This is a genomic window from Nocardiopsis valliformis DSM 45023, from assembly GCF_000340985.1.
Lineage (GTDB): Bacteria > Actinomycetota > Actinomycetes > Streptosporangiales > Streptosporangiaceae > Nocardiopsis > Nocardiopsis exhalans.
Genome location: NZ_ANAZ01000023.1, coordinates 1 through 57,671, shown reverse-complemented (window position 1 = coordinate 57,671; position 57,671 = coordinate 1). Strand labels below are relative to the sequence as shown.

49 protein-coding genes, 1 pseudogene and 1 riboswitch (1 of these 51 running past the window's edge) are annotated in these 57,671 nt (G+C 68.8%); of the genes and pseudogenes, 25 read left to right on the top strand and 25 right to left on the bottom strand.

The window, feature by feature from the left end; translation table 11 throughout:
• The 4 genes from D457_RS37555 to D457_RS0120750 form a co-directional block, all read left to right on the top strand.
• A protein-coding gene (locus tag D457_RS37555) for a DNRLRE domain-containing protein (RefSeq protein WP_275041015.1) crosses the window boundary here: on the top strand, positions 1-3,994 show its 3' portion. It extends 5,066 nt beyond the left edge of the window; 3,994 of the gene's 9,060 nt are visible here — the last part of the coding sequence; its start codon lies off the left edge, out of view; the stop codon is at positions 3,992-3,994.
• Entirely contained in the window at positions 3,994-4,554 is a 561-nt protein-coding gene (locus D457_RS35890) for a hypothetical protein (protein WP_152514306.1), read from the top strand. The genes D457_RS37555 and D457_RS35890 overlap by 1 nt, the downstream gene beginning before the upstream one ends.
• 225 nt (positions 4,555-4,779) lie before the next feature.
• A complete protein-coding gene (locus D457_RS35885; protein ID WP_152514305.1) occupies positions 4,780-5,322 on the top strand; it encodes a hypothetical protein in 543 nt (180 codons plus the stop codon).
• A 205-nt stretch (positions 5,323-5,527) separates the two neighbouring features.
• Positions 5,528-5,884 (top strand): septum formation family protein, encoded by a 357-nt coding sequence (locus D457_RS0120750; protein WP_017582594.1) that lies wholly within the window; start codon positions 5,528-5,530, stop codon positions 5,882-5,884.
• A 59-nt stretch (positions 5,885-5,943) separates the two neighbouring features.
• Here the strand turns inward: D457_RS0120750 and D457_RS0120745 are convergent, their stop codons facing one another.
• Complete coding sequence (locus tag D457_RS0120745; protein WP_017582593.1) at positions 5,944-6,192, bottom strand: DUF397 domain-containing protein; 249 nt, start codon at positions 6,190-6,192, stop codon at positions 5,944-5,946.
• Positions 6,189-7,040, bottom strand: a complete 852-nt coding sequence (locus D457_RS0120740; protein ID WP_017582592.1) for a helix-turn-helix domain-containing protein — start codon at positions 7,038-7,040, stop codon at positions 6,189-6,191. The genes D457_RS0120745 and D457_RS0120740 overlap by 4 nt, the downstream gene beginning before the upstream one ends.
• A 196-nt stretch (positions 7,041-7,236) precedes the next feature.
• On the opposite strand from D457_RS0120740, the gene D457_RS0120735 reads away from it, so the two are divergent.
• Entirely contained in the window at positions 7,237-7,491 is a 255-nt protein-coding gene (locus tag D457_RS0120735; protein ID WP_017582591.1) for a hypothetical protein, read from the top strand.
• Positions 7,492-7,549: 58 nt separating this feature from the next.
• Here the strand turns inward: D457_RS0120735 and pgl are convergent, their stop codons facing one another.
• The 5 genes from pgl to tkt all read right to left on the bottom strand — a co-directional run bounded on the left by pgl (position 7,550) and on the right by tkt (position 14,210).
• Positions 7,550-8,296, bottom strand: coding sequence for a 6-phosphogluconolactonase (pgl, locus tag D457_RS0120730; protein ID WP_017582590.1), 747 nt, complete (start codon positions 8,294-8,296; stop codon positions 7,550-7,552).
• A complete protein-coding gene (locus D457_RS0120725) occupies positions 8,293-9,219 on the bottom strand; it encodes a glucose-6-phosphate dehydrogenase assembly protein OpcA (protein WP_017582589.1) in 927 nt (308 codons plus the stop codon). Before D457_RS0120725 ends, pgl begins: the two co-directional genes overlap by 4 nt.
• 25 nt (positions 9,220-9,244) lie before the next feature.
• Complete coding sequence (gene zwf, locus D457_RS0120720) at positions 9,245-10,795, bottom strand: glucose-6-phosphate dehydrogenase (RefSeq protein WP_026116852.1); 1,551 nt, start codon at positions 10,793-10,795, stop codon at positions 9,245-9,247.
• 122 nt (positions 10,796-10,917) lie between these two features.
• A complete protein-coding gene (gene tal, locus D457_RS0120715; RefSeq protein ID WP_017582587.1) occupies positions 10,918-12,024 on the bottom strand; it encodes a transaldolase in 1,107 nt (368 codons plus the stop codon).
• Between the two features lie 92 nt (positions 12,025-12,116).
• Positions 12,117-14,210 (bottom strand): transketolase, encoded by a 2,094-nt coding sequence (gene tkt / locus D457_RS0120710; protein WP_017582586.1) that lies wholly within the window; start codon positions 14,208-14,210, stop codon positions 12,117-12,119.
• Positions 14,211-14,993: 783 nt separating this feature from the next.
• On the opposite strand from tkt, the gene D457_RS0120705 reads away from it, so the two are divergent.
• Positions 14,994-15,971 carry a heme o synthase gene (locus tag D457_RS0120705; protein WP_017582585.1) on the top strand — a complete coding sequence of 326 codons (978 nt, stop codon included), beginning with the start codon at positions 14,994-14,996 and terminating at the stop codon, positions 15,969-15,971.
• 81 nt (positions 15,972-16,052) lie between these two features.
• On the opposite strand, the gene D457_RS0120700 is transcribed toward D457_RS0120705, so the two are convergent.
• Positions 16,053-16,478, bottom strand: a complete 426-nt coding sequence (locus tag D457_RS0120700; protein ID WP_017582584.1) for a hypothetical protein — start codon at positions 16,476-16,478, stop codon at positions 16,053-16,055.
• 195 nt (positions 16,479-16,673) lie between these two features.
• Between D457_RS0120700 and D457_RS0120695 the strand changes: the two genes are divergently transcribed.
• A complete protein-coding gene (locus D457_RS0120695) occupies positions 16,674-17,993 on the top strand; it encodes a PrsW family intramembrane metalloprotease (RefSeq protein WP_017582583.1) in 1,320 nt (439 codons plus the stop codon).
• Here D457_RS0120695 and D457_RS33040 read toward each other — a convergent pair.
• Positions 17,896-19,074: a COX15/CtaA family protein gene (locus D457_RS33040; protein WP_017582582.1), complete on the bottom strand. Its 1,179-nt coding sequence runs from the start codon at positions 19,072-19,074 to the stop codon at positions 17,896-17,898. The genes D457_RS0120695 and D457_RS33040 overlap by 98 nt on opposite strands.
• Positions 19,075-19,227: 153 nt before the next feature.
• Positions 19,228-19,410: pseudogene (locus tag D457_RS33035) on the bottom strand (hypothetical protein).
• A 480-nt stretch (positions 19,411-19,890) separates the two neighbouring features.
• On the opposite strand from D457_RS33035, the gene D457_RS0120680 reads away from it, so the two are divergent.
• From D457_RS0120680 to D457_RS0120665, 4 genes are all read left to right on the top strand, one after another.
• Positions 19,891-20,298, top strand: a complete 408-nt coding sequence (locus D457_RS0120680) for a MerR family transcriptional regulator (RefSeq protein ID WP_017582580.1) — start codon at positions 19,891-19,893, stop codon at positions 20,296-20,298.
• Positions 20,299-20,317: 19 nt separating this feature from the next.
• Entirely contained in the window at positions 20,318-21,949 is a 1,632-nt protein-coding gene (locus D457_RS0120675; protein WP_017582579.1) for a peptide chain release factor 3, read from the top strand.
• A 100-nt stretch (positions 21,950-22,049) separates the two neighbouring features.
• Positions 22,050-23,330, top strand: a complete 1,281-nt coding sequence (locus tag D457_RS0120670; protein ID WP_017582578.1) for an MFS transporter — start codon at positions 22,050-22,052, stop codon at positions 23,328-23,330.
• A gap of 458 nt (positions 23,331-23,788) precedes the next feature.
• Positions 23,789-25,288 (top strand): SulP family inorganic anion transporter, encoded by a 1,500-nt coding sequence (locus tag D457_RS0120665; protein WP_017582577.1) that lies wholly within the window; start codon positions 23,789-23,791, stop codon positions 25,286-25,288.
• A 132-nt stretch (positions 25,289-25,420) separates the two neighbouring features.
• Here the strand turns inward: D457_RS0120665 and D457_RS0120660 are convergent, their stop codons facing one another.
• On the bottom strand, positions 25,421-26,368 hold the full coding sequence (locus D457_RS0120660) for an EamA family transporter (RefSeq protein WP_026116851.1): 948 nt from the start codon (positions 26,366-26,368) through the stop codon (positions 25,421-25,423).
• Between the two features lie 6 nt (positions 26,369-26,374).
• The gene (locus D457_RS0120655; protein WP_017582575.1) at positions 26,375-26,761 is read right to left on the bottom strand and encodes a hypothetical protein; all 387 of its coding nucleotides are present in this window, start codon (positions 26,759-26,761) and stop codon (positions 26,375-26,377) included.
• A gap of 184 nt (positions 26,762-26,945) precedes the next feature.
• On the opposite strand from D457_RS0120655, the gene D457_RS0120650 reads away from it, so the two are divergent.
• The gene (locus D457_RS0120650; RefSeq protein ID WP_017582574.1) at positions 26,946-27,683 is read left to right on the top strand and encodes an RICIN domain-containing protein; all 738 of its coding nucleotides are present in this window, start codon (positions 26,946-26,948) and stop codon (positions 27,681-27,683) included.
• Positions 27,684-27,855: 172 nt separating this feature from the next.
• Positions 27,856-29,139 carry an MFS transporter gene (locus tag D457_RS0120645; protein ID WP_017582573.1) on the top strand — a complete coding sequence of 428 codons (1,284 nt, stop codon included), beginning with the start codon at positions 27,856-27,858 and terminating at the stop codon, positions 29,137-29,139.
• On the opposite strand, the gene D457_RS0120640 is transcribed toward D457_RS0120645, so the two are convergent.
• From D457_RS0120640 to D457_RS0120625, 4 genes are all read right to left on the bottom strand, one after another.
• A complete protein-coding gene (locus D457_RS0120640) occupies positions 29,081-29,884 on the bottom strand; it encodes an inositol monophosphatase family protein (protein ID WP_017582572.1) in 804 nt (267 codons plus the stop codon). The genes D457_RS0120645 and D457_RS0120640 overlap by 59 nt on opposite strands.
• Before the next feature lie 38 nt (positions 29,885-29,922).
• Positions 29,923-30,723 carry an inositol monophosphatase family protein gene (locus tag D457_RS0120635; RefSeq protein WP_017582571.1) on the bottom strand — a complete coding sequence of 267 codons (801 nt, stop codon included), beginning with the start codon at positions 30,721-30,723 and terminating at the stop codon, positions 29,923-29,925.
• Between the two features lie 62 nt (positions 30,724-30,785).
• Positions 30,786-31,622, bottom strand: a complete 837-nt coding sequence (locus D457_RS0120630) for an ABC transporter permease (protein WP_017582570.1) — start codon at positions 31,620-31,622, stop codon at positions 30,786-30,788.
• The gene (locus D457_RS0120625; RefSeq protein WP_017582569.1) at positions 31,622-32,560 is read right to left on the bottom strand and encodes an ABC transporter ATP-binding protein; all 939 of its coding nucleotides are present in this window, start codon (positions 32,558-32,560) and stop codon (positions 31,622-31,624) included. Before D457_RS0120625 ends, D457_RS0120630 begins: the two co-directional genes overlap by 1 nt.
• 461 nt (positions 32,561-33,021) lie before the next feature.
• Between D457_RS0120625 and D457_RS0120620 the strand changes: the two genes are divergently transcribed.
• From D457_RS0120620 to D457_RS0120585, 8 genes are read left to right on the top strand one after another with little or no spacing between them, the layout of a single operon-like run.
• A complete protein-coding gene (locus D457_RS0120620; RefSeq protein WP_017582568.1) occupies positions 33,022-33,813 on the top strand; it encodes a helix-turn-helix transcriptional regulator in 792 nt (263 codons plus the stop codon).
• A gap of 19 nt (positions 33,814-33,832) precedes the next feature.
• Positions 33,833-35,245, top strand: coding sequence for a Fe-S cluster assembly protein SufB (gene sufB / locus D457_RS0120615; RefSeq protein ID WP_017582567.1), 1,413 nt, complete (start codon positions 33,833-33,835; stop codon positions 35,243-35,245).
• A gap of 1 nt (position 35,246) precedes the next feature.
• Positions 35,247-36,407 carry a Fe-S cluster assembly protein SufD gene (sufD, locus tag D457_RS0120610; protein WP_017582566.1) on the top strand — a complete coding sequence of 387 codons (1,161 nt, stop codon included), beginning with the start codon at positions 35,247-35,249 and terminating at the stop codon, positions 36,405-36,407.
• Positions 36,400-36,735 carry a non-heme iron oxygenase ferredoxin subunit gene (locus D457_RS0120605; RefSeq protein WP_017582565.1) on the top strand — a complete coding sequence of 112 codons (336 nt, stop codon included), beginning with the start codon at positions 36,400-36,402 and terminating at the stop codon, positions 36,733-36,735. The genes sufD and D457_RS0120605 overlap by 8 nt, the downstream gene beginning before the upstream one ends.
• 8 nt (positions 36,736-36,743) lie before the next feature.
• Positions 36,744-37,505: a Fe-S cluster assembly ATPase SufC gene (sufC, locus tag D457_RS0120600; protein WP_017582564.1), complete on the top strand. Its 762-nt coding sequence runs from the start codon at positions 36,744-36,746 to the stop codon at positions 37,503-37,505.
• Between the two features lie 2 nt (positions 37,506-37,507).
• Complete coding sequence (locus tag D457_RS0120595) at positions 37,508-38,806, top strand: cysteine desulfurase (RefSeq protein ID WP_017582563.1); 1,299 nt, start codon at positions 37,508-37,510, stop codon at positions 38,804-38,806.
• Positions 38,807-38,826: 20 nt separating this feature from the next.
• Positions 38,827-39,300, top strand: a complete 474-nt coding sequence (gene sufU, locus D457_RS0120590) for a Fe-S cluster assembly sulfur transfer protein SufU (protein ID WP_017582562.1) — start codon at positions 38,827-38,829, stop codon at positions 39,298-39,300.
• The gene (locus D457_RS0120585) at positions 39,301-39,708 is read left to right on the top strand and encodes a metal-sulfur cluster assembly factor (protein ID WP_017582561.1); all 408 of its coding nucleotides are present in this window, start codon (positions 39,301-39,303) and stop codon (positions 39,706-39,708) included.
• 89 nt (positions 39,709-39,797) lie between these two features.
• Here D457_RS0120585 and D457_RS0120580 read toward each other — a convergent pair whose 3' ends face one another.
• From D457_RS0120580 to D457_RS0120570, 3 genes are all read right to left on the bottom strand, one after another.
• Positions 39,798-40,505 carry an MgtC/SapB family protein gene (locus D457_RS0120580; RefSeq protein ID WP_017582560.1) on the bottom strand — a complete coding sequence of 236 codons (708 nt, stop codon included), beginning with the start codon at positions 40,503-40,505 and terminating at the stop codon, positions 39,798-39,800.
• Positions 40,506-41,903 (bottom strand): magnesium transporter, encoded by a 1,398-nt coding sequence (mgtE, locus tag D457_RS0120575; RefSeq protein WP_152514304.1) that lies wholly within the window; start codon positions 41,901-41,903, stop codon positions 40,506-40,508.
• Positions 41,904-42,197: 294 nt separating this feature from the next.
• A riboswitch (M-box (ykoK) riboswitch) is annotated at positions 42,198-42,373 on the bottom strand.
• A gap of 116 nt (positions 42,374-42,489) precedes the next feature.
• On the bottom strand, positions 42,490-43,248 hold the full coding sequence (locus D457_RS0120570; protein WP_017582558.1) for a DUF2470 domain-containing protein: 759 nt from the start codon (positions 43,246-43,248) through the stop codon (positions 42,490-42,492).
• A gap of 124 nt (positions 43,249-43,372) precedes the next feature.
• Between D457_RS0120570 and D457_RS34195 the strand changes: the two genes are divergently transcribed.
• Entirely contained in the window at positions 43,373-44,227 is an 855-nt protein-coding gene (locus D457_RS34195; RefSeq protein ID WP_017582557.1) for a MerR family transcriptional regulator, read from the top strand.
• Positions 44,228-44,310: 83 nt separating this feature from the next.
• On the opposite strand, the gene D457_RS0120560 is transcribed toward D457_RS34195, so the two are convergent.
• Positions 44,311-46,644 (bottom strand): hypothetical protein, encoded by a 2,334-nt coding sequence (locus tag D457_RS0120560; protein ID WP_017582556.1) that lies wholly within the window; start codon positions 46,642-46,644, stop codon positions 44,311-44,313.
• A 688-nt stretch (positions 46,645-47,332) separates the two neighbouring features.
• Between D457_RS0120560 and D457_RS0120555 the strand changes: the two genes are divergently transcribed.
• Positions 47,333-48,274: an SGNH/GDSL hydrolase family protein gene (locus tag D457_RS0120555; RefSeq protein ID WP_193374524.1), complete on the top strand. Its 942-nt coding sequence runs from the start codon at positions 47,333-47,335 to the stop codon at positions 48,272-48,274.
• 1,361 nt (positions 48,275-49,635) lie between these two features.
• Here the strand turns inward: D457_RS0120555 and D457_RS0120550 are convergent.
• The 5 genes from D457_RS0120550 to D457_RS0120530 all read right to left on the bottom strand — a co-directional run bounded on the left by D457_RS0120550 (position 49,636) and on the right by D457_RS0120530 (position 54,576).
• A complete protein-coding gene (locus D457_RS0120550) occupies positions 49,636-50,808 on the bottom strand; it encodes an EAL domain-containing protein (protein ID WP_193374526.1) in 1,173 nt (390 codons plus the stop codon).
• A 205-nt stretch (positions 50,809-51,013) separates the two neighbouring features.
• The gene (gene fabF, locus D457_RS0120545; protein WP_017582553.1) at positions 51,014-52,252 is read right to left on the bottom strand and encodes a beta-ketoacyl-ACP synthase II; all 1,239 of its coding nucleotides are present in this window, start codon (positions 52,250-52,252) and stop codon (positions 51,014-51,016) included.
• Between the two features lie 134 nt (positions 52,253-52,386).
• On the bottom strand, positions 52,387-52,626 hold the full coding sequence (locus D457_RS0120540) for an acyl carrier protein (protein WP_017582552.1): 240 nt from the start codon (positions 52,624-52,626) through the stop codon (positions 52,387-52,389).
• Between the two features lie 82 nt (positions 52,627-52,708).
• Positions 52,709-53,665 carry a beta-ketoacyl-ACP synthase III gene (locus tag D457_RS0120535; RefSeq protein ID WP_017582551.1) on the bottom strand — a complete coding sequence of 319 codons (957 nt, stop codon included), beginning with the start codon at positions 53,663-53,665 and terminating at the stop codon, positions 52,709-52,711.
• A 2-nt stretch (positions 53,666-53,667) separates the two neighbouring features.
• Positions 53,668-54,576 carry an ACP S-malonyltransferase gene (locus D457_RS0120530; RefSeq protein WP_017582550.1) on the bottom strand — a complete coding sequence of 303 codons (909 nt, stop codon included), beginning with the start codon at positions 54,574-54,576 and terminating at the stop codon, positions 53,668-53,670.
• 331 nt (positions 54,577-54,907) lie between these two features.
• Between D457_RS0120530 and D457_RS0120525 the strand changes: the two genes are divergently transcribed.
• Entirely contained in the window at positions 54,908-56,209 is a 1,302-nt protein-coding gene (locus D457_RS0120525) for a PucR family transcriptional regulator (protein ID WP_017582549.1), read from the top strand.
• 302 nt (positions 56,210-56,511) lie between these two features.
• Positions 56,512-57,471, top strand: a complete 960-nt coding sequence (locus D457_RS0120520; RefSeq protein WP_017582548.1) for a hypothetical protein — start codon at positions 56,512-56,514, stop codon at positions 57,469-57,471.
• The last annotated feature ends 200 nt before the right edge of the window (positions 57,472-57,671 follow it).

The window sequence follows — 57,671 nt, the reverse complement described above, 5'->3', positions numbered from 1 at the left end:
GGTGACCGGGGACGGCACCACTCGCACGGACATGGTCTGGGACGAAGCATCCCGACTGGCCAGCGAGACCCTGGACCCCGAAGGCCTGGCCCGAACCACCTCCTACACCTACGACGCGCTCGACAACGTCCTCGAAGCCGCTCTGACCGACCCGTCCGGCCGCGTCGAGCGGGTGCGCTACGCCTACGATCCGGCCGGGCGCCTCATCGAGGAAGCCGTCCAGGCCGACGGCGAAGAGCTTCTGACCAGCTACGAGGTCAACGAACTCGGACTGGTCACCGCGATTACTGACCCGCGCGGCAACGAAGACGGAGCCAGCGCTGCCGACTTCACCACACGGATGGCCTACGACGAACTCGGTCGCCTGACCGAGGAACGCCTCCCCGAGGTTGAGATCGAACGCCACGGCGAACCGACCACCACGGGCCGCCCCACCAGCAGGTTCGGCTACGACCTGGTCGGCAACCTCACCCACCAGCTTGACGCCGAGGGAAACACCTCGGTCTTCGGCTACGACCTGCTCGGACAGCAGACCGACGCCCAGGCGCCGACCTTCGACGGTGCGGACGGCGAACCGGTGACCCCGCGTGCGCGGACCAGCTACGACGCCCTGGGCAGGATGGTCGAGCAAACCGACGCCCTGGGCAACACCCGCACCTATACCTGGGATCAACTGGGGAACCTCGCCCGCATCACCGACCCTGAACTGACGGGACACACCGAAGCCGGTGAGTGGATCTACTTCTACAACCCCGTCGGGGAAATGCTCGCCGCCGTCGACCCTCTGGAGGCCAGAACCGAGGCCACCTATGACGACCTCGGCCGACAGGTCACCGACACCCAGATCGAACGGCTCCCCGCCGCAGCGGCCTACACCACTCGCTTCACCTATGACGTGATGGGAAACCCGGTCTCCATCACCGACCCCCTGGGCAACGCGAGCACCAGTGCTTACAACGCGGTGGGAGAACTGATCGAAGAGGTCAACGCCGCTGGGGAGGCCACGAAGTTCGAGTACGACCTGTCCGGACGCCTGCACAAGGTCACCGATCCGGCGGGAACACAGGCGGTGTCGGAGTTCGACCTGTCCGGACGCCCGGTCCGGACCCGGATCCTGGACGCGGAGGACAACGAGCTCCGGAGTGAGTCAACCGAGTACGACGCCGCAGGGCTGCCCATCAAGCAGACCGACCCCAACGGCAACGTGGTGCGCACCGAGTACAACGCCCAGGGCCTGCCGACCAGCCTGATCGAACCGGTCAGTGACACCCAGACCATCACGACCAGCTTCGGTTACAACGCGCTGGGCCAGCAGACCCGAATCACCGACGGCCGGGGTAACAGTACCCACACCACCTACACCCCCACCGGGGCGGTCTCCAGCCTCATCGAACCTGCGACCGATGCGGCTCCAGAGCTGGCTGACCGCACCTGGAGCACCTTCTACGACGCCGGAGGCAACCCCGTCCGTCAGGAGGTTCCCGGTGGTGTGGTGCGTGCACGCACCTACAACGAACTGGGCGGACTGACCCGGGAAACCGCGACGGGCGCCGCGGTCACCACCGAGGACCGGGGTTTCGGCTACGACCTCCTGGGCCGTCCGACCCAGATCGGTACCCCGGAGGGGCGCATCGAGATCGTCTACGACGACCGCGGCAACCAGGTCCAGTTCCTGGGCCCGGACAGTGTTTCCTTCGAGGGCATGGCTCCGGGAACCACGATCAGCTATGACGCGGCAGGCCGTGCCAACACCAGGTTGGACGTCGTCACCGGTACCACGACCTTCGGCTACGATGCCGCTGGCCGTGTCATCGAGCAGCACGACCCGGTGACCGGAACGGATCTGAGCGTCGATTACGACCAGACCGGTCAGGTCGCTTCGGTGACCACCGATGACGGAGCGGTCCGGAGTTTCAGCTACGACCCGTTGTCCCAGCTGACCGAGGACACCCTGGTCTCCGCTACGGGTGACACGACGGTGTCCACCACCTATGAATACGACGCCGCCGGAAACATCACCGAACGCTCCACGCAGGGCACCATGCCTTCCGGGAGACACCAGTACGCCTATGACCAGGCATCACGCCTGATCTCCTGGACATCCCCGGACGAACAGGAGACCGAGTACTCCTGGGACGCCTCCGGCAACCGTGTCCAGGCCGGTGCGCAGACCTTCGAGTTCGACGAACGCAACCAGCTCCTCTCCTCCAGCGGGGGAGACACCTGGTCCTACAACCCGGACGGGACCCTCAAGTCCCAGTTCGTCGACGGAGAGCTGCGCACCCCGCAGTTCGACGGCTTCGAGCGCATGGTCAGCGTGGGCAACGGCTCCGGGGAGTACTCCTACGACGCGTTGGGCCGGGTGGCCGAACGCGAAGCTGGAAGCCAGGAGCACACCTTCGTCTACCAGGGACTGGGCAACAACCCGACCGCTGTTCTGGACGGCACGGACACCCCGGTCTCCCAGTACGGGCGCGACGTTTCGGGCGGTTTGCTGAGCGTCGCTGACCAGGGGCGGGCCCCGGCTCTGGCCTACGGCAACTCCCACGGGGACTTGATCGCCACCCACACCAGCACGGGTGCGGTGGTCACCTCCACCGACTTCGGGCCCTTCGGTGAACAGCTCGGCGGTGCTCTCGCGTCGTCGGTGGGCTACCAGGGCGAGTGGACCGACCCGGACACCGGCGATGTGAACATGCACGCTCGCTGGTACCAGCCCGGAACCGGCCGGTTCGCTTCTCGAGACACGGTGACGCTGGAGCCGTTCCCGTCGGTGCAGGCCAACCGGTTCACCTACGGCAACGCGAACCCGGTTCGGTACACCGACCCGAGCGGCCACGCCATCATCTTGGTGCCACTCGTTCCGTGGGCCGTTAGTGCCGGAATCGCTGCGGGGGCTACTGCGGCGGCGAAGGGCACCGCCATCATCGGCGCCGGAGCAGCTTTGGCCTGGGGTGTCAACTCCGCGATCAACAGTTGGACCGCGAGTCAATCGAGAACAAGCACAGCAACAAGGACGAAAACGAGGGTCAAAACACGCACCAACAACAACAGTACGACCACCAGCAATATCAGAAACACCGGGGTGGCGAGCGCTTCCGCCCGCGGAAGCAGTATCCGGTGGACCGGGAGCCCGGGTGTCCGCTGGACCGGATCTGGAACGGTCAGCTTCAAGGGCAGTGGTCAGGCTGTTTCCGGGACGCGCCAACCTGATACCCGCCCGATCCCGGTCGTCATCATCGACCGGCGTCGAGAGATTCTTCAGCAGATTCTGAATACTCCTCAGCCAAGGCCTTCGATGGGGAGCCTGGTGTCCCAGGAGGACATCGATTCTGAAAGATTGTCGCGCGAGAGAAAGATCTACAAATTCAATCTTTCATTCAATCTTGAGATATCGCAAGAATTTGAGAAAACTGTTGAATCCTACAAGGGTGAGCCTCTGGGTTCACAGGTGGGGAGTGAAGATTGCCAGAATAGAAGAGAGGTGTTCTCTGGGAGCAACCGTTGGAATGAGCAAAAAAAGGCGATTGGTCTAATTGCCCTGCTTTGCGATAGTCATGACTTCGGGGAGGGTACTGAGGCGAATGACTCGATCTATCCGCCGGGCTGGCCCGGAACCCCTACGAGTTCTGAAACTTCAAACCAGAACGCGAACGGGACTTGGAAGTATCATAGGGGGCACCTGGGGGCGAACAGTCTAGGTTTCAGTGGCGATGACCCTTGGAACCTGGTCACTATGTATGCCCGGGCAAACAATCCTGAAATGGAGAAGATCGAGATGAGGGTTAAGAGGGCCGTTGAAGGAGGGCAGGCGGTTTATATGTCTGTAGTTCCCATCTATTCAAATAACCAAGAAATGCCTACGCATATTTTTTATCGAGCTGTGGGTAGCGGTGACTTGGATGTCTACTCCTGCATTGAAAACACTGCCGATGCAAGAACTCTAGATGGGAGCGCGTGTGTTGATGCGCGGAGCAATCGAGGGGGATGGTGATGAGTAATCCGGATCAGCTCATTCGTTTGCTTCGAGGGGGCGTTCGGGGTGAAGCTAAGCGTTATTTTTCTGGGCTTCCTGGTTTGGATGCACTTAGCCTGCCCCCTGACTATGTCAGAACAATAAGTGAACTGGGATCTGGTTTTTCTTTTGATGATAAGCTGAGTATCCTCCATCCGAAGGTGATACGGCGAGATTCCGGCCAGCACCAGCGCGATCTGGAAGCTATTCATGGGTCGGAAGGGGTGTGCTTTTACGATGGTCGCCTGGTTTCCTCTGTAGATTCACCACTGGGTCGGGAGTATGTCAGGTTTTCTAGCCTTGTTTGCTGGGGAATGGATAACTCTGGCAAGAAGCTTTTCTGGGATACCTCGGAAGAGACTGGCCAGTGGCATGTGATCGCGACAGACTGCTCCGTCTCCTGGGCTCGTCACAAGATGTCATTTGGTGATTATCTTTACAAGTTAATCACTAGAGATCTAATCTGTCCTGTATTCACCAAGCCCGCTTGGCCTCGTGGTGGTGTCGGTGAAGTCCATATTCATGAAATTGATTTCTGAATTTCAAGAAGGCTCGGTTAAATATTCCAATTCGCATTCAGGGGTCTTGGGTCAATTCTGATTAGCGTAAGTTGGCCTTTGTTGTGGGGTGGGTCCGAAGGCCCTTCTGATATCCACATGCGGGCTGCCGGTAATGGGGGTCATGTGATGGCTTCCTGTTTCGCGAACGAGGAGGCTTCTTTTATCCTGCCGGGCTGCCTGTGAAAAGTAGTTCAGGGGGTTGAAGTGGATTATTCCGAGTGGCTTGTGGCGACTTTTTCGAGCTCCTTGCCGGATGTCGGTTCGATTGATGTGCCCGCTCTTGAGAATGGGTTGGGGGCGAGTTTTCCTCAAGATTACTTGCGGGTCATGAGATCCCTTCCCCAGTTTTCTCTGGATGAGTACATTGGAATAATGGGTCCAGAAAGTTTGGTGCGCAGTCATCCTCCTGCTCAAGAAGCACTTCGGAGGGCATTTGAAGGGGAGGAGGGGTTCTATGTCGATGATGGTTACGGTCATGCTTCGGTAGTGAATCAGGGTGAATTCATCCGGTTTTCGGAGCTTCTGAAGTTTGGCTCTACCAGCACTTCTTCCAGTTTGTACTGGCAGATGGTTGAGGGCTGCTCGGATGACTGGCCGGTTCTCGTGGGGAGCAAGGGGGTTTGGTATAAATATAATGTTAATTTCTCCGAATTTCTCTACAGGGTCCTCCATGGTTCCATTTCATGTCCGCTGCTGGTTGATGAAGACTGGCCTGATGATGAAATTGAAGCGGATGTGTGGAGGTAGGTTCGCTGGCGCGCTGTCCAGGGGTTGAAATTTTGGGGATGCTATCTGGTTGCTTATTTTTATAATTGATGGATTTCTCTGAAGGTATTGGAGTTTTTCAGTGTGCTCGCGGTCCCAAGTCGTTCGTTTCGGGTCGATTACGGTTCTGGCTGGTTTTTCGGCCGTCAGTTTTAGTGCCTGTGGCCTGTTCGGAGAAAGCAATGCCTTGGGCGTCGGGGTCGGGGACTGCTTCGACCAGGATGACCCGGCGAGTGTGAGTGCTTCTGTGGTTGAGGTCGTTGACTGCTCCGAGCCGCATGAGTTCGAGGTTTTTCATGTCGAGGAGCTCCCCCAGGGTGATTTCCCTGGCGAGGCTGAGGTGAGTGCGGCTGCCGTGGAGGCGTGTGAGGGGGAGAACTTCGAGAGCTTCGTGGGTGTCGAGTACCCGAGCTCCGAGATCTACTCTTGGTCGCTGGTTCCGCAGGCTTCAGATTGGGAAGAGTCTGGCTACAGGGAGATCGTCTGCTACCTCAGCATCCCGGTGGAGGCTCTCTCCGGGACACTGGAAGGTGCTGGCCGTTGACCACTGGGTGCGGACATGACAAAGCGGCCGCGTATACGGCCGCTTCGTTGTGCTCGGGTTCAGCTGTGGAAGTCGAATTCTCCGGCGCGGACGCCCTTGGTGAAGGCTTCCCACTCCTGACGGGTATAGACGATGTGGGTGCCCTCGGGGTGCTGGCTGTGGCGAACGGCGACCCGGCCGGAACCATCACCCAACGGTCCGGCTTCTACACAGGTGGCACCGCCGTTGGAGCTGTAGGTGCTGATGTGCCAGTTGATGGTGGCGCGTTCCTGCTCGGAGAGCTGCTGGAACGTCGGCTCGGGGGTCACGATGGCTCCTCGATGAGCGCCGAGATGCGCTCGGCGGTTGCGTCTGTGCTCAGGGACTTCTCCCACAAACGATCATATCGCTGAGCCACGGGATCAGCCTCCGCCTGCTCCAGGTATATGGCGCCGTTGGGGGTCTCGGCGTACACCACGTCGGGGTAGGGGTCATCCATCACGAAGTACTGGAACGCGCCTTCGGGACTTTCATGGGCCCCGACCGTGAACGGCAGCACGCGTAGCTGGATGTTGGGGCGCTTCGACAGTTCCAGCAGGTGGGCGAGTTGCTCACGCATGCCCTCGGCGGAGCCCACCTGTCGATAGAGCACAGACTCGTCCAGGAGCACCAACATGGTGGGCGGGTTCTCCTGGTTGAGGAGCTCCTGGCGTTGGAGACGCACCTCCAGCCCCTGCACGATGTGCTCTTCTGATTTGTCGAATTCCGCCGTGCGGATGGCGGTCTCCGCGTAGCGTTTGGTCTGGAGGAGCCCAGGTAGAAGCGTGGTGTCGAACAGACGCTGCTCCACGGCCTGAGCCTCCAACCAGATGAAGTCCACAAACTCGGTGAACTCGTCCGGGTAGCCGTCCCACCAGCCGGTCTGCCAGACGCTTTCGCTCAGCCGCATCAGGTTCTCGCGGTGGCGAGAGTCGTTCACCCCGAAGAGGTCGAGCATGGCCATCATGTCCGGTCGACGCACCGGGTAGATGCCGTTCTCGAAGCGGCTGACGGTTCCCATGTTGCGCTGGAGGAACTCGCCCACCTCCTCGATGCTCATCCCGGAGGCTTCACGAAGTTCGCGGAGACGACGGCCCAGCCAACGGCTCCGCAGTGTGGCGGTCTTCGCCTTCGCCATCCCGCAACTCCTTTCGATTCACAAATCACTCAAGGCTTCTTGGTGTACAAGCTTGTGATTCTGATTGACATGTGTAAGCCTAGCAGAGGGTGAGATGGTCGTCACAGGGATGATGGCCTTCAAGCCGATACAAAGGCGGCCCGGACGGAACACCTACCAAGCAGACCGTCCGGGCCTGGTGAGCCACTGATAGGGGATGCCCGTGCAGGACGACCACCACCGTGACTCGAACTCTGTCTATCAGAAGCCCGATGAGCCCGCCCACCCCCGCGCGTTCTATGTGGATGTCTGGGACGAGGACACCGACACCACCGAGCACTACTACTACGGGGTGACCCACCCCGACGGTGACGGCGGCATGGCCCGCCGGATCGCGGGCGGCGGTACCCACCTCATCAGGGACCCCGAGACCCTCGCTAACCGGGTCGGCGGGGAAGTGGTCTGGATCTGATCCCCTGTATGACGACGCCCCGGCCAAGGATCTCCTTGGCCGGGGCGTTCGTGTATCGCTAGAGCTTGGAGGCAGCCGCCTCGTCCACCCAGAACACCGTCTTCTCGGCACCGCGCGCACCGGCCACCGGGGCCTCGTCCACGCTGCCTCCGGCTATGCCCAGGCGCACCGCATCGGCCTTGCCCTCGCCCGAGGCCAGCAGCCACACCTGGCGGGCGCTGCGGATCGAGGGCAGGGCCAGGCTGATCCTGGTCGGCGGCGGCTTGGGGGAGTCGTACACCGCGATCGCGGCGGCCTCGTCCTCGTGCACGCCCGGCAGCCCCGGGAACAGCGAGGCCACGTGCGCGTCCGGGCCCAGACCCAGCAGGCACACGTCGAACTCGGGTACCGGGCCGCGCCCCCTCGCCGCCACGGACAGCGCCGCCGAGTAGTTGGTGGCCCCCCGTACCGCGTCGTGGTTGTCGGTCCCGTCCGAGGACGGCATCGGGTGCACGTTGTGCGCCGGGATGTCGATGTCGTCGATCAGCGCCTCACAGGCCTGGGTCTCGTTGCGCTCGGGGTCACCCTCGGGCAGGAAGCGCTCGTCGCCCCACCACAGGTGCACGTGCGACCACTTCATCCCGCTGCCCTTGGCCTCGTCCCGCAGGGCGGCGAGGGTCTTGATGCCCACACCGCCGCCGGTCAGCACCAGGTGGAACTCGCGCTCGGCCGCCTCGGCGCTCACGATCAGCTTCGCCAGCCGGGCCGCCGCGCTCTGCGCGAGCTGCTCGGCGTCGATGGTGCGGACGATCTCCGGTTCGCTCATCCCTCTACTCCGCTTCCAGCGAGCTTCGACCCCAGGTGGCGGGCCGCGCTCGCGTACGTCTCGTCGGCGTCCAGGCGGCGCAGCTCCTCGGCGAGCGCCAGGGCGGCGCCGCGTCGGGCCAGCGCCACCGTCTGGTCGGGCTGCCCGGTCCTGGACAGTGTCGCTACTCGGCCGTCCACCCGGGAGATCGTGACGTCCCCCTGGTCGGTGGTCAGCCGGACCTCGGTCAGGCCGGGCCCGTCGGAGATACCGCGTTCCACGGTCACCTCCAGTCGTTCGGACAGCCAGGCGGCCAGGAGCTCGGCGCTCGGGTAGTGCGACTCGGCCGTCACCCTGGCCGAGGTCACCCAGCCGCACGGCTGGTCCATGGCGCTGGCCAGCAGCGAACGCCACGGGGTCAGCCGTGTCCAGGTCAGGTCCGTGTCACCCGGACGGTAGTGGGCTACCCGCTCCATCAGGTCCGCTACCGGATCCGGGGCGCGCAAAGCGTCGGTGATCCTTCGCTGGGCCAGCTTGCCGACCGGGTCGGCGGCCGGGTCGGCGGGACCCTGGCCTGGCCACCAGACCACCACGGGCGCGTCCGGGACCAGCAGCGGGGTGAGCACCGAGTCGGGGTGCTCGCCCAGCGGTCCGTACAGGCGCAACAGCACCGCCTCGCCGGGACCGGAGGTGCCCGGGCGGCGGATCTCCGCGTCGATGGCCGGTTCGGCCCCCGGGTCGCGGCGGATCAGCGCCACCACCCGCGAGGGGTGCTCGCGTCCGGCCTCGGTGGCGGCGCGCACGGCGTCGTAGTGGTCGGCCTCGTCGGTGACGATGACCAGGGTGAGCACCATGTTCATGGCGCCCCCGCCGACACTGAGCCGCTCGGCCATGAGCGCCTCGGTGATCTGCGAGGTCGTGGTGCGCGGAAGATAGAGCGTCATCTGTTCCTCCCGGGGCGGACGGTGGTCACGGGCGGCGCCACTGGCGGCCGTCCCTGGTGAGCAGTTCGTGGGCGGACTCGGGTCCCCAGGTGCCCGAACCGTACTGTTCTGGCTGGCCCGCCTTGGCCCAGTACTCCTCGACCGGGTCCAGGATCTGCCAGGACAGCTCCACCTCCTCCTGGCGCGGGAACAGCGGCGGGTCGCCGATGAGCACGTCCAGGATGAGCCGCTCGTAGGCCTCGGGGCTGGCCTCCGTGAAGGACTGCCCGTACGTGAAGTCCATGCTCACGTCGCGCACCTCCATGGAGGCGCCCGGCACCTTGGACCCGAACCGCAGGGTCACGCCCTCGTCGGGCTGGATGCGCAGTACCAGGGCGTTCTGGCCGAGCTCGCTGACGTCGCTGCGCGCGAACATCTGCTGTGGGGCGGCCTGGAACACCAGCGCCACCTCGGTCACCCGGCGGCCCAGCCGCTTGCCTGTACGCAGGTAGAACGGCACCCCCGACCAGCGGCGGGTGCCCACGTCCAGCTTCAGCGCCGCGTAGGTCTCGGTCACCGAGTCGGACGGGATGCCGTCCTCCTCCAGGTAGCCGGGTACCGCCGCGCCGCCCTGCCACCCGGCCGCGTACTGACCGCGCGCGGTGCCCTTGGCAAGGTCGTCGGGGAGCGTGACGGCGGACAGGACCTTCTCCTTCTCGGCGCGGATCGCGTCCGCGCTGTAGGAGACCGGCTCCTCCATCGCGATGAGCGCGAGCAGCTGCAGGAGGTGGTTCTGGATGACGTCGCGGGCCGCGCCGATGCCGTCGTAGTAGCCCGCGCGACCGCCCACGCCGATGTCCTCGGCCATGGTGATCTGCACGTGGTCCACGTAGCTGCGGTTCCACAGCGGCTCGAACAGGGTGTTGGCGAAGCGCAGCGCCAGGATGTTCTGGACCGTCTCCTTGCCCAGGTAGTGGTCGATGCGGAACACCGACGATGGCGGAAAGACGTCGTCCACCACCGCGTTGAGCTCCTTGGCGCTCTCCAGGTCGTGGCCGAACGGCTTCTCGATCACCACCCTGCGCCACGGTGTGGCACCTCCGGTCCCCTCCCCCTCTTCGGGGGTGGCCAGACCGCACCGCTTGAGCTGGGTGACCACGGTGGGGAACAGCTTGGGCGGTAGCGACAGGTAGAACGCGTAGTTGCCGCCGGTGCCCCGGTCGGCGTCCAGCTCGCGCACCGTGCGGGCGAGTTCGTCGAAGGCCGCGTCGTCGTCCAGGTCGCCCTGCACGAACCGCACACCCTCGCTGAGCTGGCGCCACACGTCCTCGCGGAACGGGGTCCGGGCGTGTTCGCGCACTGCCTCGTAGGCTTCGGCGGCGAAGTCCTGGTCCTCCCAGTCGCGGCGGGCGAACCCGACCAGGCCGAAGCCCGGCGGCAGCATCCCGCGGTTGGCGAGGTCGTAGATGGCGGGCAGGAGCTTCTTGCGGGCCAGGTCGCCCGTGACGCCGAACAGCACCAGCACGCTGGGCCCGGCGATACGGGGGAGCCTTCGGTCCAGGGCGTTGCGGAGCGGGTTGGGTACCGCTCCCGGCATCACCGGTTCTTTCACGGGTTCCGTCTCTTCCTGTCAGGAACGGCCTGGTGGTGGCTGGTGGAACCCGCGTCCGCGCGGCTCGGGCGCGGACGCGGGTCGGTGATCGGGAAGCGGGCCCCGGGTCAGGAGAGCTCGTCGAGCTTCATGGTGAGGCGGCCGAGCAGGCTCTCCCAGGAGTCGACGAACTTGACCACGCCGTCCTCCTCCAGGTGACGGGTCACGTCGGCCAGGTCCACGCCCGCCTCGGCCAGCGCGTCCAGGTCGGCCTGGGCGGAGTCGTAGCCCGCGCGCACGGTGTCGCCGGTGACCTCGCCGTGGTCGGCGGTGGCGTCCAGGGTGGCCTGCGGCATCGTGTTCACGGTGCCCGGGGCGATCAGCTCGGTGACGTAGCGGGTGTCCGAGTACGCCGGGTCCTTCACCCCGGTGGAGGCCCACAGCGGACGCTGCGGGGTGGCGCCCTCGGCGGCCAGGCTCTTCCAGCGCTCGGAGGAGAAGACCTCCTCGTAGTCGCGGTAGGCCAGGCGCGCGTTGGCGATGGCGGCGCGGCCGAGCAGCTCCTCGGCGCGCGGGGTGCCGATCTCCTTGAGGCGCTTGTCTACCTCGGAGTCCACCCGGCTGACGAAGAACGACGCCACGGACTGGATCCGGGACAGGTCGTAGCCGTTCTCCCTGGCCAGTTCCAGGCCTTCCAGGAACGCCTCCATGACCGCGCGGTAGCGCTCCAGGGAGAAGATCAGGGTCACGTTGACGCTGATGCCGAGCCCGAGCACCTGGGTGATCGCGGGCAGGCCCTCGACGGTCGCCGGGATCTTGATCATCAGGTTGGGCCGGTCGACCAGCCACCACAGCGACTTGGCCTCGGCGACGGTGCGAACGGTCTCGCGTGCCAGGCGCGGGTCCACCTCGAGGGAGACCCGGCCGTCCACGCCTTCGGTGGACTCGTACACCGGACGCAGGGTGTCCGCGGCCCAGCGGATGTCGTAGGCGGTCAGCAGCCGGACGGCCTCGCCCACCGAGACCCCGCGCACACCGAGCTCGTGCACCTGGAGGTCGTAGGCGTCGCCCTCGGCGAGCGCCTTGTCGAAGATGGAGGGGTTGGAGGTGACGCCGGTGACGTGGTGGGTCGACAGCAGTTCGGCCAGGTTGCCGGTGCGCAGCCGGTCACGGCTGATGTCGTCCAGCCAGACGGACTGACCGGCCTCGGCCAGGTCCTTCAGAGCGGTGCTCATGTGCTTCTCACGCCTTCCTCACGGGGCCTCGTCGGCCCTGGTTCACACAGCGGGGCGGGCCCGCCGGGGATCCTCCCGGCGGGCCCGCGTCGTCAGCTTCCGGCCTTGGCCAGGCTGTCACGGACCGCCGCGACGACGGCCTCAGAGGTGATGCCGAACTTCTCGTACAGCGTCTGGTAGGGAGCGGAGGCACCGAAGTGCTCCAGGCTCACCGACACGCCGGCGTCGCCGACGTAGGAGCGCCAGCCCATGGCGATTCCGGCCTCGACGGACACGCGGGCGCGCACCGAGGACGGCAGGACCTCCTCGCGGTACTCCTCGCTCTGGGCGTCGAACCACTCGACACACGGCATGGAGACCACGCGGGTGGGCGTACCGGCCTCCTCCAGCTCGGTGCGGGCGGCCAGGGCCAGCTGCACCTCGCTGCCGGTGGCGATGATGATCGCCTCGGGGCTGCCGTCGGAGGCCTCGGCCAGCACGTAACCGCCCTTGGCGGTGCCCTCGGCGGAGCCGTGCACGTCACGGTCCAGGGTGGGCACGTTCTGCCGGGTCAGGGCCAGCGCGGACGGGCGGTCGGCGTTCTCCATGACCTCGCGCCAGGCCACCACGGTCTCGTTGGCGTCGGCCGGACGGATCACGTCCAGGCCGGGGATGGCGCGCAGGGCCCACAGGTGCTCGACCGGCTGGTGGGTCGGGCCGTCCTCACCCAGGCCGATGGAGTCGTGCGTCCACACGTAGGTGACCGGCAGCTTCATCAGCGCGGCCAGGCGGACGGCCGGGCGCATGTAGTCGCTGAACACCAGGAAGGTACCGCCGTAGGGGCGGGTGGGGCCGTGCAGGGCGATGCCGTTGAGGATCGAACCCATGCCGTGCTCACGGATGCCGAAGTGCAGCACGCGCCCGTAGGGGTTGCCCGGGAACATCGAGCTGGCCCGGTCGAACGGGAGGAACGACGGCTCGCCCTTGGGCGTGGTGTTGTTGGACCCGGCCAGGTCGGCCGAACCGCCCCACAGCTCCGGCAGGACCGGGGCGACGGCGCTGAGCACCTCACCGCTGGCCTTGCGGGTGGCCACACCCTTGTCGCTGGCCTCGAAGGTGGGCAGGGACTTCTCCCAGCCCTCGGGCAGCTTGCCCGACTGCAGGCGGTCGAAGAGCTCGCCGTGCTCCTCGGCGCCCTTGCGCCAGGCGTGCAGGGCCCCGTCCCACTCGGCGTGGGCGTCGCGGCCGCGGTCCAGCGCCTTGCGGGTGTGCTCGATCACGGCGTCCTCGACGGCGAAGGGCTCGTCGGGCAGGCCGAGGATCTCCTTGGTGGCGGAGATCTCGTCGGCGCCGATCGCCGCGCCGTGGATGCCACCGGTGTTCTGCTTGTTGGGCGAGGGCCAGCCGATGACGGTGCGCAGACGGATGAAGGTCGGGCGCTCGGTCTCGGCCTTGCCGCGCAGGATCGCCTGGTAGAGGGCGTCGACGTCCTCGACGTACTCGCCGGTGGCGGTCCAGTCGACCTCCTCCACGTGCCAGCCGTAGGCGGCGTAGCGGGCCACGACGTCCTCGCTGTGCGCGATGCGGGTGTCGTCCTCGATGGAGATCTGGTTGTCGTCCCAGATCATGATGAGGTTGCCCAGGTTCTGCGTCCCGGCCAGGGCGCTGGCCTCGTGGCTCACACCCTCCTGGACGTCGCCGTCGGAGCAGAAGGCGTAGACGTGGTGGTCGAAGGGGCTGGCACCCGGACCGGCCTCGGGGTTGAACAGGCCGCGCTCGCGGCGGGCCGCCATGGCCATGCCGACGGCGTTGCCCACACCCTGGCCCAGCGGGCCGGTGGTGGTCTCCACACCGGCGGTGTGGCCGACCTCGGGGTGACCCGGGGTCAGGCTGTCCCACTGGCGCAGCGCCTTGAGGTCGTCGAGGGTGAGGCCGTACCCGGCCAGGTAGAGCTGGATGTACAGCGTGAGGCTGGAGTGGCCGATCGACAGCACGAAGCGGTCCCGGCCCACCCACTCGGGCGCGGCGGGATCGTGCCGCATGACCTTCTGGAAGAGGAGGTAGGCGGCGGGCGCGAGGCTCATCGCGGTGCCGGGGTGGCCGTTACCCGACTTCTCTACCGCGTCCATCGCCAGCGCCCGAACCGTGTTGACGGCACGGAGGTCGAGGTCCGACCACTCCAGGTTTTGCGGGGTGTGGGCGTTCACGGACTTTCGTTCTCCTTCTCGGGTACCCGTGCACCCGGTTCCGGGGCGGGTGTGGGTTGTGTGTGCATGGTTATCGCCGGGCACCCTGCGGGCGACCCGCCGGTCGGGCGGGCCACGGGGGAGTGCTGGAGGGCGGGTTCGTCTTCGGCTTCGGCTGTGGACGTGACTCCGTGGCACCCGTGGCACGGAGTTTCGGCTTGGTCACCCGGGCCAGAGCGCCGTTGCCCCAGCGTCTGGCCATGGCGACCGGAGCGCGGTCCCACGGTGAAGGGACCGAGAACAGGGCCGACTGTGAGCCTATCGTCCGTGGTCGGGAGTGTGGTTGCCCGACACCTCCACTTACCGGGAGGTAACCCGCAAGGTGTACGGGTTCGTGCCCGCCCCTTGGGTTCCCTTTGGGCCCTCGTTAGGGGCCTGTGGGGTAGGCGCCGGTCCCCTTCCGGGGCGCGTGGCACGTTGGAAGCACGGTGGGGCCTGTGCGAACCTTCTGTACACCCGCGGGCGCCGGACACCGGGAGGCAACGGGCGCCCGGGACCAGGGCCGCGGGCCGTCCGGGGCGGAGGCCACCCGTACGGAGGGGGCTGGTCACTGGTTTGCGCGAGGAAGTACTACAGTATGTCGTTGACGGGGTTTTCGCTGATCCTGCCGCTTTGTCGGTCCGGTCGACCCCGCGTGGCGAGCAGTGTCGAAATCCCTAAGAGTTGTCGAGGTATCCGCGTGTCTGAAACCGAGCCGGCCCCCCAGGGGACACGAGTGCTTCCGGACGTGAGGACGCGGAACTGATGGCCCTCACCAACCGTGCACCCCATACCGAAGAGACCGGCGAGCCCGTAGCCGCCGCCGTCGAGGCCCCCCGCAAGGCCTCTTTCGGCGAGCACGCCCGTGCCTACGTCGCGCTCTCCAAGCCCCGCGTCATCGAGCTTTTGCTCATCACCACCATTCCGGTGATGTTCGTCGCCGCCGGAGGTGTGCCGCCGCTGTGGACCGCGGTCGCCACCCTGGTGTTCGGCACCATGTCCGCGGCCAGCGCCAACGCGATGAACTGCTACATCGACCGCGATATCGACCGTGAGATGCGTCGCACCCGCCAGCGCCCCGGCGCGATGGACCTGGTGACCCCGCGCGGGGCCCTCGTCTACGGCCTGACGCTGGCGATCGGCTCCACGGTCGGTTTCCTCGTGTTCGTCAACACGCTCTCGGCCGTGCTGTCGGTCTTCGCGATCGCGTTCTACATCTTCGTCTACACGATGCTGCTCAAGCGACGCACCGCGCAGAACGTCGTGTGGGGCGGCATCGCCGGGTGCATGCCGGTCCTCATCGGCTGGGCCGCCGTCACCAACAGCCTCGACTGGGCGCCGTTCGTGCTCTTCCTGGTCGTGTTCTTCTGGACGCCGCCGCACACCTGGACGCTGGCCATGCGTTACCGCGAGGACTACGCGGCCGCCAAGGTCCCGATGCTGCCCGTGGTCGCCAGCGACCGCCGGGTGCTGCTGGAGTCGGTGCTCTACAGCTGGGCGACCGTGATCGTCTCCTTGATCTTCTGGCCGGTGGCCGGGACCAGCTGGTTCTACGGCGTGGTCGCCCTGGTCCTGGGCGCCCTGCTGGTCATCCAGGCGCACCGCCTGCTCAGCCGCTCCCTGGCGGGCGTGACCGGAGCCCAGCTCAAGACGATGAACTTCTTCCACCTCACCAACGCCTACCTGGCGCTGCTGTTCGTGGCCGTCACCATCGACCCGCTCATCGCGCGCTTCCTCGTCTAGAGGCACACGAAGGACATGAAACCGGCGGCGGCGCTCCTTGCACGAGGGGGCGCCGCCGCCGTGCGGGAGCGCCGGTCGTCCTTATCCGGTGCGGCGTCGGCTGAAGACCAGGACCGCCGACCACACGACCAGTGCCACCAACAGCATCGCCAGCGGTACGTGCGCCTGGAGCGGTCCGTAGGTGCCCAGGGCAGCCTGTGGGAAGCCCACCACGAACGCCAGCAGACTCACCGCGGCCACCAGCCGGTCGTGCCCGGGGCCGCCGGGTGATCCGGCCCCCGGCAGGCGCCAGACCAGGACCGCGGCCAGCAGCTGCACCCCCGAGGCCGCGTGCAGAGCGAAGGCGCCGCCGTAGTGCAGTGGCAGCGCGTCCATGTTGTACGTGATCAGCTGACCCGCCGTGACGAACTCCCACAGGAGCGCGGCCAGGCTCGCCCCCACCGCGATGCGCAGGAGCAGGAGCCAGGTCGGGTTTCGGGTGCGCTCGGCGGTCGTGTTCGGGTCCATGGTGCAGCCTTTCTCCGTGGCGGGCGACACATCAGATTCTTGCGCACCGGCCCCGGCCGGCATAGGGAGTCAACGAAGCTCCCGCGCGTCGCCGAAACCGCGGCTCACACACCGCGGCCACCACGGCTCCGGTAGCGCCGCGACCACGACTGCGGGCGCTGCCGCAGGCCCGCTGACCCGCTACGATCTGTGCTCATGCCCCGACTCGACAGCAAGGCGATCCTGCAAGGACGCCGCTCCCGCTACTCCATGACCCTCATCCTGGGCACCACCGTCAGCGTGGTGTGCATGATCGGCATGCTCGGGTACCTGTGGCTGCTGGCGATCGCCGGGGGAACGGCGGCGGGGATCGACGGGGCGACGGGCTTCTTCGTCAGCGTGGTCACCGCGATCATCCCGGTCACCATCCTCGTACCGCTCATCCTGATGCTCGACCGCCTCGAACCCGAACCCGGCTGGGTGCTGTTCTTCGCCTTCGCCTGGGGCGCCGGGGTGGCGGTCGTCGCCTCGTTCCTGCTCAACAGCTGGGGGCTGACCTACCTCACGAAACCGGTGTTCGGTGACGGCGTGGCGGACTTCCTCAGTACGTCGCTGGTGGCACCGGTGGTGGAGGAGAGCGCCAAGGGCATGGTCCTGCTCATCCTGCTGTGGCGGCGCCGCCACGAGATCGACACCTTCACCGACGGTGTGGTCTACGCCGGGATGGTGGCGACCGGCTTCGCCTTCACCGAGAACATTCTCTACTTCCTCAGTGCCTTCTTCGACGGCACGCTCGTCGCCACCTTCGCCATCCGAGGGCTGATCGCGCCGTTCGGCCACCCGCTCTACACCGCGATGATCGGCCTCGGCGTGGCCTACGCCGCCTTGCGCACCGGTCGTTTGCGGTTCCTGGCGCCGTTCGGCGGTTGGCTGGTGGCGGTCCTGCTGCACGGTATGTGGAACGCGTCCACCTACTACGGCTGGACCGGTCTCGGCGTGGCCTACCTGGTGTTGTTCGTGGTGCTGCTCGGCATCCTCGCGATCGCGGCCCGGGACCGCCGCAGCCAGGTCGCGGCGATTGACCGCTATCTGCCGCCCTACATCTCCACGGGCCTGGTCACCCCCGCCGACATCACCATGCTCAGTTCGATGACGGCCAGGCGCCAGGCCCGCGAGTGGGCCTCACGCAACGCGGGCACGAAGGGTCGCGCCGCGATGAAGGACTACCAGCTGGCCGCGACCGAGCTCGCGCTCCTGCACCAGAAACTCGACGCGGGTGTGTCCCGGGAGAACTGGAAGGTCAACCGGGACTCGTTCCTGGCGTTGATGCACGTGGCCCGGGACACCTTTCTCGGACGCCTGCCCCAGCCGGTGACCCCTGGCTGGGCGGAGAACCCCACCGACTCGGGTTTCATGCGCCGAGCCGACTTCGCGCACGTCATCGCCCAGGCGAGGTCTCAGCAGGCCCAGATTCAGCAGACTCAGCGGCGGGCTCCGCGGAACTACGTTCCCCGCCACGGTCAGCCGCCGGAGTGAGCTCCGCGCCGGTCTCCCCACCGGGCTTGTCACCGCCGGGGACCAACCGCGTGGTGGCGAAGTACAGGCGGGCGATCGCGATCCAGGTGAGCGCGGAGCCGAGCACGTGCAGCACCACGAGGGCTTCGGGCAGTTCCAGCGCGTACTGGGTGTAGCCCAGAACACCCTGGAGGAGCACGATCACCAGCAGCGCCGCGCTGCTGGCGCGCACGATGCGGGAGGCGCCGCCGCGGAAGGCGATGACGGCAGCCAGGACGCTGCCCACCAGGGTGAGCCAGGCTAGTGCCGAGTGCACCTGGGTAATCGCGGGCAGGTCCAGGTTCCATCGCGGGGCCGCGGCGTCACCGCCGTGCGGTCCGGTGCCGGTGACCACGGTCCCGGCGATCAGGAGCAGGAAGCCCACCACGACCAGTCCGATGCTCACCGCGTGCAGCATGGGCCCCACGGCCAGCTGGGGCTTGCCCTCGGGCTCCTGGAGGCGCACGTACAGCGCCACGGTGATGAAGACCATCACCATGGACAGCAGGAAGTGGGTGGCGACCGCGGCCGGGTGCAGGTTGCTCCAGACGGTGATGCCGCCGACCACGGCCTGCCCCATGACACCGAACGGGATGATCGCCGCCATGACGAAGAGGTCGCGTCGGCGCGGGATCATACGGGCGACGGCGATGAGCGTGATCACGCCGACCGCCAGGACCAGGAAGGTCAGTGTGCGGTTGCCGAACTCGATGGCGGCGTTGAAGGCGGCGTGGCCGGTGTCGATCGGTACGAAGCTGTCCGGGGTGCACTGCGGCCACTCGGAGCATCCCAGGCCCGAGGAGGTGACTCGCACGGTCGCGCCGGTGACGGCGATCCCGGCGTTGACAGCGATGTTGCCCAGCGCCCAGATGCGCAGCGACTTCTGGGTGGGGTTCCAGATACTGCGGGCCAGCAGGACCAGGGCCAGGACGCCCACGGCGGCCAGGGCGATCTGCCAACCCCAGAAGGGGACGCCGAGGAGCACGATGTCCTCGAATTCGTCCGCAGCGAGCGGGGGGAGAGCGTTGGTGACCGTCGCCGCGGAGGTCGGGGATGCAAACATACGACAGACTGTAGTACACGCGCGGCCGTTCCCTGACGCGCCCCTGTCACACGTCGCCACCTGCGAGGACGACTCCCGCTCCGAACACGGGAGGGGGTCCCGGAGCGCGCTCCGGGACCCCCACGAACGGGCTGTTCGGCCAGGCTGCTCTTCCTACCAGCCGCTGTTCTGCGCGATGCACTGGTTGAGCAGGTTCAGGTTGAGCAGACCGAGGGACTGCTGCTCCTGCACACACCGCTGCTAGACCGACGTGCCGGCGGAAGCGGCCCCGGCGCCCAGCCCGAGCAGGCTGGCGGTGAAGAACAGGGTCAGCGCGAGCTTGGCGGCGATACGCATGGGTGTTCCCTTCGGGTGCGGGTGCTCAGGAATGGGGCGGCCGTCCCAGAGGCAACGATTGCCTGCCCGGAGTGGGGGAAGCGCGACCTGCGCGAGGTTTGCCCCTCCTGTGGCGGTGCGCTGCCCAGCTGATGGTCGGGGAGGCGGAGCCATGGTGTCCCGTTGTTTAGCCCCGCGCGCGACTTGGCACGGTCGTTGATCGGAGCACGGCAAGACCTGCTCTGACGAGAGGGCAGGGTTTGCCGAGGAGGGCAGACCCGCTTCCTCCGCGATTCGCGTCCTCCCGCGCCGCCCCTCACCTCTCGCGGGGCTCGGTCCGCGTGTCCGCCGAGGAGTCCCTTCGTTCCTCTCCTGGCGGCCCGTCTCACGTGGCATGCCATCCTTCTGGTGCGGGAGCGCACTAACATGGCGCCTTCGGCGGCCAAACACCACGCGAACGAACCTGACGTTAGAGTAGAGTCAATGAGAAGGGGTGCCTCGATGCCCGAACCGGGCCACATGCAGATCGGTGAGGTGGCCGAACGGACCGGCCTGTCTCTGAGGACCATCCGCTATTACGGCGAGGTCGGCCTGGTCGAACCCTCAGCCCGATCGCGTGGGGGCTTCCGTCTCTACACCCAGGAGGACGTCGACCGGCTGAACCTCATCAAGCGGATGAAACCCCTGGAGTTCAGCCTGGAGGAGACCCGTGAGCTGCTGGAGACCCTCGACCGGCTCGGCGCCGCACACACCCCGGCCCCGGACAGGGACGCCCTGAGCGAGCGGCTCGACTCCTTCGAGGCGGCTATCGCGGCCCGCTGCCAGGCTCTGCGCGGGCAGCTGGCCATGGCAGAGGAGTTCGCCGGGCGGTTGCGCGAACAGCGGGCCAGGGCCGACGCCCCCACCTGAGAACCGATGCGCGTGAGGAGTGGCCGTGACGACGACGGTGCCGACGACGGAGAAGGCGGCGGCAGAGGTCGCCCACGAGGCGGAGCGGCGGCGGACCTTCGCGGTCATCTCCCACCCCGACGCCGGTAAGTCGACGCTGACCGAGGCTTTGGCGCTGCACGCCGCCGTGATCTCCTCCGCCGGTGCGGTGCACGGCAAGGGCGACCGCAAGGGCGTGACCTCGGACTGGATGGACATGGAGCAGGACCGGGGGATCTCCATCACCTCGGCCGCCCTGCGGATCGACTACGACGACCGCGTCCTCAACCTGCTGGACACCCCCGGTCACGCCGACTTCTCCGAGGACACCTACCGGGTGCTCTCGGCGGTGGACTGCGCGATCATGCTGCTGGACTCGGCCAAGGGCCTGGAGCCGCAGACCCTCAAGCTCTTCGACGTGTGCCGGGCCCGCAAGATGCCGGTGATCACGTTCGTCAACAAGTGGGACCGGCCGGGCCGTGAGCCGCTGGAGCTCCTCGACGAGATCGAGCAGCGCATCGGCCTGCGACCCACCCCGCTGAACTGGCCGGTGGGGATCGCGGGTGACTTCCGCGGCCTGGTCGACCGCACGAGCGGCACCTACACCAAGATGACCCGCACCCCCGGCGGCGCGAGCAAGGCCGTGGAGCAGATCTTGTCGGCGGACGAGGCGGCGCGCGTGGAGGGTGCCGAGTGGGAGCAGGCACAGGAGGAGATCGAGCTGTTGGAGGCGCTGAGCGCCGACTTCGACCACGAGTCCTTCATGGCGGGCGAGTCCTCCCCGGTGCTGTTCGGCGCCGCGCTGCCCAACTTCGGCGTGGGCCAGCTGCTGGAGACCGTGGTGGGACTGGCCCCGGCCCCGGCACCCAAAGCCGATACGCAGGGCGATCCGAGGCCGGTGACACAACCCTTCTCCGGTCAGGTCTTCAAGATGCAGGCCAACATGGACAAGAACCACCGGGACCGGATGGCGTTCGTGCGGGTCAGCTCGGGCCGCTTCGACCGGGGCATGGTGCTCACCCACGCGCCCACCGGCCGCCCCTTCGCCACCAAGTACACCCAGGCGGTGTTCGGGTCGGACCGCTCCACCATCGACACCGCCTACCCGGGTGACGTGATCGCCCTGGTCAACGCCCATACGCTGGCCGTGGGCGACACCCTCTACGCCGGCCCCAAGGTCTCCTTCCCGCCGATCCCCAGCTTCGCCCCCGAGCACTTCGTGGTGGCGCGCGCGGTGGACGCGGGCAAGTACAAGCAGTTCCAGCGCGGCATCGCCCAGCTCGACGCCGAGGGCGTGGTGCAGGTGCTCACCTCCGACGTGCGCGGCGAACAGGCCCCGGTGCTGGCGGCGGTCGGCCCGCTCCAGTTCGACGTGGTCAGGCACCGCATGGAGCAGGAGTTCCGCAGCCCCATCGAGGCCTCCCCGCTGGAGTACGCGGTGGCGCGGCGCACCGATGCCGAGTCGGCTCCGACCCTGCACGCGCTGTCGGGGGCCGAGGTCCTGCGCCGCCGCTCGGACGGTGAACTCCTGGTGCTGGTGCACAACAAGTGGCGCCTGCGGGTGATCGAGCGGGACCACCCGTCTCTGTTGATGGAGCCGCTGCTCGCGGGCGGGGTCGACGAGGAATACTGACCTCCGGTCCGCGTTTGTCCTCCATGAAGCACGCGGCACCGTGACGTGATGACGCGTGTCCCCCAACGCAACGCCTCATAACCGCTGAGCCCGAGGAGTCGTGCTGTCCCCCGCGCCGTCCGTCGTCGCCGCGTCCGCATCCCACCGTTCCGTGCCCAGGATCGTCATCGCCTCCGCTTTGGTACTGGCGCTGAGCGGCCCCGGCCAGACCGCTGGCATCGCCGTCTTCGTGGACCACATCATCGCTGACCTCGGTGTCAGCCGGTCCGCGGTCTCCCTGGCCTACATGGCCGGAACCCTGGGTGGGGCCCTCACTCTTCCCTGGATCGGCCGCGCGGTGGACCGTTTCGGGGTCCAACGGGTTCTTGCGCTGGTGGCGCTCGGTTTCGGTGGCTTCCTGCTGATTCTGGCCTGCGCCCAAGAGCTGATCGGGCTGACCGCCGGTTTCGTCGGGGTGCGCGCTCTGGGGCAGGGCGGCATGAGCATGATCGCGACCACCGCCGTCGCGATCTCGGTGACCCGCGGCCGCGGCACGGTGCTCGGCCTCACCAGTGCCCTGGGTGCGGCAGGCATCTCCCTGTTCCCCCTGTTGGCCGAACGTGTGATCACTGTTCTGGGGTGGCGCTACACCTTCGTCGCCGAAGGCCTGTTGATCTGGGTCGTGGTGCTGCCCCTGGCGCTATGGGGGCTGCGCGGCGTGACCAGGGCGGCGGATCAGGCGGACCACACCTCCGGGCGGACCCCGGCCGGGAACGCGGGGCCACCGGCGTGGCCCGTGTCGGCGATCGCCCGCACCTCCATGTTCTGGGCGATGGCCGGGGCGATCGCGTGCAGCGGACTGGTTTCCACAGCCGTGTTCTTCCACCAGATCTCCGTGCTGGGCGAACAGGGGCTCACTCCCGTCCAGGCCGCCGCCAACTTCCTCCCCCAGACGGTCGCCGGTCTGGGCGCGGCACTGCTGTTCGGGTCCGCTGCCGACCGGTTGTCCCCGAAGGCGCTGATGAGCGCCGCCCTGGCCATGCACGCCCTGGCCCTGGTCACCCTGCCGCTGGTGGCTCCCGGCTGGGGCGCCCTGCTCTACGGGGCCGCCCTGGGCGCGGCGGCCTCCGGTGCCCGGGCGGTCGAGAGCGCCGCGCTGCCCTTCTACTTCGGCACGGCGAGTCTGGGAACCCTGCGAGGCCTGACCCAGTCCGTCGCCGTGGCCTCCACGGCGGTCGGTCCCATTCTGCTGTCCCTCGCACACGGATGGGCGGGTTCCTATCGCCCGGGGATTATGGGACTGGCGCTGCTGTGCGCCGTCGTCGGGGCCCTGGTGTGTTTCGCCCGCAAGCCCCAGCTGTCCCTCGCCCCTCGTACCGAGAACGAGGAACAGACCGGGTGACCTCCCCTGGAACAGTCATTTCACCGGGGGCGTCCCGCAGGCCCTGGGAAAACATGTGAACGTCCCAGCAATTCCCCCAGAAAATAACTTTGGGTTATCGCTGTGGAAATCCGCTTGAAGTGGTAATCGCATATCTTGATCTGGGAAGATCGACTGTTTTCCGCCTCTGTGACAGTTGTCTCAGTCGCTCTGCGTGACTCGAACCCTCACGTAACTGTAAGTTTGGTCCAGGTCGGTTCCGCGCGCATGACGTGGAACCCCGCATGCCTCCCGGTCCGCCCTCAGGGGCGGAGCCGGGCACGCGGCGACGAAGCCGCGCTCCGGGGCACCATCCGTGCCGCACCGGAGACCCAGGTGCCCCGCCGCGGTCCCCCGCCGGGGCCGGAGGCACCCTCCGCACCGTCGCCGCACCACCCGACGTGAACAACGCAGTCCTTGACGCGGGCTGCCCGAACCAGATGGGTTCCATGAGTCTGCTGAAGACCCGCCAAGGGTCACTGAAGTCCAAGATCCCCAGCGCGGCCCAGATCCGCGCTGACGTCATGGCCGGACTGGTCGTCGCCCTGGCCCTGATCCCCGAGGCCATCGCCTTCTCCCTGATCGCCGGGGTCGACCCCCGCGTGGGCCTGTACGCCTCCTTCATCATGGCCGTGTCCATCGCCTTCCTGGGCGGGCGCCCGGCGATGATCTCCGCCGCCACCGGCGCCATGGCCCTGGTGGTCGCGCCCCTGTCCATCGAGTACGGGGTCGACTACCTCATCGCGGCCACCCTCATGGCCGGTGTGATCCAGATCGTGCTGGGTCTGCTGGGCGTGTCCAAGCTGATGCGGTTCGTGCCGCCCAGCGTGATGACCGGGTTCATCAACGCCCTGGCCATCCTCATCTTCCTGGCCCAGCTGCCGCACCTGGCCGGGGCAGGAGTGCCCATCTACGTGATGGTCGCGATCGGGCTGGCCATCATCTTCGGCCTGCCGCTGATCACCAAGGCCGTGCCGGCCCCGCTGGTGGCCATCGTCGTGCTGACGGTCGGCGCACTCGCGATGGGCATCCCCGCGCGCACCGTGGGCGACATGGGCGAGCTGCCCGACACGTTCCCGATCCCGCTGATCCCGAACGTGCCGGTCAACGCCGAGACCTTCCTGCTGATCCTGCCCTACGCCATCACGCTGGCGCTGGTGGGTCTGATGGAGTCGCTGATGACCGCCAAGGTCGTCGACGACCAGACCGAGACCAGCTCGAACCACGCCCGTGAGGCCCGCGGTCAGGGCATCGCCAACATCCTGGTCGGCTGCTTCGGCGGTATGGCCGGCTGCGCGATGATCGGCCAGACCATGATCAACATCAAGTCCGGGGCCCGCACCCGGATCTCGACCTTCCTGGCCGGGGTGTTCCTGCTCATCCTGTGCGTGGGGCTGGGTGACATCGTCGGGATGATCCCGATCGCCGCACTGGTGGCGGTCATGTTCTTCGTGGCGATCGTGACCTTCGACTGGCACAGCATCGCGCCCAAGACGGTCAAGCGCATGCCCTGGACCGAGACCCTGGTCATGGTCGTCACCGTGGCCGTGGTGGTCTGGACCCACAACCTGGCCCTGGGTGTGATCGTGGGTGTGATCGTGTCGATGGTGCTCTTCGCCCGCAAGGCCGCGCTGCAGGCCGACGTGACCAGTGTCCTGGACCCCGAGGGCGGCACCCGGGTGTACTCGGTCAACGGCGAGGTCTTCTTCGCCTCCACCGGTGAGCTGGTGCAGCGCTTCGACTACACCGAGGAAGGGCTGGCCAAGGTCGTGGTGGACATGTCCGGGGCCCACGTGTGGGACTCCTCGGCCGTGGCCGCGCTGGACCAGGTCAGCGAACACTTCCGCAGGCACGGCGTGGAGGTGGAGATCACCGGGCTGAACGAGCCCAGCGCCCACCTGCACAAGGAGCTGACGGGCAGCATGGCCGGCGGGCACTGAACCGCGGGAAACAGGAGCGGGGCCGCCGGAAGCACAACTCCGGCGGCCCCGCCGTCATGAGACGCCCACTGACGCGACCGGAGTGGGGAGGGTGCGACCAGTACCCGCTCCACCTGTCGTCGAGGGCGCATCTCAGCCTTCCGGACCCGCGCCCGTACGCCTCTGGCGGCCGACGCCGTCCTGGGCTCGAAGGCGCTCCTCACGTTTGGCCGCGCTGCGGGTCGCGCCCGCGCTCGCGGCGATCACACAGGCCACCGCAAGCCACTGCCACACGGTCAACAGCTCGCCCAGCAATACCAGCCCCACCATGGCGGCGGCCGCGGGCTGGAGGCTCATCAGCACTCCGAACACCCTCGGCGGCATCCGGCGCAGCGCGTTCAGTTCCAGCGTGTAGGGCACCACGGAGGAGAGCACGCCCACGGCCAGGCCGAACAGCAGCAGCCGCCAGTCCAGCAGGGCCACACCGCCCTCGGCGATCCCGGCCGGAGCCATCACCACCACGCCCACCACGCTGGCGATGGCCAGACCGGAGGCCCCGCTGAACCGCTGCCCGGTGGCGGCGCTCAACAGGATGTATCCGGCCCAGGCGACGGCGGCCAGTACGGCGAACAGCACGCCCACCGGGTCGAGTTCAGCGAATTCCACGCCCAGCGCGACCACGCCGAGGCCGGCCAGTCCGGCCCACAGCAGGTCGATGCGGCGGCGCGAACCGAGGATCGCGATCGCCAGCGGCCCCAGGTACTCGATGGTCACCGCGATACCGAGCGGGATACGCGCGAAGGCCTGGTAGATGAAGTAGTTCATCGAGGCCAGGGCGACACCGTAGCCGATGACCACCATCCAGTCGGTGCGGCTGCGGGCCTTCAGTACGGGTCGTACCAGCAGGACCAGGAGCACCGCCGAGGTGACCAGGCGCAGCCACACCACCGCGGCCGGGGGCAGGGCGTCGAACAGGTTCTTGGCCACGCCCGCGCCGGTCTGCACGGAGATGATGCTGACCATCACCAGCCAGACCGGGGGCAGGGACCCCAACGCGGCGCTGGGGGAGAGGGTGCTCGTCGAGCCGGTCCGGGATCTCATGGTCATTCATCCTACGTTTTGTGGCGCCCTCTCCGTCTCGCCGCTGTCCGCGTCGCCGCCGTCGCTCCGGCCGTCGGGAACGACTGCCTCGATCTTCGGCTGGGTCACCAGCGCCAGCAGGAGCAGCAGCCAGGCCAGGACCACCACACCCGGCTGCAGCAGCGTCATGACCAAGCCGATCACCGTCAGGTCGGCCTGCCCGGTGAGGACCTGCACACCGATCCACAGGAAGGGCAGCGCCGCCGCGAACAGGTTCACCACCAGCGCGGCCCAGGCCAGCCCGGAGCGGGCGGGCCGCCGCCAGAGCAGGAGAGCCCCGCCCGCCACGAACAGGAACAGGGGCGGGCCGAGATAGCGCACGACGATGAACCAGGGCACTCCGATGGCTTCCATGGCGGCACAGCCTATCGAGAGCGCTCGCGGCCAGACCCACGGGGAGGCTCCGGGAAACAGGGAGGTCCTCAGAGAACAAGGGCCCTCAGGAAACCCCGAACGTGCGATAAGCATGGCAAGTGGTGTGAAATGGTGCGAGTCCTTAGCCCCCGGAAGCCCCGTCCCCCACAGGAGAGCCCCCGCCATGTCCCGGTCCCGACGCAGAGCCCCGCGAGCCGAATCCACGGAGTCCTACGTTCCCCGGTGGCCGATCCTCGCCGGTGCGCTCGCCCTGGTCCTGGTGGTGGGGCTCGGCGGCTACGTTGCAGGTTTGTACGCCGCCGAAGGCGATGCCGACTCCGAGGAGATGACCGTGGTCTCGGGCATCCTCGTCCAGCCCCCGGGTGCCCCCGAGGAGGAACCGGAACCCGAGGAGCCCGAGGAGGAAGAGGAGACCCACCCCGCCGGGCTCGACCCCGAACTGACCTACGTCCTCCAGAACGTGCACGGCGACCGGGTCGCCGACGTCGCCAGCGGCTTCGACCACAACGGTGCCCACATCCACCTGTGGGACCGCCACGACGAGGGCCACCAGCAGTGGCGGTTCGTCCACGTGGAGGACGACTTCTACGAGATCGTCGGGGTGGGCAGCGGCAAACTGCTGGAGATCCCCGCCGACGAGGAGGCCCGCCCCGGTTCGGCGCTGCTCACCCGGACCGGCCAGCACAACCAGCACTGGCGGGTGGTCGAGCTCGGGGAGGGCCACGTCCGCCTGCTCAACCGCGCCACCGGCCAGGCCCTGGAAGGCCAGGGCGGCGGGCCCGACAACGGCACCCTGGTCGCCCAGGGCGAGGATGGCGGCCACGCCCACCAGCAGTGGCGCCTGATCCCACTGGACGCGGAAGCCGCCGTAGAGGACGACGAACCGGAAACGGAGGGGTGACGCCGGGGGGTGACACCCGCCGCCCACGCTGTTAGCCTCGCTCGCGTGTTCTCCCCCTGTGCGTAGAGCGACGCCCCCGACCGCGGCCAGGCCCTGAGCCCCGCGGTCCTTCGGCGTCCACGCACATCCGCGGCGCTGTCCACGCGCGCCGCCCTCCTGACGGAGAACACCCATGCCTTCGCCCGACCGGGCGCCGACCTACCGTGCCGTCCTGCGCGTCACGGGGGTCCCCCGTTTCCTCACCCCCGCCATGCTGGGCCGCCTGTCCTACGGGATGGTCTCGCTCGCCCTGATCCTTGCCGTCGTCCACACCACCGGCTCCTACGCCCGCGTCGGGCTGGTGATGGGTCTGTTCGGCCTCACCGTCGCGGTCCTGTCGCCGCTGCGCGCCTCGCTCATCGACCGCCACGGCCTGCTGCGGGCCCTGCTCCCGATGGCCCTCCTGCACGCGTCGGCCCTGCTGGGTCTGGCCGCCGCCTCCTGGAATCCCGGGGCGCATCTCGGGTCCCTGGTCGCCCTGGCCTCGGTCGCCGGGGCCTGCGCGCCTCCGCTCGGACCGGTCACCCGCAGCGTGTGGAGCTACCTCATCACCGACCGCGAAATCCTCCAGCGGGCCTACAGTCTGGACACCGTCACCGAGGAGCTCATCTTCTTCACCGGGCCGCTGCTCCTGGGCGCCCTGATGTGGGTGTGGCCGCCCTCCGCCGGTCTGGCGCTCGGCGCGGTCCTGGTCGTGTCCGGGACCGTCGGCCTGGTGACCTCGGCCGCCGCCCGCTCCGTGGACGCCGCCCGCACCGGTCCCCGCATCGGGACCGGTTCCGCCACCGAAGCCGCTCCGAAACCTGATCCGGGCGCGGGGCGAACGCGCGGACCGAAGCCGACCGTGGGCTCGGCAGTACTGCTGAACGTCGCCTTCGCCGAGCAGCAGGGCGCGGTCGAGGCCGTGGTCTTGGTGGAGTCCGCCCAGACTGCGGGCAGCGCCCTGGGCGGACTGGCCTACGGTGCCGTCGCCTGGCGGACCGGCACCCGCACCAGGCTGGCGCTGCTCGGGCTGGCACTGGGTGGGGGCGTGGCCGCGGCCGCCCTGGTTCCCGGGGTCCCGGTCCTGGTGGCGCTGCTGTTCGTGGTCGGAGTGTTCGGCGCGCCCCTGCTCACCACCGCTTACCTGCTCGCCGACGAGTCGGTGGCCCCCGGTTACCGGACCCGGGCCGGAAACTGGGTGAATACCGCCTACAACGCGGGTTCGACGGTGGGCGGCGCGGGCGTGGGTCTGTTCCTCACCATCGCCCCGCCGAGCGCGGGCTACCCCCTGATCGGTGCGGTGCTCGTCCTGGTGGCCGTGACCGTACTGCTCACCGCGAGGCGCACCACCACACCCCGGTTCAGGAGGGCAGTACTCAGGACGGCAACAGGAGGGAGCGCACCGTCCGCCACGACGTCTCGTCGGCGGCGTTGAGCAGGCCGACCCGGTCGTCGTCGGGCCGGTAGGGGTCGCCTTCCAGGCGGAGGGCGACCCCGCCCGCCTCACTCAGCAGCAGCCCGCCGGGGGCGTGGTCCCAGGGCAGCGTGCGGTTGAACAGCACGAAGTCCAGCTTGCCCTCGGCCAGCCGGGGATAGTCCACCCCGGCGCAGTACGCGCCCGCGCCCACCTCGGCGAACTCCGGGGTCACCGCGGTCACGTGTTCGCGCTGCCTCGGCGACAGGAATCGGGAGAGCACCGCTCCGCGCATCCGGGCCGGTTCGGCGGGCGCGGATTCGCGGTGCAGGCGGGTCCCGTCGCACCAGGCGCCCGACCCCAGTTCGGCGGTGTAGAGGGTGCCCTCGGTGGGGCGCAGGATCCAGGAGGCGACGGTCCGCCCTTCCCTGACCAGCGCCGCCATGACCGCGAACTCCCGCTCGCCCCGGGTGAAGTTGCGGGTGCCGTCAACAGGGTCGACCAGCCAGGCCGCGGGTTCGTTCCGCAGGGCTCTGACCAGGTCGGGGTCGGCGGCGGTCGCCTCCTCGCCCACCACGGGCACGTCGAGCAGATCCCGCAGGCGCGGACTGATGATGGCCTCGGCCTCGCGGTCGGCGACGGTGACGATCTCCCCGGGTGACTTCTCCGAGACCTCGTCCTCGCGCAGGGTCTGGAAGTGGGGGAGGACCGCGGTGTCGGCGGCCTCGCGGAGGATCTCGGCCACCGCGTCGAAATCGATCGTCATGAACGACAGCGTAGAGACCCGGCCGCCGTGATCAGCGCTCAGGGCAGTAGCAGTGAACGTGCTCTGTCCCATGTCCGCTGGTCCGCGGCGTCCAGCAGGAGTCGTTCGTCCTGGTCAGGCCGGTAGGGGATGCCCTCGGGGCGGAGGCTGAGCCCGCCCGCCTCGCTCAGCAGCAGCCCGCCGGGGGCATGGTCCCAGGGCATGGGTTGGGAGAACAGCATGAAGTCCAGGCCGCCCTCCGCGAGCCGCGGGTAGTCCACCCCCGCGCATCCGGCGCCCCCGCCCAGTTCGGCGAACTCGGCGGCCACGGCCTCCACCCGCTCGCGCTCGGCGGGGGAGAAGAAGCGGCGCTGGACCGCGCCCCGCAGCTCGCTCGTCTTCTCGGGCGCGGGTTCGCGGTGCAGGCGGGTCCCGTCGCGCCAGGCACCCGATCCCAGCTCGGCGGTGTAGACGGTGCCCTCGATCGGGTGCAGGATCCAGGAGGCCACGGCCCGACCTTCGCGGACCAGGGCCGCCATCACCGCGAACGCGGTGCTGCCCCGGGTGAAGTTCTTGGTGCCGTCCACGGGGTCGACCAGCCAGGCCGCGGGTTCGTTCCGCAGGGCTCTGACCAGGTCGGGGTCGGCGGAGGCGGCCTCCTCGCCCACCACGGGCACGTCGAGGAGCTCCCGCAACCGCAGACCGATGAAGGCCTCGGCCTCGCGGTCGGCGACGGTGACGATCTCCCCGGGTGACTTCTCCGAGATCTCGTCCTCCCGCAGGGCTCGGAACCGGGGGAGGACCGCGGTGTCGGCGGCCTCGCGGAGGATCTCGGTTACCGCGTCGATGTCGATCGTCATGACCCACACCCTAGACCTGGGCGGTGACGCCGGATCTGAGCGGTCACCGCGGACCCGGGCGGTCACTCCCAGCGGAACAGGCGGGAAGCCAGGAAACCGCAGACCGCCGTCCACACGGCCAGTACCACGAAGACGCCAGGGCCCGGCAGGGTGCCGTAGGCGAGCACGTCGCGCAGGCCCGAGCTGAGCGCGGTGATCGGCAGGACCGACACCGTCTGCTCCATCGGCCCCGGGAAACTGCTGGTGGGGAACAGGACCCCGCCCAGGCCGAGCATCAGCACGTACACCAGGTTGGCCCCGGCCAGGGTCGCCTCGGCGCGCAGGGTGCCCGCCATCAGCAGCGCCAGCGAACTGAACGCCGCGGTGGCCAGCAGCACCAGCGCGAGCACCGCGAGCACACCGGCCGGCTCCAGCGACGGCGACCAGCCCAGGAAGAGCGCCACCACGCATAGCACCGCGACCTGGATGGCCTGCACCCCCAGCACGGCGAGGGTCTTGGCGGCGAGCAGACCGAACCGAGACAACGGGGTCGCGCCCAGGCGCTTGAGCACCCCGTAACGCCGTTCGAACCCGGTGCCGATGGCCAGGCCGGTGAAGGAGGTGGACATGATCGCCAGGGCCAGGACACCGGGCGTCAGCGCGTCCACGCGTGCGCCCTCGCCCACGTCCAGGACGTTGACGAGGCTGAACCCCACCAGGAGCAGGACGGGGATGACCATGGTGAGCAGGAACTGCTCGCCGTGGCGCAGCATGACCCGCAGTTCCATCCCGGCCTGGGCGGCGACCATGCGCCACATCGGGGCGGCGCCGGGCGCCGGGATGAACAGGCTTGCATCGAGGGCGGGTGTCGGGGTGTCGGTGACGGCCGCGCGGGCCGTCCCGGAGGTGTGCTCGGTCATCAGTCGCGCAGTTCCCGGCCTGTGGTTTCGAGGAAGACGTCTTCGAGGGTACGCCGCCGCACGCGCAGGTCCTCCGCCAGCACACCGGAGGAGGCGCACCAGGCGGTGACGGTGGCCAGGAACTCCGGGCCCAGGGCGTCGGGCTCGTCGGCGGCCACGGCGTACTCGTGCCGCCCGCCCGTGGCGGTGGCCAGTACGCGGCTCCCGGCCGGCAGAGCCGCTTCCAGGGCCTCGGCGTCAAGCGGGACGTCGGTGTTGAAGCGGACCTCGCGGCGGCCCTGGGTGAGTTCGGCGGGGGTGCCCTCGACCACCACGGAACCGCGGTCGATGATGACCACGTGGTCGGCGAGCCGCTCGGCCTCCTCCATGTAGTGCGTGGTCAGGATCACCGCCACGCCAGCCTCGCGCAGGGCCGAGACCAGGTCCCATGCGGCCATGCGCGCCTGCGGGTCCAGTCCGGCGGTGGGCTCGTCGAGGAAGACCAGTTCGGGGCGGCCGATCACGGCGCAGGCCAGGGACAGGCGCTGCTGCTGGCCGCCGGACAGGCGGCGGAAGGGGGTCTGCGCGGCGGAGGCCAGGCCCAGGCGTTCCAGGAGGACGTCGGGGTCGATCGGGCTGGCGTGGAAGGACGCCATCAGCCGGAGCCACTCGGCGGTCCGGGCCCCCGTGGGCACACCACCGGACTGCGGCATGACGCCCACACGGGGCTTGAGTGTGGTGGCGTCGGAGACCGGGTCGAGCCCCAGGACCCGCACCTTTCCGCCGTCCGCGTGGCGGAAGCCCTCGCAGATCTCGATGGTGCTGGTCTTGCCCGCGCCGTTGGGGCCGAGCAGGGCGGTCACCGCGCCGCGGCGCGCGGTGAACGTGAGGCCGGTGACGGCCGTGGTGGCGCCGTAGCGCTTGACCAGGTCGACGACCTCGACGGCGGGTGTGTCCATGGGGCCTGAGTTTACGTGCGCCGCGGTGCCGGGCTTCACCGCCCCGCCTCAAGGCGGACAGCCGTGTTCGTGTGTGGACCGAACGTCCTGATCCGGATGAGGCGGAACACGGGGGTTCTTTTTTCTCCGATGGTGGAAGAATGGTGCGCCGTGTCTGGTTGTGATCGGCTGGTGCACGGTCTCGGGGTGCGCGGTTCCGTTCGGATTCCGGTCCGCCGCGCCCGAGCCGTATCAGTGTTGCCTCCGTGGGTTCCTCCAACGGAATGGCCGAATGGTGGTACGCCCATCCCACTGGCTGAGAACTCGAAAAGGTTCGGGCGGCCGCGAAACGGTTCTCCTGTGTCACATCCGGATGAACTCCCAGGTTAGGCAAGCCTGACCTTCGTGACGAAGCGCATGAATCCGGGTTTGCCATGGTGGACTTATTTACGACACACTGATGTTGTCTAAACCAGGAGCCGATGGACGAACGGGAGGGGATCGCCGTGACTGACGTGTCGAGCGCACCCCGACCCCTGAGCGGGCCCGACCACGGAACCCGTGCCCGCGTCGCCCGCCTCATCCTGGAGAAGGGTCCGATCACCGCGTCCTCCCTGGGAGAGCGGCTCGGACTCACCCCGGCGGCCATCCGCCGCCACCTCGACAACCTGACCAGCGAGGGCATGGTCGAAGCCCGCGACGCACGGCCTACGCACGGCCGCCGTCGCCGGGGTCGCCCCGCCCGCGTCTTCGCCATCACCGAAGCCGGGCGTGACGCCTTCGTCCACGCCTATGACGACCTCGCCTCCAACGCCCTGCGCTTCCTGGCGCAGACCGCTGGTCCCGAGGCCGTCAGTGAATTCGCGCAGAGTCAGGTAGCCGACCTGGAGCGGCGCTACAAGCCCCTGCTGGACGCCGTTCCCCAGGAACAGCGGGTCCGGTTGCTGGCCGAGGCGCTCTCCAACGACGGCTACGCCGCCACCGCGGGCCAGGCGCCCGCACCCGGAGGCGGCGACCAGCTGTGCCAACACCACTGCCCCGTCGCGCACGTGGCCGCCGAGTTCCCGCAACTCTGTGAGGCCGAGATCGAGGCCTTCGCGCGGCTTCTGGGCACCCCGGTGCGCAGGTTGGCCACCATCGCCCACGGCGACGGTGTGTGCACCACGCACGTCACCCCACGGGGGGACGGGGCGAGCGGGGAGGACGGCACCCCCGCGTCCATGAAGGCCATCCGCCAGCGGGCGGGCGGCTCAGTTCACCAAAAGGACGTCTGAGTCCAGGAGGAGTCCGCGCATGACTTCTGTCGCGCACCCCGAGCTCGAAGGGCTCGGAACATACGAGTACGGCTGGGCCGACTCCGACGCCGCTGGGGCCACGGCCCGCCGCGGTATCAACGAAGACGTTGTTCGGGATATCTCGGACAAGAAGAGCGAGCCGGAGTGGATGACCAAGCTCCGCCTCAAGTCGCTGAAGCTCTTCGACAAGAAGCCCATGCCCGACTGGGGCGCGGACCTGTCCAAGATCGACTTCGACAACATCAAGTACTTCGTGCGGTCCACGGAGAAGCAGGCCACCTCCTGGGAGGACCTGCCCGAGGACATCAAGAACACCTACGACCGCCTGGGCATCCCCGAGGCGGAGAAGCAGCGCCTGGTCTCCGGTGTCGCCGCCCAGTACGAGTCCGAGGTCGTCTACCACCAGATCCGTGAGGACCTGGAGGAGCAGGGTGTCATCTTCCTGGACACCGACACGGCTCTCAAGGAGCACCCGGAGATCTTCGAGGAGTACTTCGGCTCCGTCATCCCGGCCGGTGACAACAAGTTCTCCGCGCTGAACACCGCCGTGTGGAGCGGTGGATCCTTCATCTACGTTCCCAAGAACGTGCACGTGGAGATCCCGCTCCAGGCCTACTTCCGGATCAACACCGAGAACATGGGCCAGTTCGAGCGGACGCTGATCATCGTCGACGAGGGCGCCTACGTCCACTACGTCGAAGGTTGCACCGCGCCGATCTACAAGTCGGACTCGCTGCACTCCGCGGTCGTCGAGATCATCGTCAAGAAGAACGCGCGCTGCCGCTACACGACCATCCAGAACTGGTCGAACAACGTCTTCAACCTGGTCACCAAGCGCGCCATCGCTGAAGAGGGCGCGACCATGGAGTGGGTCGACGGCAACATCGGCTCCCAGGTCACCATGAAGTACCCGGCCGTCTACCTGATGGGCGAGCACGCCAAGGGTGAGACCCTGTCCATCGCCTTCGCGGGCGAGGGCCAGCACCAGGACACCGGCGCCAAGATGGTGCACTGCGCGCCCAACACCTCTTCCAAGGTCGTCTCCAAGTCGGTGGCGCGCGGCGGCGGCCGCTCCTCCTACCGCGGCCTGATCCAGGTCCAGGAGGGCGCGCACAGCGCCAAGTCCTCGGTCGAGTGTGACGCGCTGCTGATCGACACGATCAGCCGCTCGGACACCTACCCCTACAACGACCTGCGCGAGGACGACACCGAGCTCGCGCACGAGGCCACCGTCTCCAAGGTCAGCGAGGACCAGCTCTTCTACCTGATGAGCCGGGGGATGGGCGAAGAAGAGGCCATGGCCATGGTCGTTCGAGGTTTTGTGGAGCCCATCGCACGGGAGCTCCCGATGGAGTACGCACTGGAGCTCAACCGTCTGATCGAGCTCCAGATGGAAGGATCGGTGGGATAAGTTGACGACCGCGAACACAGAGCCCAAGGCGCACAGTCACGGGCTGGGGCAGATCCCTGTCTCCAAGCTCGACACGCACGGCTCCAAGGACGTGGACGCCTTCCCCGTGCCCAACGGCCGTGAGGAGGAGTGGCGCTTCACCCCGCTGCGCCGCCTCAAGGGCCTGCACGACTGGAAGGGCACCGCCGACGGTACCGACGAGGTCACCGTGGACGCCCCCGAGGGCGTCACCGTCGAGCAGGTCGGCCGCGGCGACGAGCGCCTGGGCAAGGCGGGCCTTCCCGTCAACCGCGTGATCGCCCAGGCCTACACCTCCTTCGAGCAGGCCACCGTCGTCACCGTGCCGCAGTCGCTGGCCGCCGACAAGGCGATCCGGATCGACCGCAAGGCGCTCGGCGGTACCTCCTTCGAGCAGCTGGTCATCGACGTCAAGCCGCTGGCCGAGGCCACCGTGATCATCAGCAACACCGGCACCGGTGTGCGCGCGGGCAGCCTCGACGTCCACGTCGGTGAGGGCGCCAAGCTCACCCTGGTCAGCCTCCAGGAGTGGGACCACGACGCCGTCGACGTCAGCCAGCACAACGCGCGCATCGGCAAGGACGCCAGCCTGAAGTCGATCGTCATCACCCTGGGCGGTGACGTGGTCCGGCTCTCCCCGCGCGTGTCCTACGAGGAGCGCGGCGGTAACGCCGAGCTGTACGGCCTGTACTTCGCCGGCAAGGGCCAGCACCACGAGCACCGCTCGCTGATCGACCACAACGTGTCCAACACCCGCTCCCGGGTGGACTACAAGGGCGCGCTGAGCGGCAAGGACGCCCGCGCGGTGTGGATCGGTGACGTGATCATCGGCGAGGGCACCACCGGTACGGACTCCTACGAGAACAACCGGAACCTCCAGCTCACCGACGACACCCGCGTGGACTCGGTGCCCAACCTGGAGATCTTCACCGGTGAGGTCGCCGGCGCCGGTCACGCCAGCGCCAGCGGTCGTCTCGACGACATCCACCTCTTCTACCTGCGCTCGCGCGGTATCCCGGAGGAAGAGGCCCGTCGCCTCATCATCCGTGGTTACTTCCTGGACATCGTCAACCGCATCGACGACGAGGAACTGCGCGACCACGTTATGGAGAAGGTCGAGCGGAAACTCGCCACGCATGAGTGAGCAGGGCGGTTGGACCAAGGTCGCCGAGCTCGACGAGATCCCCGAGGAGGGGGTCCTGGGGATCGAGACCGACGACGAGACACCCATCGCGCTGGTGCGCACCGAGGGTGAGGTCTACGCGCTGCGGGACGTGTGCTCGCACGCGGAGGTCCGCCTCTCCGAGGGCGAGGTCGAGGACGGCACCATCGAGTGCTGGCTGCACGGCTCCTGCTTCGACCTGAGCTCGGGGGCGCCGATCAACCCGCCCGCCACCCAGCCGGTCCCCACCTACGACGTGAAGATCGACGGCGACGACGTGCTCGTGTCGCTGGATGAGAAGAATTCCTGAGGCCTGAAATGACGAAGTTCGAAATCCGCGGTCTGCGCGCCGACGTCCTCATCAACGAGGACGAGCGGCAGGAGATCCTCAAGGGCGTTGACCTCACCATCAACTCCGGTGAGACCCACGCCATCATGGGCCCGAACGGCTCCGGCAAGTCCACACTCGCCTACGCGATCGCCGGCCACCCGCGCTACGAGGTCACCGAGGGCGAGGTCCTCCTCGACGGCGAGAACATCCTCGAGATGGAGGTGGACGAGCGGGCCCGCGCCGGCGTCTTCCTCGCCATGCAGTACCCGGTCGAGGTTCCGGGCGTGTCCATGTCCAACTTCCTGCGCAGCTCCGTCAGCGCGGTGCGCGGCGAGGCCCCCAAGCTCCGCCAGTTCTCCAAGGAGCTCCAGGGCGCGATGAAGAACCTGTCCATCGACACGTCCTTCGCCGCCCGCGGCGTCAACGAGGGCTTCTCCGGCGGTGAGAAGAAGCGCCACGAGATCCTCCAGCTGGAGCTGCTCAAGCCGAAGATCGCCGTTCTGGACGAGACCGACTCCGGTCTGGACGTCGACGCGCTCAAGGTCGTCTCCGAGGGCATCAACCGCGCCCAGGAGGCCAACGGCCTCGGCGTCATGCTGATCACGCACTACACCCGCATCCTCAAGTACGTTCAGCCCGACTTCGTGCACGTCTTCTCCGGTGGCCGTATCGCCGAGTCCGGCGGCAAGGAACTGGCCGACGTGCTGGAGGCCGACGGCTACGAGCGGTTCGTGAAGGCGGGCGCGTAACCATGACCCTCCGCGAGCTCGGTCAGCCCGACACTGGCCTGCTCAATGTCGCGGCGATCCGGGAGGACTTCCCGATCCTCTCCCGGACCGTCCGCGACGAGCGTCCGTTGGTGTACCTCGACTCCGGGGCGACCTCGCAGAAACCGCGCCAGGTGCTGGACGCCGAGCGCGAGTTCTACGAACGCCACAACGCGGCGGTGCACCGTGGGGCGCACCAGCTCGCGGAGGAGGCCACCGACGCCTACGAGTCAGCCCGGGAGACCATTGCCCGGTTCATCGGCGCCGACGCCGACGAGGTGGTGTTCACCAAGAACGCCACCGAGGCGGTGAACCTGGTCGCGTACGCGATGAGCAACGCGGCCACGGCCGACGATAAGCTGCGTAGTTTCCAGGTCGGTCCGGGCGACGAGATCGTCGTGACCGAGATGGAGCACCACGCCAACCTCGTGCCCTGGCAGCAGCTGTGCCAGCGTACCGGCGCGACGCTGCGCTGGTTCCCGGTGACCGAAGAGGGCCGACTGGACCTTTCGGGCATCGGGGATCTGGTCAACGAGCGCACCAAGCTGGTGGCCTTCGCGCACCAGTCCAACGTGCTCGGCACCGTGAACCCGGTCGGCGCTATCACCGCCCGGGCCCGCGAGGTCGGCGCGATGGTGCTGCTGGACGCCTGCCAGTCGGTGCCGCACATGCCGGTGGACGTCCGCGAGCTGGACGTCGACTTCCTGGCCTTCTCCGGACACAAGATGCTCGGTCCCAACGGGATCGGCGTGCTCTGGGGGCGCCGGGAGCTGCTGGCCGCCATGCCGCCGTTTATCAGCGGTGGTTCGATGATCGGCGTGGTGCACATGAGCCACTCCACCTGGGCGGACCCGCCGCAGCGCTTCGAGGCCGGGGTACCGATGGCCCCGCAGGCCGTCGGTCTGGCCGCGGCCTGTGACTACCTCTCCGAGGTGGGTATGGACCGGGTCGCCGCGCACGAGCACACGCTCACCGAGTACGCCCTCAAGCACGTGGGCGCGATCGAGGGCGTGCGGATCGTGGGCCCGACCGAGGCCGTGGACCGCGGTGGCGCGGTGTCGTTCGTGGTGGACGACATCCACCCGCACGACCTGGGACAGGTCCTGGACGACAAGGGCGTCGAGGTCCGGGTGGGACACCACTGCGCCTGGCCGCTGCACCGCAAGCTCGGTATCGTCGCGACCACGCGCGCGTCCTTCTACCTCTACAACACGATTGAGGACGTGGACACGCTCGTGGAGGCCATCCGGGCCGCCCAGAGGTTCTTCGGAACTAGGGCCTAGTACGAGGATTCTGCCTGACCATGCAGTTGGACGCGATGTACCAGGAGATCATCCTGGACCACTATCGGAACCCGCACCACAAGGGGCTGCGGGATCCGCACAACGCCGAGGCGCACCACATCAACCCCACCTGTGGGGACGAGGTGACACTCCGGGTCGCGCTGACCCCCGCACCCGGTTCGGAGCTGGACGAGAAGGCCGTCGTCAGCGATGTCTCCTACGAGGGGATGGGCTGCTCGATCAGCCAAGCCAGCACCTCGGTGCTCACCGACCTCCTGATCGGGAAGTCGGTGGCCGAGGGTATGCAGACCCTGGACGCGTTCACCGAGTTGATGCAGTCCAAGGGCAAGGGCGAGCCGGACGAGGACGTGCTGGAGGACGCCGTGGCGTTCGTCGGCGTGTCCAAGTACCCGGCTCGGATCAAGTGCGCCCTGCTGGGGTGGATGGCCTGGAAGGACGCGGTGTCGCAGTCCTTGGAGAAGGAAGGCGCCTGAATGAGTGACAACGAGACCACGACGACCGACGAGAAGGCCGAGAGCGTCGAGTCCGCCGAGACCGTCGACAAGGCCGCGGCCGCCCCGCTCACCCCTGAGCAGGAGGCGCTGGCCGAGGAGATCGGCGAGGCCCTCAAGGACGTGATCGACCCCGAGCTCGGCGTGAACATCGTCGACCTGGGTCTGCTCTACGGGGTGAGTCACGACGACACGTCGATCACCCTGGACATGACCCTGACCAGCGCGGCCTGCCCGCTGACCGACGTGATCGAGGACCAGACCAACAGCGCTCTGGACGAGTTCGAGCGCGAGGTCAAGATCAACTGGGTCTGGATGCCGCCGTGGGGTCCGGACAAGATCACCGACGACGGTCGGGACCAGCTGCGCATGCTGGGCTTCAACGTCTGACCTGATCAGCGTAGACAAGGGCCGGGCTCCGGGTATCTCCCGGGGCCCGGCCCTCGTTGTCGGCCTCCGGGGCGGCCGGGGAGGCAATCTCAGAGGGAGGGTTCCTCGACGACCTTCCAGTGCACGGCGCTGACCCCGGGCTCCAGGCTCAGTCTGCTGATGGCCTGCTCCAGCACCGCGTCCTGCCGGCCGGTCGAGGTCAGGTCGGCCTGGACGGTGACCATGTGCCGGTCCTCCTCCAGATGGCGGCTATCCAGGGAACGCAGGACGAATCCGCTTCCCGACAGGGCCTGGAGCAGCAGGGCCCGTACGTGCGCCTCCTGATCGTCCCGGCACACCACTCGCAGCCGGTATCCGGTCAGGACTTCGCTGGTGGCGTCGGCTGGACGGCTCTCCAGCCTGCGTGCGATCGGGCGGAGGATCACGTTGGCGGCCACCACCGCCAGCGCCCCCATCAACGCGCCCAGGTAGACGCCGCTTCCCGCCAGTACTCCGACCGCCGCAGCGCACCAGATCGTGGCCGCGGTGTTGATACCGCGTACGTTGATCCCGTCGCGCAGGATCACGCCCGCACCCAGGAATCCGATTCCCGAGACGACCTGGGCCGCGATGCGTGTCGGGCTGACCTCGTCGACCGTGTTGACCGCGAGCAGTACGAACAGGGCTGATCCGACAGCCACCAGCGCGTTGGTGCGCAGCCCGGCCATCCGTGCGCGCCACTGCCTCTCGACTCCGACCAGGGCGCCCAGCATGAAGGCGCACCCCAGCCTGAGGGCGAACTCCCACCATTCCAGCATTTACCCCACCCCCAACAGGAGTCCGGCGAGCCCGAAGTAGACGGCCAGCCCGGTGAAGTCCTTGATCGTGGTGATGAAGGGGTCAGCCCCGGGAGCGTGGTCCAGTCCGAGCTTGAGCATCAGCCACGGTAGGGCGAAACCCAGGAACGTCGCCAGGGTGACCGAGGTGAACAGTGAGAGGCCAACGGCCACGCCGAGCATGGGGATGTCGTTGGGTGCCCCTTGCCAGAAGTAGGCGGCGGCGCCTCCGATGCAGGCGATGATCACGGCCATCACCAAACCCACGCGTACCTCGCGGAAGAGCTGCCTACCGAACCGGGACGGGTCGATGTGGCCCAGGGCCAGGCCGCGCGCGAAAATCGTCGTGGACTGGGTTCCGACGTTGCCGCCCATGTCCATGATCAGGGGCACGAAGATCGCTACCGCCACGACGGCGGCGAGCACGTCCTCGAACTGCTCAATCAGTCCGCCGACCGCGAGTCCTCCGACCAGGGTGACCATGAGGAAAGCGATCCGCACCCGCACGGGGTAGAGGATGTTTCCGCTGGTGAGCCGTTCGCTGCGCAGCAGTTCCTTGGCGTGTGCGGGGTCGCCCATCCCGGCCTTGCGGTACATCACCTCGGAGGTGTCGTCGTCCAGGGCGTCCATCGCGTCGTCGAAGGTCAGCGCGCCGACCAGTCGCTTTTCTGAGTCCAGGACCGGCAGCGCGCCCAGGTCCCGGCGCTGGAGCAGGCGGGCGGCGTCTGCGGCCTCCTCCGTGGTAGCCACCGACACCTCGGCGAGGCGGGCCAGGGGACCCACTTCGGCGTAGGGGTCGGCCTGAACCAGTTCGGCCACGCTGACCAGCCCCACGTAACGTCGGTCCGCGGTGGTGACGAAGACGGTGGTGACGTCTTCGGGCCCGAGCCGGGAGCGGCGGATCAGCCCCAGGGTTTCGTTGACCAGGGAGTACGGGCGCACGGCCAGGTAGGAGGGGTTGGCCATTCGGCCCGCGCTGCCCTCGGGGTAGGCCAGCAGCACACCGACACGTGCGCGGTCGGCGGAGGTCATCGAGGCCAGCAGGCGGCGGGCCACCGCCGCCGGGGCCTCGCCCAGCAGGCGGGCCTGGTCGTCCACGTCCAGTTCGGCCAGGGTTGTGGCGGCCTCGGAGTCGGTCATGGCCTGGAGCAGGCGGACCTGCTCGTCCTCGCCCAGCAGGTCGAAGACCTCCATGGCCCGGTTCTTGTCCAGGAGCCGGAAACAGAGAACGTGTTCGGTGGGGGGCAGCAGGCGGAGCATGACCACGACCTCGTCAGGGGTCAGATCGGCCAGGACCTCCTTAGCCCTGGTGAGTTCGCGCTTGCGCAGGCGTTCGGTGAGCATGGTGTGCACGGGGTTGTTCCCTTCGGGTGCGGGCACACCGGCCCACCCGAAGGGCACGTCAGGGCAGCGCCGCCGCGTCTGTCGCGCAGGGCGTGGAGTACGTGATGTGTTCGGGTGAGGGTGTGCGCCGGATGGTTGCCGCCGGGGGTGTGGATCGGCCACGGAGGCGCTGCCCGGTACTGTGCCCGGGCTCGGAATCGCCGCTGGTGGAGTCAGGTTCTCGACCTGGCATCGCTCTCACCTCCCTCACGGTTGTCCGTACACACGAAAAAGACCTCCCGACGGGGAGGCCTGGAAAGCTCACGCGAGGACACCGGAGCACGGGTCTCCGGTGCGTTCCCTACGTCGAGTTTCAGCACTGCGTGCCTAGGGGCCACCGGGGGCGGTCCCGGTCCGCGTTAGGTCAAGCCTTGATTCGGCAGGACCAGTTGACCCATTGGGGTCTCTCGACCTTTTTGGGCAGCGGACGCATACGCACGCAGGAGCCTCACCTAACGGGACACCTGCTGTTGATGCGCCCTGAAGCTAACCGACTTTCCGGGAAAAGTCCAATGCGCTCCGGGTTCCACGACGACACCGCGCCTGTCTCGGGCCGCATGCTCCAGGACCTCCTTGCCCGTCCTCAGTGCTGGTGCTGGTCGAGTCCGGCCATCTCCTGGACCTCGTGGGCGACGTCGTGCGGGGTGCGGGCGGTTCTGCGGAAGGGGATGCGGACGTCGTGGTCGCCGTCGGGGCCCTCCAGGCGCAGACGCAGGCCGTGGCGGTCCACGCCGAGCGGGCGGGGGCGGCCCGGGGGCAGCTGGGTGCCGCAGCGGGTGACCAGGGCCCACAGGACGTCGGGGTGGTCGTCCTCCAGGTGGCGCAGCCAAGGGCCCTCCCATCGGCCGAAGGGGTCGGCGGCGGCATCGGTGAACTCCTCCGGGTGCAGCAGGTGGCAGCCCTCCTGGTCGGAGTGGACCACCAGGTGGGGGGTCATGACGACCATCGTGCGGCCGTGGCCCAGGTCCAGCAGGCGTTCGTCGGCGTCGTCGGCCAGGACCGAGAGCGCCCGGTTGCGAGCCTCGGAGAGCGGGGGGACGGTCAGGTCACCGCTGATCCACAGCAGGGAGCGGGTCGGGTCGCGCAGGTCCACTGGGGCGGTGTCGGTGAACTCGACGGTGGCCTCCAGGCTGCCCTCGCCGATCTCGGCCAGGACGCGGTGCTGGTCGGGGACCAACAGCGTGACCTCGCCCTCGAAGGTGGTGTGGCAGACGGCCCCGGTCAGGTGCAGGAAGACCTCGGCGCTGGTCACCGTGGCCGGGTTGGGGCGGGAGAGCACGGAGCGCGCCCGTTCGGCAGGGGAGGGCGTGAGGGAGTTCGGGTACGGCAGCAGGAGGACCACCTCAATCTATTAGGTAAGCCTAACCTACATCTTTCCGTTCGTATTCGGTACCCCCGACCTCCCCGGAGCGGCTCCCGAGCGCTCGAATGGACCTTCCCCCAGGGGGAAGCCGCAGACTGAGGCCATGATGAACATCGGAGAGTTCTCCTGGCTCACGGGGCTGAGCACCAAGGCCCTCAGGGCGTACGACGAGCGCGGACTGCTGCGGCCCCGCGCCACCGACCCCTGGACCGGCTACCGCCGTTACACGGCCGACCAGCTGTCCTCGGCGGTGCTGATCCGTGCCGCGCGGGAGGCCGGGATGCCCCTGGCCGAGATCCACTGCCTCCTGGAAGGCCAGGAACAGGCGCGGACGACACTCGACCGATTCCGCTCCGCGGTGGCCGCCCGGCGGGAACGCCAGGACGCCGCGCTGGAGGGCCTGGCGGCACTCCTCGCGGAGGAGGTCCGAGCACAGGCCGTCAAGGAGCGGTCCGCGCCCGAGCAGCACTGGGCGGGCATCGTGCTCCGGGTCGGTCAGGACGAGGAGAAGGACGGGGAACGCGCCGACGAGGCCTTCACCGCTCTCGGGTCGTCGCTCATTGCCGAGGGGGCGGAGCTCTCCGGGCCCTTCTGGTCGTCGGTCCGGGGCGCCGGGGAGGACGGGACTGCCGAACTCCTGTGCTGCGCGCCGGTCCCGGGCCCCCTTCCGGCGGACTGGGGGCTCCCGGGGTGGCGGACCGAGACCGGTCTGCTGACCGAACGCACCGAGCTGGTGGTGCGCTGGAGCCACGACGCCCCGATCCCGGCGGTCGAGGGCGCAGTCCACCCGGCGGTGCTCATGATCCTGGCTGAGGCCGAACGCCGGGGCGCCGCGGTGAGCCCGGCCCAGCTGCGGCAGATCCCGCTCTTCGAGGACGGAAAACCGGTGGGTGTGGCCGTCACCCTGCCGCTCTCCCCGGCTGACTCGTCGGCCGCCTCAGCCGCTCACCCGGGCTGATCCGGGACGGGAAACCGCGAAGGGGACCACGACCGGAACGTGTCCGGTGAGGTCCCCTCCGTACGAGCGGCGAAGCGGTGAACTCAGTGCGTGGCGAACATGGCCGAGCGCAGTTCCCCCGCGATGTCGTCGTCCCCGCGCAGGGACAGGGCATCCAGCAAGGCCTGGGGATCAGCCAGGGACTCGTCGCCGTTGTCGGTGATGCGCCGGGACAGGATTCGCAGTGCCTCGTCCGGGGCGGCCGGGGCGGTGTAGCCGATCAGGTGCAGGGCACGGGCGGCCGGCGGGTGCCCGCTGAGGTCGCCCGCGGGCAGCTTGCGGGCGTCCAGGCGGTCACCGGAGACCGTGATGAACATACGGTCGCCGGGCTGAGCGGCCTGGCGGCGCAGCAGCGGCCGCAGGGAGTCGAAGGCGGGCTGGTCACGCCAGACCAGGACCAGCAGGTCCGCGCCGGGAGCTGTCAGACACAGCAGCCGGCCGGGCTGGAGGCCCAGGTGGGTGGCGTAGCCGGTGGGCACGGCCACCGGTGCGCCGTTGAGGTGGTCGGCGGTGATGTCGATGCGGTGCCACCAGCGCCCGTCCGGGGCGCGGAAGCAGCGGGCCGACAGGGCCGGGTCGCTCGCTCCGGGACGGGCCTGGGCCGCGTGGGCCATGGCCGGAACCGGGGACTGAGCCATCGGAGCGTGGGCGTGGCCGGGCGGGAAGGCGCCCTGGCCGGGGCCGGGTCTTTGCTGGTGCCCCTGCGGTTCGAGGCCGGGTGCAGCGGGCTCCACGGGTGCGGGGCCCTGCGCATCGAGGCGTCTGCGGATCGGCAGCCCGTTCTCGGTGGTGGCACCACCGGACTCCTCGGGGGAGTGGCCGCCGCTGGGCGCCTCCATAGGCACCGAGGTGTCCACGTACACGTGCCCGTCGCGCAGGCTCACACCGGGGGTGCTCAGCAGCCAGGCGCGCAGCTCCTGCTGGCGGATCCCGATCCGGCTCAGCCGCAGGCCTGCCTCGGTGAGGTTGGGGGCGTCGCCGAGCAGCTCACGGGTCTGCCAGCGCAGTCGGTTGGGGTCGTCGGCGATGAGCCAGCCGTTGTGCATGCGCCGGTCGGTGAACAGGGTGATGATCACGCGCCACAGGGGGGTGTGCAGCGTGGGCACCTCCACCGGATGGTCCGGGTGTGCGTTGATGAGGCGGTCGATGGTGGTCGCCGAACCGAGCTGCTCGGACAGTTCCCGCAGGTGCTTGGTGACGGCGGCACCTTCCGGGGAGCCCAGCCAGCGCAGCAGGCGTTCCTCCACCTTGCGCTGGGCGCTGCGGATCTCGGTCACGTCCACCGCGATCTGCTCGGAGAGCACGCGGATGCTGATCGGATCGGTGGCGAAGAGTCGCTCGGCGGCCACCGTTCGCTCCAGGTCGGGCCAGGAACGGAACATCTCCTCGACCTGGTCCACCAGCGGGTGCTGGCCCAGGACCGGCGCGGGGCGCTCCTCCACCTGTTCCGGGGCGGGCGCCTTGGTCCGTTTGAAGCTGGGGCGGCGCAGAGTGCGGCCGGGGCCCAGGAGCGAGCTGCGGAACTGCGAGCGCAGGTCGCCCACGTCACCGGATGCGGCGCTTTGTGCCTGGTCGTTCACGGTGTCGGTGCCCAGGGCCGTGCCCGGGAGCATCGCCGCGGAGCTGACCATGCCGCCGACCGCCGCGGGGGCCTCGGCCATGGGCGCGGCGGCGTGCGCGCCGTGTTGTTGCTCGGCCGAGGCCGGATCCTGCTCCCGCTGGGCGCGCAGGGCCCGCAGGGTTCGGATCGCGCGGGTGGCCGGGGTCTGCGGCGGGTTCGTGCCGTCCTCGGCAGGTTCGGCGAGGTCGTGTGACCCGCTCGCCCCGGTCGCGGAGTTCAGGTAGTCCAGCGCGTTGCGGACGTGCTCGGGCGCGGACTCGGGGAGCCAGTGCGCGATGGTGCGCACGGCCTCGGTCATCAGCGCGGGGGAGGGGGTGGGTCCGGAGGGCAGCTCACCGCAGGGCTGTAGGGCGCGCCAGGCGACCGTGCTGACGATGTCGAGGACACCGCAGTTCGGCAGGCGCCAGCTGTGCATCTCCTGGGGGCTGGCCGAGATCAGGCGATCCCAGTCCCCAGCGGTGGCGACCACCGCGCCGCGGACTGGTTCGGCCAGGTCGGCACAGTCCACCGGCTGGGTGCGCAGGCTCGGCAGGAACTCGGAAAGGGCGATGTGCCCCCACTGTTCCACCGCGAGTCTGGCCAGACCGTTCGCCAGCCAGGGCGGTCCGGCGATGTCGAGGACACGGGCGACGGGCAGCGAGTGCCACCAGCCGTCGATCAGACGGTCATGGTGGAGCAGGGGTGCCACGTCCGGCGACCTCGACCACCGCAGCGCGGGTGCGAGGTCGACGAGGCAGATCGGAGAGACGGCGTTCATCCGCTGGGGACCTCGACCTCCTGGTGTCTGCACGTGAATTGGGGAGGAACCGCACGGGCCTTCGGTTCGATGCACCACAGTACGCGCCCTTGACCCGGAGGAGGACAGGTCTTGAACCGACTCGGCTGATTCGTGTGGGGGCACGGCGGGCCGAGGGGCAGGGGTGCCGTGAGCACTTCCCCGAGATCGTACGTGCCCCGGGCCCACATGGGTAGTCCCAGGCCCCCGGTCCGTCGATACCTGGGGGTGACCTCACCGTGTGATCACCGTGACGGAGGAGATCTACGTCAAAAAAACGGTCAAGAGTTGTGATCTACCTCATAGTAGACTTCTGGCTCATGAGACCCGTGCCGGGCGTTGTTCTGTCGGTGCCTCCCGCGGCACGCACCGCCGCCGTTCCGGCGCGGTTCGTGACGAGGGCTCCGGTGAGGAGGACGGCCGGAGAGCTCCGACATACACAAGCCCGGCGCGCTGACGTCGGTCGCGGGTATGCTGGATGGGCACTGTCCTCGCCCGAGCGACCCTCGTCCGGGCGGCCGCCGCGCGGCCGACCCCGGGGCCGACGGTGCTCGGACATTCGGGCCAGCGAACTCCGCGACCCGCCAAGACTTCCGTTCCCGCGCACCCCGGCGCTGCGCAGGCGTGGGACGGTCGATCCGGATGATTGGTTGACGTGACAGACCTTGAGATGAATCCCCCCGCTGCCGCGCCCGTGGGCAGACCGGAGCTGATCCGGTCCTACGTGGCGATCGGTGACAGCATCACCGAGGGGATGGAGGACGACAGCGGCCCCGGCGGCGAGTACCGGGGATTCGCGGACCGTCTCGCGGACCATCTGGGCACGCTCTCCCCGGACTTCCGCTATGCCAACCTCGGCGTGCGCGGACGCCGGATGAAGCACATCTTCGGCGAGCAGCTCGAACAGACCCTCGCCTGGAAGCCCGACCTGGTGACCGTCCTCGGTGGCGGCAACGACGTCCTGCGCCCCGGGGGCGACCTCGACGAGCTGGCCGAGACCTTCGAGTGGGGCGTGCGGCAGCTGCGCGACGCCGGTATCCGGGTCGTGATCCTGGCCGGGCACGACACCGGGTGGATCCCCGTGCTGCGTCTGTACCGGGGACGCATCGCGGTGTTCAGCATGCACATGCGGGCCGTGGCCGAACGCACCGGAACCGAGATCGTCGACCTGTGGGCGCTCAACGCCCTCAACGACCCCCGGGCCTGGAGCGACGACCGGCTGCACCCCAACGGTGCCGGGCACCAGATCGTCGCGGCCCGGGTCGCCGACCTGCTCGGTCACCCGATGGGCCCGCCCGAGATCTGGGCCGACCCGTGGGCCACCCCGCCCCAGCAGCTGCCCCGGATCCTGCGCCGCCGCGAAGGCCGCCGCTGGGCCCGCCAGTACCTCGTCCCGTGGCTGCGCCGCCGGGCGATGGGCCGCTCCTCCGGTGACGGTCGCCAGGCCCGGCGCCCCGTGCTGGACTACCTCCATGACGAGGAGACTCGGGAGCAGCTCCGCAAGCAGCTGCGCGAGGTCGGCGCGGACACGCACTACAACGACTATTCCGCGGACGACACGCCCCCGACCAGCAGTCCTTCGGGCACCAAGGGCCCCGAGCCCCTGCGCTGACCGGCTCGCCGCGAACGCGAACGCGAACGCCGCGAGGGCCCCGCACCTGACATCCGGATGTCGTTGGTTAACTCCGGTGTGGGGGCTGGGTGGGGCCTGTGTGCGGCCTGGGGTTCTGTCTGGGGTTCGGGTTGGGGTTCCCCCGTTTCCCGCCGCTTGATGGTTGCCGTCTTCGCTACGCGCGTCAAGGTCGTCGCGTCGAGGGCTTCGCCCGCAGGGCGCTCCACCTTGACCCGCTTCGCTGCGACGGCGGTGGGCGGCTATCGGGAAACGGGGGAGGAGTGGTCCGGGGTGGCCAACGGGCCCCAAAGGGGCCCAACAGCAACAGCAACAGCAACTACCCCGGCCTTCGGCCGGTGCCTTCCCCAGGCCTGCGTGGACCGGTTGCCCGTGTCACGGCCGGTCAAGGTCAGCGACGAAAAGCGTCAGCGCGGGCCCCGATTTCCCAGGTCTGCGGGGACCGGGTCGCGTGTCGCGGCTGGTCACCCGTGCCAGCGAACACCATCAGCGACCCCCCACGCCCCCGGGCACGGTTTCGGCCCCCTTTTCAAAGATGATCTTGCTACCAGAAGCAAGTTCGGCGCTGATTTCGCTTCTGGTAGCAAGATCATCGGGGGTGAGGGGGTTTCGGAAGCAGCGGACAACCCCCAGGTGCGGGTTACGGACACCCTGGCTTGCCCAGCGCCAACACCACAGCGCTGAACCCAACCCTCACCGCCGGGTGTCCGATGGCACGCGTGACCGGCCGCGACACGAAGCCCGTTGCCCACCGAGCTGGGGAGTCTGTTGCCTTCGCTGCCGCTTTTCCGTCCGGGCGAGTGACCGGCCGCGACACGCCCCGCCGGTCCGCGCAGGCCTGGGGAGACCGGGGCCTTCGCTGCCGCTTGTCCGTCGCCGACCTTGACCGGCCGTGACACGGGCAACCGGTCCACGCAGGCCTGGGGAAGGCACCGGCCGAAGGCCGGGGTAGTTGCTGTTGGGCCCCTTTGGGGGCCCGTCTGCCACCCCGGACCACTCCTCCCCCATTTCCCGACAGCCGCCCACCGCCGTCGCAGCGAAGCGGGTCAAGGTGGAGCGCCCTGCGGGCGAAGCCCTCGACGCGACGACCTTGACGCGCGCAGCGCAGACGGCAACCATCAAGCGGCGGGAAACGGGGGAACCCCAACCCGAACCGCAACTCCAGGCCCCGCCCCGGATGCTCTACCCGAGCCCGAGCCCGAGCCCGAGCCTGCCACAGAGAAGCCTCTCCATATCAGCCTCTCCGCTTCTCCGGGCCTCAGCGCTGCGGATTCGCCAACAGCATCCGATCCATCCGGTGCGGGGCCCTCGTCGTTTTCATGGGCCTGGGCGGAGACCGTGGCTCACTGCCGGGACAGGGACTGGATGAGATCGCTGACGTGCACGATCCCCATGCACTGGCCGTACGGGTTGGTCACGATCAGGTCATCGTAGACGCGTTCGCGGTCCTGCCCGGCCACCCGTAGCGCCGCGATGGCCGACATCCACGCCGGAACCGTCCGGGGTGACTCCGACAGCCGCAGCGCCGGGCGCTTGGCGTGCAGCGCGTGCCCGTAGCGGCCGGTCACCGAAAGCAGGAACCGGGTCCGGTCGATGACTCCTATCGGCCGTTCCCGGTGGTCGATGAGGACCACGCTGTTGAGCGCGGTGTCCCCGGTGAAGGCCTCCATAACGTGCTCGCCGGTGGACTCGGCGTCGAAGTCCAGCGGCGGCACCATGAACTCGGTGACCCGGGGGCCGGAGTCGGTGTCGTCCAGGGACGTGGCCGCCGGTTCGGGTACCGGCGTGATCTTCTCCCCGGGCTTCCAGGTGTGTTCGGTGAAGAACGCCCCGCTGCCCAGACGCACCCCGCACTCACGCAGCCGGACGATCTCCTCGGCCCGCGACACCCCTGCCGCCATCGCGTACACGCCGCTGCTGCGCCCGATCCGGGCCAGCCCTTCCACGATCCCGCCATGTCGCTGGTCGCTGTCGACCCCCTTCACCAGGGCCGGGTCCAACCGGATCAGGAAGGGCGTGGCCTCAACGACCAGGTCCGGCCGGGCCATCGCGGTACCGAAGCCGCACCGGAAGCCCAGTGCCCGCAGGTTGGCGACCCCGGCCAGCACGGTGGCTCTGGGCAGCTCCACCAGGTCGGGGGTGAACATCAGGGTGACGTCGCGAGGGCGCCGACCGGCTCGGCGCAGTCCGCTCTCGACCAGCGCGGCCAGGTCCGCCCCGTCGACGAGTACGGACGAGGGCAGCGGCAGCACCAACGGCAGCAGGCTCTCGGCGCCGAACCCGGCACGTACCAAGGAGGCGAGCCATTCGGCGACGAGCACGGCCGTGCGGCCGCTTCCGTCCGGCAGCCCCAGGCCCTCGGGGACGGGGGAGACGACCTCCACGGCCACGACGGCACCGGAGTCCAGGTCCACGACGGGGCGGAAGGAAGGGCCCCGCTGTTTGCGCGGCCCGTCCTCGACGGCGCCGGGGGCCGGGTGGGTGTGTGAGGGAGGAAGGGTGGACACGGCACCCATGGTGACGCGTGGGCCCACGGAGCTGAAGCCCCGTGCGCGGCTGTTCAACCGTTGTTGAGCCGCGGGCCGCCGGACGTTCACAAGCCCACAACGGCCATTACGCATACGACAGTGGGCGTCACCGTGCGGTGACGCCCACTGCGATGGAACCGGTGCTGCCCGTGCGCGGCTCAGGTGAAACTCAGGCAGGCCCGGCGGACTCGCCCTAGGCGCGGCGGAAGGCCACGGCGATGTTGTGGCCGCCGAACCCGAAGGACTCGTTGATGGCGGCGACGTCTCCGGCGGGCATCTCCCGGGGCTTGTCGCGGACGATGTCCACGGCCACCTCGGGGTCGAGCTCGGAGATGTTGATGGTCGGCGGGATCAGGCCCTCGTGCAGGGCCAGGATCGTCGCGATCGACTCCACCGCGCCCGCGCCGCCCAGCAGGTGGCCGGTCATGGACTTGGTGGAGGTCACCGCGACCCGGTCCGCGGCGGAGTCGCCCAGGGCCGAGCGGATCGCCCGGGTCTCCCCGACGTCCCCGGCCGGGGTGGACGTGGCGTGCGCGTTGACGTGCACGATGTCACTGGGCTTGAGTTCGGCATCGGCCAGCGCCTGCTTGATGGCGCGGGCTTGTCCGGCGCCCTCCGGGTCGGGCATCACGATGTCGTGGGCGTCGTCCGTGTAACCCACACCGCAGGCGTGGGCGTACACGCGCGCACCGCGCTTGGCGGCGTGCTCGGCCGACTCCAGGACGAGGATGCCCGCGCCCTCACCCATGACGAAGCCGTCGCGGTCCTTGTCCCAGGGACGGGACGCGGTCTGCGGGTCGTCGTTACGGGTGGACAGGGCGCGCATGGACGCGAAGGACGCGATGTTGAGCGGGTGGATCGCGGCTTCGGTGCCGCCCGCGATCACCACGTCGGCCCGCCCGGCGCGGATCATGTCCACACCGTTGGCGATGGCCTCGGCGCTGGAGGCACAGGCGCTGACCGGGGCGTGGGCTCCGGCGCGGGCGGTGAACTCCAGGGCCACGGCCGCGGCCGGGCTGTTGGGCATGAGCATGGGCACGGTGAACGGGGAGACCCGCTTCCAGCCCTTCTCACGGAAGGTGTCGTACTGCTCCAGGATGGTGAGGATGCCACCGATCCCGCTGGAGACCACCACTCCGAGGCGCAGGGGGTCGATCTCGGGGGTGCCCGCGTCGGTCCATGCCTCCTGGGCGGCGATGAGGGCGAACTGCTGGGTCCGGTCGAGACGGCGCAGCCGGGGGCGCGGGAGCTTCTCGGAGGGCTCCTGCGCGATCTGCCCGGCGAAGTGCACCGGAAGCTTCTCGTGCCAGTCCTCCGGCAGCATGCTGATCCCGGAGCGGCCGTCGAGGAGCGCGGACCATGTGGTCGCGACGTCACCCCCGAGGGGGGTGGTGGCGCCGAGGCCGGTGACGACGACATCGGTCTTGGACATGATCCGATCGCCCTTCTCGTGGGTCGTTCCCGGCGGTCATGTGCCGGGAGGCGTGGCGGATGGTTGGTGCGGGTGTCCGTGGTGGGGGCGGGCGGGCCGCCGCGACCTGGTGGGTCGGCGACGGCCCGGAGGCGCTACTTCTGGATGAAGTTGATGACGTCCTGGACCGTCTTGAGGTCCTTGAGCTGGTCGTCGGGGATCTCCACGCCGAACTTGTCCTGCGCGGCGACGGCGATCTCCACCATGGACAGCGAGTCGATGTCCAGGTCGTCCACGAAGCTCTTCTCGGGCGTGACATCGGCGGGCTCGGTGCCGACGATCTCTTCGACGATCTCGCCGAGGCCGGCCAGGATTTCCTGCTCGCTGAGGGCCATGTCTAGTTTCTCCTTGCTTGACGTGTGTGGTGTCGGGAAACGCTTCCGTGTGCGAAGTGCCCGGGCCTTGACGGAATTCGGATCAGGGGATGCGGATCACCTGTGCGGCGTAGACCAAGCCCGCACCGAATCCCAGGGTGAGCACGGTGCTCCCCGACGGCAGTTCCCCGCGCTCGACCATGCGCGAGAGCGCGAGAGGGATCGAGGCGGAAGAGGTGTTGCCCGCGGTGACGATATCGCGCGCCACAAGCGCTTGGGGCGCCCCCAGCTTGCGCGCGATGGACTCGACGATCCGCAGGTTGGCCTGGTGGGGCACGAAGGCGGTGAGCTCGGAGGGCTCGACGCCGGCCCTCTCCAGGGCTTCCAGGGCCACCTTGTACAGCTCGGTGGTGGTCCACCGGAAGACGGCCTGGCCCTCCTGGTAGAGGTACTTGCCCTCACGGAGGTAAATCTTGTCGGCACGCTCGCCCGAGGAGCCCCACACTACCGGGCCGATCCCGTGGTCCTCGGCGGCCGAGACGACCGCGGCACCGGCGCCGTCGGCGAAGATCACGCAGGTGGAACGGTCTTCCCAGTCCACGTAGTCGCTGAGCTTCTCCGAGCCGATCACCAGGACGTTGCGCGCGCTGCCGACCCGGACCGAGTCCGAGGCCAGGTTGAGGGCGTAGACGAACCCCGCGCAAGCGGCGTTGACGTCGAAGGCGCCCGGGGCGGCGATGCCGAGCTTGGCGGCCACAGTGGCCGCGGTGTTGGGGATCTGGTCCTGCACGGTGCAGGTCGCCACGATCACCAGGTCGATGTCCTCGGGTGAGAGCCCACCAGCGGCCAAGGCCTTGCCGCCCGCCGCCACGGCCATGCTCGCCACGGTGTCCTCGGGGCCCGCGATGCGACGCTCCTGGATGCCCACGCGGCTCTGGATCCACTCGTCGGTGGTGTCGACGCGGGACTCCAGGTCGGCGTTGGTCACGACCCGCGACGGCTGGTACTCGCCGAAGGAGCGGATCGCGGCGCCGCCGGGGGCGCTCGGGACGTTGAACATGGTCAGCCTTCCTGCTGGACGCTCGCGGAGGGGGTGGTCCCCGCGTGCTCCTTGATGAGGGCGCCTGCGCGCTCGAGGTCGTCGGGGGTCTTCACCGCGAGGAGCTCGATACCGCGCAGGGCGCGCTTGGCGAGGCCGGTGAGGGTACCCGCGGGGGTCAGCTCGATGAGCGCGGTCACCCCGAGGTCGGCGAGCGTCTGCGTGCAGGCGTCCCAACGGACCGGAGAGGAGATCTGGGCGACCAGGCGCTCCAGGTACTCCGAGCCGCTCTCGACCACGGCGCCGTCGGCGTTGGACAGTAGGCGCACGCTGGGATCGGTGGTGCTCAGCCCCTGGGCGGCCGTGCGCACCCGCTCCACGGCCGGGGCCATGTGCTCGGTGTGGAAGGCGCCCGCCACGGACAAGGGGCGAAGGCGGGCCCGCTCGGGCGGGTTCTCAGCGAACGCGGCCAGCTGGGCGGTGGTGCCCGCGGCCACGATCTGCCCGGAGCCGTTGTCGTTGGCGGGGGTCAGCCCGGCGACCTCGATGGCGGCCAGGACGTCCTCGCGCTTGCCGCCCAGGACCGCGGTCATGCCGGTCTCGCTGCGGGCGGCGGCGTCGGCCATCCCGCGGCCGCGCTCGGCGACCAGCGCCAGCGCGTCCTTGGGGGAGAGCACACCGGCGATCGCGGCGGCGGTGAACTCGCCGACGCTGTGCCCCGCGGTGGCGTCCACCAGCGTGGGGGAGGCGGGCAGCGGGGACTCGGGCGCGGACAGCGGGCCGAGCACGGCTGAGGCCGCGGCCAGGCCGGCGCTGACCAGCAAAGGCTGGGCGACGGCGGTGTCACGGATCTCATCCGCGTCCGCGGTGGTGCCGTAGCGCACGAGGTCGAGACCGGTCACCTCGGACCACGCGGCGAACGTGTCGGCCATGCCGGGGAGTTCGAGCCACGGGGAGAGGAAACCGGGAACCTGGGCGCCTTGGCCGGGAGCAACGATTACAAGCACGACATCTACCTTGCCCTGTAGGAGATCACCAGTTGGATAGGGAGAGACACGAAGTTAGCGGGGTACCGTTTGTAGGTACTCCACAAAACGCTGTCCGTGGTGTGTCCACAAGCCCGAAACGGGTGGAGGAGATCACTTTCCGACGGTACGCGCAGCCCCGCGCGGGCGCTCGGCGGACCCCGGTCGACCTGCGGGGTGACGGCCGACACGGGGGTGAACTCCGTGCCCGGAGCGGCGGGGATGCGAACCTAGACGGGTGAACACCGAATCCCGACCGACCGAGGACGGCGCCAGTGCGCCGACCGGGCCCGAGACCCCACAGGACCAGATCTCACCGGAGCAGCCCCCGGCGGAGCAGACGCTGCCGGAGCAGGCCCCGCCTGAGCAGATCCGCGCCGAGACCGTCCGGCGTCTGGAACGCTCCATGGGGGTGCTCGGCACCGCCGCGGTCAGCCGCATGGAGGAGAAGCTCGGTTGGTTCCGCCGGATGTCGGCCCAGGACCGCTCCTGGATCGGCCTGGTGGCCCAGTCCGGGGTCGCCGCCTTCGTGGACTGGTTCCGCAACCCCGAGCGTGGCCGCCCGGCGATCACGGTGGAGGTCTTCGGCACCGCCCCGCGCGAACTCACCAGGTCGGTCTCCCTCCAGCAGACCGTCGACATGATCCGCGTGGTCATCGATGTGGTGGAGAGCCAGGTCGACGACCTCGCCGCACCCGGCGGCGCACAGCAGCTGCGTGAGGCGATGCTCCGTTACACCCGTGAGGTGGCCTTCAGCTCCGCCAAGGTCTACGCCCGCGCCGCCGAGGCCCGCGGGGCCTGGGACGCCCGGCTGGAAGCGCTGATCGTCGATGCCCTGCTGCACGGCGACCAGGTGGAGGGCCTGCAGACCTGGGGTTCGGCGCTGGGCTGGTCGCACACCCCGGTGATCGCGGTCGCCGGCGACCTCGGCGACGAGGGCGGGAACAAGGTCCTGGACGACCTGCGTTCGGCCGCGCGCCGCCTCGGTTACGACGTCCTGGCGGGTATGCAGGGACGCCGCGTGGTTGTGGTGATCGGGGTGGGTGACCGCTACCCGGCCGACGAGCTCCCGGCCGCAGCCGCGGAACCCCTGGCCGGGCTCTTCGGGAACGGGCCCGTGGTGGTCGGCCCGGCCGTGCCGGACCTGCACGCGGCGGGGACCTCGGTGCGCGCCGCGGTGAGCGGTCTGCGGGCCGCCGTGGCCTGGCCCGACGCGCCCAGGCCGGTGCTCGCCGACGACCTGCTGCCCGAGCGTGCGCTGGAGGGCGACACCGAGGCCCGCCAGCAGCTGGTGACGGAGGTCTACCTCCCCCTCCAGGGCGCGGGCTCCCCGCTTTTGGACACGCTGTCGGTCTACCTCGAACACGCCTCCTCACTGGAAGCGACCGCGCGCATGCTCTTCGTGCATCCGAACACGGTGCGCTACCGCCTCAGCCGCATCTCCGAACTCACCGGGCACATCCCTTCGGACGGTCGCGGCTCGTTCGTGCTCCGGGTGGCGGTGGCGCTGGGCCGGTTGTCCGAAACCCGAGGCGGATGACCCGGATGACCGTTATCGGCGCGAGTGCCGGTGAGACCTCCGCCACGTCGTAATCTGATCGTTGCCTGTCATATGGGTGACCTTATGGAAGTTTCACCAGCGTCGGGTATGTGTGTAACTGACCGTGTGCGCCCGGGGACCACGCGAAAAGGGATAGCTTTGATACGGGCAGGTTGCAGGTGGAGCCAGAAGACGACGAAAACCCTCGGGCGTCGCTCCCCGCACCGCTCCGTCACGACGTTCTTGGGGGGTCCAACGCTGTGGTCGAGCGACCGAGGAAGAGGTTCCGGATACTACGCCCGGTGATCGATTTCGTACTCCAACCCACGCAGGAGGGAGAGCTGCGCAGGCGGGTGCTGTTCTGGCTCCCCGCGCCGCTCCCGGTGCTCGGGTTGGTGTACCTGCTGGTGGGCGGGGCCTTCTCCGCCGCCGGGTGGACGATCCTGCTGGCGGCCAGCGTCGGTGTGGGAACACTGCTGCTCGCGATGATCGTGCAGCCCACGCCGCTGCCGGAGGGCCTCGCGCCACCGGTGTCGGCCCGGCGTTCCCTGCACCGCTTCCGCCAGTTCACCCAGCTGCGGGTGGCGCTGGCACTGGTGCCGATGGCCATCGGTGCGTGCGCCGCGATCGCGGGCGGCGGTATGTACCCGCTGTTCGCCGCCCTGGCCCTGGCCTGGCCGCAGCTGCTGCTGGCCATGCCCACCTTCTTCACCATCACCAAGGCGCGCCGCGCCATGGAGGCCTGGGGCACCACCGCCTACCTGTGGCACGCACTGTCCCGACCGGCCAAGGTCACCTGGCCGATCGCCACCCCGCTGGCCCGCTCCTACCGCGCCTGGCGCGCCGACCGGGCCCGTCGCCTGGCCCAGCAGAAGGAGCAGGACCAGCAGCAGGAGAAGGCGTGGAAGGAGGCCGTTGCGGAGGAGAAGCTCAACCCGACCGAGACGGTCGCCTCCGCCAAGGGTGAGCCGGACACCGAGGACGGCCGCGGGCTTCAGCGCACCCGCAAGCTCCATGCCCTTCCGGAGGAGACCGCGGACCAGGACAACGAGCCCACCGCGCTCATCCCCAAGCCCGAACCGGTCGAGGAGAGCCCCGAATCGGTGGAGACCGCGGACGCGCCCTCGCCGACCTCCGGGCCTCGCGGCACCGTCAACCGGGCCGCCCGGCACCTCCTGGACCAGGGCGGAGCGCTCGGCCTGAACGTGCGCAACCGCCGCCGGGGCCACGCCAACCGCCGCCCGCCCTCGCACAAGCCCTAGGACCACGGACCCGGACCCGTCCGTGTGCCCTGGAACCACCTGTGGCGGCGTTCCGACCCGGAACGCCGCCACAGCCGTGTCCGGGCCGGATCAGTACCCGAGAAGCGCGCCCGGTGCGACCCGCCGACCCACCCCTCTCATCCCGGTGACGCTTCTTGCTACCACGCTCGATGTCAAGCTGTGTGGAGTCACGCGGACTG

Coding starts and splice junctions, on each gene's coding strand:
- D457_RS0120640 (WP_017582572.1), bottom strand. CDS start 29,884: ATGACGATCGATTTCGACGCGGTGGCCGAGATCCTCCGCGAGGCCGCC.
- D457_RS0120630 (WP_017582570.1), bottom strand. CDS start 31,622: ATGACCGAGCACACCTCCGGGACGGCCCGCGCGGCCGTCACCGACACC.
- D457_RS0120635 (WP_017582571.1), bottom strand. CDS start 30,723: ATGACGATCGACATCGACGCGGTAACCGAGATCCTCCGCGAGGCCGCC.
- D457_RS0120585 (WP_017582561.1), top strand. CDS start 39,301: ATGAGTGACAACGAGACCACGACGACCGACGAGAAGGCCGAGAGCGTC.
- D457_RS0120620 (WP_017582568.1), top strand. CDS start 33,022: ATGGACGAACGGGAGGGGATCGCCGTGACTGACGTGTCGAGCGCACCC.
- D457_RS0120540 (WP_017582552.1), bottom strand. CDS start 52,626: ATGGCCCTCAGCGAGCAGGAAATCCTGGCCGGCCTCGGCGAGATCGTC.
- D457_RS0120695 (WP_017582583.1), top strand. CDS start 16,674: ATGCCCCGACTCGACAGCAAGGCGATCCTGCAAGGACGCCGCTCCCGC.
- D457_RS0120655 (WP_017582575.1), bottom strand. CDS start 26,761: ATGGAAGCCATCGGAGTGCCCTGGTTCATCGTCGTGCGCTATCTCGGC.
- D457_RS0120580 (WP_017582560.1), bottom strand. CDS start 40,505: ATGCTGGAATGGTGGGAGTTCGCCCTCAGGCTGGGGTGCGCCTTCATG.
- D457_RS0120605 (WP_017582565.1), top strand. CDS start 36,400: ATGAGTGAGCAGGGCGGTTGGACCAAGGTCGCCGAGCTCGACGAGATC.
- D457_RS0120725 (WP_017582589.1), bottom strand. CDS start 9,219: ATGACGCTCTATCTTCCGCGCACCACGACCTCGCAGATCACCGAGGCG.
- D457_RS35890 (WP_152514306.1), top strand. CDS start 3,994: ATGAGTAATCCGGATCAGCTCATTCGTTTGCTTCGAGGGGGCGTTCGG.
- D457_RS0120660 (WP_026116851.1), bottom strand. CDS start 26,368: ATGAGATCCCGGACCGGCTCGACGAGCACCCTCTCCCCCAGCGCCGCG.
- D457_RS0120645 (WP_017582573.1), top strand. CDS start 27,856: ATGCCTTCGCCCGACCGGGCGCCGACCTACCGTGCCGTCCTGCGCGTC.
- sufB (WP_017582567.1), top strand. CDS start 33,833: ATGACTTCTGTCGCGCACCCCGAGCTCGAAGGGCTCGGAACATACGAG.
- D457_RS0120650 (WP_017582574.1), top strand. CDS start 26,946: ATGTCCCGGTCCCGACGCAGAGCCCCGCGAGCCGAATCCACGGAGTCC.
- D457_RS0120735 (WP_017582591.1), top strand. CDS start 7,237: ATGCCCGTGCAGGACGACCACCACCGTGACTCGAACTCTGTCTATCAG.
- D457_RS0120530 (WP_017582550.1), bottom strand. CDS start 54,576: ATGGCCGACACGTTCGCCGCGTGGTCCGAGGTGACCGGTCTCGACCTC.
- D457_RS0120555 (WP_193374524.1), top strand. CDS start 47,333: ATGAATCCCCCCGCTGCCGCGCCCGTGGGCAGACCGGAGCTGATCCGG.
- D457_RS0120560 (WP_017582556.1), bottom strand. CDS start 46,644: ATGAACGCCGTCTCTCCGATCTGCCTCGTCGACCTCGCACCCGCGCTG.
- D457_RS0120680 (WP_017582580.1), top strand. CDS start 19,891: ATGCCCGAACCGGGCCACATGCAGATCGGTGAGGTGGCCGAACGGACC.
- D457_RS34195 (WP_017582557.1), top strand. CDS start 43,373: ATGATGAACATCGGAGAGTTCTCCTGGCTCACGGGGCTGAGCACCAAG.
- zwf (WP_026116852.1), bottom strand. CDS start 10,795: ATGCCGGGAGCGGTACCCAACCCGCTCCGCAACGCCCTGGACCGAAGG.
- sufU (WP_017582562.1), top strand. CDS start 38,827: ATGCAGTTGGACGCGATGTACCAGGAGATCATCCTGGACCACTATCGG.
- D457_RS33040 (WP_017582582.1), bottom strand. CDS start 19,074: ATGTTTGCATCCCCGACCTCCGCGGCGACGGTCACCAACGCTCTCCCC.
- D457_RS0120535 (WP_017582551.1), bottom strand. CDS start 53,665: ATGTTCAACGTCCCGAGCGCCCCCGGCGGCGCCGCGATCCGCTCCTTC.
- D457_RS0120740 (WP_017582592.1), bottom strand. CDS start 7,040: ATGGCGAAGGCGAAGACCGCCACACTGCGGAGCCGTTGGCTGGGCCGT.
- tal (WP_017582587.1), bottom strand. CDS start 12,024: ATGAGCACCGCTCTGAAGGACCTGGCCGAGGCCGGTCAGTCCGTCTGG.
- fabF (WP_017582553.1), bottom strand. CDS start 52,252: ATGTCCAAGACCGATGTCGTCGTCACCGGCCTCGGCGCCACCACCCCC.
- D457_RS0120700 (WP_017582584.1), bottom strand. CDS start 16,478: ATGGACCCGAACACGACCGCCGAGCGCACCCGAAACCCGACCTGGCTC.
- D457_RS0120705 (WP_017582585.1), top strand. CDS start 14,994: ATGGCCCTCACCAACCGTGCACCCCATACCGAAGAGACCGGCGAGCCC.
- D457_RS0120625 (WP_017582569.1), bottom strand. CDS start 32,560: ATGGACACACCCGCCGTCGAGGTCGTCGACCTGGTCAAGCGCTACGGC.
- D457_RS0120595 (WP_017582563.1), top strand. CDS start 37,508: ATGACCCTCCGCGAGCTCGGTCAGCCCGACACTGGCCTGCTCAATGTC.
- pgl (WP_017582590.1), bottom strand. CDS start 8,296: ATGAGCGAACCGGAGATCGTCCGCACCATCGACGCCGAGCAGCTCGCG.
- sufC (WP_017582564.1), top strand. CDS start 36,744: ATGACGAAGTTCGAAATCCGCGGTCTGCGCGCCGACGTCCTCATCAAC.
- D457_RS0120665 (WP_017582577.1), top strand. CDS start 23,789: ATGGGTTCCATGAGTCTGCTGAAGACCCGCCAAGGGTCACTGAAGTCC.
- D457_RS0120550 (WP_193374526.1), bottom strand. CDS start 50,808: ATGGGTGCCGTGTCCACCCTTCCTCCCTCACACACCCACCCGGCCCCC.